This window comes from Yersinia intermedia (assembly GCF_900635455.1).
GTDB classification, from domain to species: domain Bacteria; phylum Pseudomonadota; class Gammaproteobacteria; order Enterobacterales; family Enterobacteriaceae; genus Yersinia; species Yersinia intermedia.
Window position 1 is genome coordinate 1,845,488 of sequence record NZ_LR134116.1, and the last position, 57,671, is coordinate 1,903,158.

A 57,671-nucleotide genomic window follows, 5' to 3' on the forward strand; every position below is an offset into this window, starting at 1 on the left:
ACCAACCATTTGGATATCGAAACCATTAATTGGCTGGAAGGCTTCCTGAAAGAATTCCAGGGCAGCATTGTATTTATCTCCCATGACCGTTCCTTTATCCGCGCGATGGCGACCCGTATTGTCGACCTTGATCGTGGCAAATTAGTGTCATGGCCGGGTAATTACGAACTGTATCTTGCCAGCAAAGAAGAAGCACTGCGGGTTGAAGAACTGCAAAACGCTGAGTTTGACCGCAAATTGGCACAAGAAGAAGTGTGGATCCGCCAAGGCATCAAAGCGCGTCGCACCCGCAATGAGGGCCGTGTGCGCGCCCTGAAAGCGCTGCGCATGGAGCGTTCAGAACGCCGTGAAGTAATGGGCACAGCCAAGATGCAAGTCGAAGAGACCGTGCGTTCAGGCAAAATTGTCTTTGATCTGGAGAATGTTAACTATCAGATTGATGGCAAAGTGTTAGTGAAAGATTTTACCGCACAAGTACAGCGTGGCGATAAAATCGCGCTGGTGGGCCCGAATGGTTGCGGTAAAACGACATTACTGAAACTGATGCTCGGTCAGCTTAAAGCGGACAGCGGCAAAGTGCATTGTGGTACCAAGTTGGAAGTGGCTTATTTTGACCAGCATCGCGCAGAACTTGATCCCGAACGTACGGTAATGGATAACCTGGCAGAAGGTAAACAAGAAGTGATGGTAAATGGCCGTTCGCGCCACGTACTGGGCTACCTGCAAGACTTCCTGTTCCACCCTAAACGTGCGATGACACCGGTGAAAGCGTTGTCCGGTGGTGAGCGTAACCGCCTGTTATTGGCTAAATTATTCCTGAAACCTAGCAACTTGTTGATCCTCGATGAACCGACCAACGACTTAGATGTGGAAACACTGGAGTTGCTGGAAGAGATGGTTGATAGCTATCAGGGCACAGTGCTGCTGGTAAGCCATGACCGCCAATTTGTTGATAACTCAGTGACGGAATGCTGGATCTTTGAAGGTAATGGCCAGATCAATAGCTTTGTTGGCGGCTATTATGACGCGCATCAACAACGCGCTGAGGCAAAGCCTATTCGTCAGGTGGCGGCTAAAGTTGAAGAAACCAAAGCTGCAGCACCGGTTAAGAGTAATGCTCCAGCCGCTAAGCGCCCAGGTAAGTTGAGCTATAACTTGCAGCGCGAGTTGGATCAGTTACCGCAACAGCTAGAAAAACTGGAAAATGAAATCGGTGGATTACAGGCTCAGGTCAGTCATGCAGATTTCTTCTCCCGCCCACATGAAGAGACACAACAGGTCTTGAAAGCATTAGCTGACGCTGAACAGGCGTTAGACGTTGCGTTCAGTCGTTGGGAAGAGCTGGAAGCTCAGAAAAACGGTTAAAAATGCGTAACCACCGTTCTGTCAGATGACATGCAAGACGATATTATGTCTATTGTTATAGTATGTCTTTTGATAGAACGGCATTCAACAAGACCCAATAGATTTCAACGTGCGGGAAGGTAGCTTGCAGTGGCCTCAACGAGGCGAGATCCATGGATGGTGGAGTAACGGAACAGCCAACCATCTGCATGTTGAAAGATGAAGGGATATACAGGCCAGCCGCAAGGACATAGATATTGTATTCTGTTATTGAGCCTAAACACGGCGGGCAGTCAGGGAATGTCATCCTGTGCCGGCAGTGCGACATGTCAGTGGCCTTACCCTCCCTGCCTTATGGCACCAAAGCGGTATGCCCGCGTTGCAAAACCACACTGACTGCTCGGTGGGATGAGCCACGTAAACGCCCAGTAGGATACGCACTGAGCGCATTATTTATGCTGGTGCTGGCTAATATGTTCCCGTTCGTCAACATGCGTGTGGCCGGGATCACCAGCGAAATTACCCTGTTTCAAATACCTCAAGTGATGGTGTCAGATAACTATACCAGTATGGCAACGTTATTTATGGTGCTGGTTCAGTTGATACCCGCATTCTGTATGGTAGCCATTATTCTGCTCTGTCTACGGGTGCGGATGCCTGCTCACTTGAAAGCGGTAATAGCGAGAGTATTATTTCAATTTAAAAGCTGGTGCATGGTTGAGATTTTCCTCGCCGGTGTGCTGGTGAGTTTTGTCAAACTGATGGCGTATGGCGAAATCGGCATTGGCAGTAGTTTTATTCCCTATTGCCTATTTTGTCTGTTACAAGTCCGTGCTTTTCAATGTGTCGATCGTCATTGGATGTGGCAGGATATTGCCCCAGCCCCCGAACTGAAGTTCCCGTTGATTACGGGCCGTACTGGTTTGAGTCAGGGGTTGCGATCCTGTTCTTGTTGTACTGCCATTTTGCCGCAATCCCAGGTGCAATGCCCGCGCTGCCATACTCATGGCTACGTTCGCCGCCGTAATAGCTTGCAGTGGACGATGGCGCTGCTGATTACCTCGATTCTGCTCTATATTCCAGCTAATCTGATGCCGATTATGATTACCGAAAGTCTGGGGAATCAAATGGGTTCTACCATTATGTCCGGGGTTATTTTCTTGTGGAGCGAAGGTTCCTATCCCGTGGCTATGGTGATTTTTATCGCCAGTATCATGGTGCCATCGTTAAAAATGTTAGCGATTGGCTGGCTGTGTTGGGATGCAAAAGGGAAAGGAAAAGGAAAAGGGAATACCGATACTGAACGGATGCATTTTATTTATGAAATCGTCGAGTTTGTTGGCCGTTGGTCAATGATCGATGTCTTTGTTATCGCGGTGCTCTCATCATTAGTCCGTATTGGGCAACTGATGAGTATTTACCCAGCGATTGGTGCCCTGCTATTTGCCATGGTAGTGGTTCTGACAATGTTTTCTGCATTAACCTTTGATCCCCGTTTAACCTGGGATCGAATAAGTGAATCAACCCAAAAGGAGCCGCAAGGTGACGGACAATAATCCCAGCCAGAATGTGGCGGAAATTGAAAAAATCAAGCGCTGGTCCCCGGTGTGGATCATCCCGATTGTCACGGTACTGATTGGCGCATGGATTTTATTTTATCATTTCAGCCATCAGGGGCCACAAGTGGTGTTGACCACACTGAATGCTGAAGGCATTGATGCGGGTAAAACTAAAATCAAGAGCCGCAGTGTGGATGTCGGTATCGTTGAACAGGTCACGCTGAGCGAGGATCTGAAACATGTTATCGTGCAAGCGCGGCTCAATTCAGGCATGAGTACCCTGTTACATGGCGATACGGTTTTCTGGGTAGTGAAACCGCAAATTGGCCGTGAAGGTGTGTCTGGCCTGGGAACGCTACTTTCCGGTGCTTACATTGAGCTGCAACCTGGTAGCAAAGGTAAGTCATTAAATGAATTCACCTTATTGGATTCCCCTCCGCTGGCCTCACCTGATGCCAAAGGGGTGCGGATAATGCTGGATAGCGAACAGGCTGGGCAGTTGAATGCCGGGGATCCGGTATTGTTCCGTGGCTATCGCGTCGGGTCGGTAGAAACCAGTACCTTTGATGCCAAATCACGCTTAATGCGTTATCAGTTATTTATTGGTGCGCCTTATGACAGTCTGGTCACCAGCAATGTTCGTTTCTGGAAGGACAGTGGTGTTGCAGTCGATCTCTCATCACAAGGAATGCGAGTTGAGATGGCATCGCTGGCAACCTTATTCAGTGGTGGCGTCAGTTTCGATGTGCCTGATGGTTCTGATCTGGGCAAGCCAATCACAGCAGCTAAAGCTGAATTCAAACTGTTTGATAATCGCAGCAGCATTCAAAATTCTCTGTTCACGGAACATGAAGATTTCTTGTTGTTCTTCTCTGATTCTGTGCGTGGTTTGCAGTCTGGTGCACCGGTAGAGTTCCGTGGCATTCGTGTGGGTACTGTGGCTGATGTACCGTTCTTCACCAAAGGCATGAGGCAGCGGGTAGATAATGATTTCCGTATACCTGTACTTATTCGCATTGAACCAGGCCGTTTCCGCGATGATTTAGGCCCGGATACCAATTTTGCGCAAATATTGAAAACAGCGAAAGAGCGCGGGCTACGTGCATCGATGAAGTCAGGTAACTTGCTGACAGGCGCGCTGTTTGTTGATCTGGATTTCTACCCAGATGCCAAACCGTGGAAAGGGCCGCTGGAAGTGGCGGGCTATCCATTGCTGCCAACCGTCAGCGGTGGTTTAGCGCAAATTCAGCAGAAACTGATGCAAACGCTGGATAAGATTAATAGTCTGCCACTGGATCCAATGGTGAACGAAGTCACGAAGACACTGGCTGAAAGTCAGAAAACGATGCGTGAAACTCAGAAAACCTTGGCTGCATTGACGGCAATTACCTCCAGCCCTGCGATGCAGGATCTACCAAAAGATCTGCAAAAAACGCTGAATGAGTTGAATCGCAGCATGAAAGGCTTCCAGCCAGGTTCACCGGCTTACAACAAGATGGTGGGTGATATGCAACGGTTAGATCAGGTCTTGCGTGAATTACAGCCGGTATTGCGTACGCTAAACGAGAAGAGCAACGCACTGGTATTTGAAGCGGCAGGAAGTCAGGATCCTCAGCCTAAGAAGGCCAAAAAATGATGAAATGGATGGCAGTTCTCGCAGCGTTGTTGCTCAGCGCTTGCAGTAGCGAACCCGGCAAAACCTACTATCAGTTACCGGCTCTTAGCGCTCCTGCTACGGCCAGTAGCAGTGTTGCCTCAAAACAGCTATGGATTGAACATGTTGGTGTCGCTGATTATCTGGCTGCGACAGGGGTGGTGTACCAAACCAACGATGTGCAGTATGTCATTGCCAGTAACAACCTTTGGGCCAGTCCGCTGGATCAACAGTTGCAGCAAACCTTGGTGACCAATCTGAGTAATGCGCTGCCGGGTTGGCTGGTCTCTTCACAACCACTGGATAGCGATCAGGACGTTCTCAATGTGACTGTAACCGGCTTCCATGGCCGCTATGATGGTCGTGCCATCATTCGTGGCGTGTGGATACTGAAACATCAGGGGCAGTTGATTAAGCAGCCATTCGATCTCGAGCTTAAACAGAGTGAAGACGGTTACGATGCGTTGATCCGTACTTTGGCGCAGGGCTGGCAGCAAGAGGCCACAGCTATTGCTGCTCAGTTACAAAACGTTAAGTAATATTTTGTTCTAATTTAATCTAATATCAGTTAAACCCTCTTTCGTTGCTAATGAAAAATTACAGCGAAAGAGGGTTTTTTGTTTAATATCAACATATTGTCTTCAGTTGCCCCCAAATCAACCACTTAGCAAATTCAGCGTGCATAGCTCACAAATATGACATTGGCGTGAATTTTGCGCATTGCTTTTCTGTTTCCTAAGGTCTATCACTTAATTGTGGCTGCACATAAAGTGGTCACTGTTTTCTTTCCACCAGACCGAAAGATGAGGGAAACGAGGCATGAAGAGACAGAAAAGAGATCGCCTGGAAAGGGCATTGTCACGCGGATATCAAGCAGGTATTTCAGGGCGTTCAAGGGAAATTTGTCCCTATCAAGCTTTAGACGCCAGATCACATTGGTTAGGAGGTTGGCGACAAGCCATGGAGGACAGGGCTGTGACCGCTTAAGCGGCTCTCTGTCAGACTAAGGGATCACCTCCGCTTTATGCGCATATTGCGGAGGTTTTCATTTTTACTCTTCGTACTTGGCGCCGCAGCGTTGTTGGCTGCATTCGCTTACCCGAATCATTGACTGGTGTCAACTCATCGGGACTCATATCAAACTATTCAATCCAGCGCTTTAGCAAGATACTCGCGTTAACGCCACCAAAACCGAAGCCATTTGACAGCGCATAAGTTATCTCATGAGGAAGAGCTTTACCTGCCACGATATTCAACCCCTCGGCCGCAGGATCCAGATTCTCCAAATTCAGAGTGGCTGGCACGATTTGATCACGTAACGCCAGTACCGTGAAGATGGTTTCCAATCCGCCAGCCGCTCCCAGCAAATGCCCGGTGGCTGACTTGGTTGAGGTAATGGCTAAGGTAGCACTCTCACCAAATAAGTGTTTAATCGCATTGATTTCACCGATATCACCCACCGGGGTTGAGGTTGCATGCGCATTAAGATGCTGAACTTGTTCCGGTTTAATTTTAGCCTGACGCAAAGCGATCTTCATTGCACGATATGCGCCATCACCGTCTTCAGCACCAGAAGTCATATGGTAGGCATCGGCACTGGTACCGTAGCCGACAATCTCAGCCAATGGTTGTGCGCCACGTGCGAGAGCATGCTCTAACTCCTCAATAATCAGTAAACCGGCACCTTCCCCCATCACAAAGCCATCACGAGCACTGTCGAAGGGGCGGGAGGCTTTTTCAGGTGTACTATTAGAGCCGGTTGATAGCGCGCGGGCCGCCGCAAAACCAGCCAAACTGACCTTATCAATTGCGGCTTCAGTGCCACCACATAGGGCAACATCCGCTTCATCGTTGCGGATCATCCGCACTGCATCACCAATAGCTTGCACTCCCGCCGCACAAGCGGTGACGGGTGCGCCAATCGGCCCTTTAAAATGATGCTTAATAGAAACATGACCCGCAGCCAAATTCACTAAAAACGAAGGCACGGTGAAAGGGGAAAGGCGTTTTGGCCCACGAGTGTCGGTGGTGCGTACTGCATGAGCAATCGCTGGGAACCCCCCAATACCAGAACCAATTACCGTAGCGGTACGTTCCTGTTTTTCTGCATTGTCGGCATGCCAGTCGGCTTGGGTGATAGCTTCATCTGCCGCCGCCATCGCAAATTCAATGAAACGATCCATTTTCTTCTGATCTTTTGGCGCTACAGCTTTATCAGGATCAAAGCCTGCTGCTGAGTCTGCATCAAGTGTAGGAACTTGCCCACCAATCTTGGCTGGTAAATCACCGACAATCTCATCCGGCAGAACACGGATGCCGGATTGCCCTGCCAGCAGACGTTGCCAAACAGTTTCGCTACCACAGCCTAATGGGGAAACCACACCCATTCCTGTAATTACTACACGGCGCGTATTCATCGTTTTTCCTTTTGAGACTTAATTGAGTGGGACTGCTGACGGGTATCGATTGATTGTTTGCCATGCATCAGTGCCAACCGTTGATTAATTATATCGCTCTTGACGGAGCCTGCCGCAAGAGTGACATCTTGTGCCTGAATAGGTTGCCCGGTATTTCTGTCCAGTAAGATGGCCTCTACTGGATTTCCAGTACGGCGATCTGCGAGTATCACCGCAGGGCCAAGTGGCGCAAAATGCTGATTACCCCAGTGGAATAGTGCCGCCATCACGGGGAAGAAATCATTACCACGCTCAGTCAATAAATACTCATAACGGGCAGGGCGCGGATTATACAGTCGCTTCTCAAGGATCCCACTTTCCACCAGATACTTTAGGCGACGGGTGAGGATAGTGGGGGATAGCTGCAAACTTTGCTGAAATTCATCAAAGCGTGTTAACCCTTGAAAGGCATCACGGATGATTAATATGCTCCACCATTCACCGACGCGTTCAAGAGCGCGGGCAACCGGACAGGGCATATCTTCAAGACAGGTTCTTTGCATACCATTCCTCACATCATGATTGTGTTTTTGGCTGAGCATGGGCTGAAAATTAAAACCCAATAAGTGACTACATTTATTGTAGTTACTTGAGTTAAAAAAAATGCCTTTGGGCATCATTATTATGGTGCAGGGGAGTGACTGCCCCTGCACAGGGATAACAGAACAATATTTTAGAAAGTATTGGTATCTTTAAACAGACCCACTTTCAAGTCGGTGGCAGTGTAAATCACTTTGCCATCAACCAATACTTCACCGTCCGCGACACCCATAATTAATTTACGCATAATAACGCGTTTAAAATTAATACGATATGTTACTTTCTTGGCATCAGGCAGTATCTGACCGGTGAATTTCACCTCACCGACACCCAGCGCGCGGCCTTTGCCTTCGCCACCTAACCAGCCAAGATAGAAACCAACCAATTGCCACATAGCATCAAGGCCCAGGCAACCAGGCATAACAGGATCACCGATAAAGTGGCAACCGAAGAACCATAGGTCTGGATTGATATCCAGTTCCGCTTCCACATAACCTTTGCCATAGGTACCGCCGTCTTCAGTCATCTTGACGACACGGTCCATCATTAACATATTGCCTGCTGGCAATGGTGGTCCGCCAGCGCCAAACAGTTCGCCACGGCCTGATGCTTCAAGGTCTTCTTTTGTATAGGATTCGCGTTTATCTACCATGTTCTCAGTAAGCCTTATTTTAGTGAAGTGCGCAGAATAGCGTACACCTGTACGCTGAGCAAGTCCGATCAGCCCTGGTTGAACCAGTTTAGCCAGCGTAATGGCCATGGCCAACGGTGTCTGTCCTGCGGATTAACCTGTGAGATTCGCTCTTGAATTATACCTAACAGGCTGGGTTGCTGCTCGTCGGCATACACCATACCTGTCAATAACGGTAGTGCTTCAGCGGCGCTATCAACGGCCCAGAGATGGAACTGACCATTTTGCACTGCCTCAACTACCGCCTGATTCAGGCATAAATGACGGACATTGGTCGTGGGTAGAATCACCCCCTGTGTGCCCGTCAGCCCGCGACGCTGACAAGCTTCGAAGAAGCCTTCGATCTTTTCATTCACGCCGCCAATAGGCTGCACATTACCAAACTGATCAACCGAGCCGGTGACCGCAATTTGCTGGTTGATCGGCTGCTGCGAAAGGGCGCTGATCAAAGCACAAAGCTCGGCCAGTGAGGCGCTATCGCCATCGACTTCACCATAGGATTGCTCAAAAACAATCGAGGCCGAGAATGGCAGCGGTTGATCAAGTTCCAATTCCGAAATCAAGAATGCCTGCATAATCATCATGCCTTTAGCATGTAGATTACCGCCTAATTCCGCTTTACGTTCAACGTCAACAAATTCGCCGTCACCCAAGTGAACCACACAACTGATACGTGCAGGTTCGCCAAAGGCATAAGGGTGGCCTGGGTATTCCAGTACCGACAAGCCATTAATCTGGCCGACGACCAGGCCTTCGGTATCAACCAAAATCTGCCCTAGCTCAATTTCATCTTGCATCCGCTCGGCAAGATAACTATTGCGCCAGTCACGGGCATTCAGTGCAACTTCCAGCGCATTGGCGGTTATTGAGGCTTCTTCAGCATATAGCGCCGCTTCGGCTAAGTGACCGGTTAACCATTGCGGACACAGAGGCAGACTACCCTGATCACCGCTGTAGCGCACCGCCTGACGAAACAGAACTGGCCAGGCATCGGCAGATAAGGATGGCAACTGCTTTCTTTGCAATAACGCATTGATATAACCACACCATAGGGTCATACCATCGATATCGACCAGTGGCAGTTCGACTTCGAACTCGCCATAGATAGCCAATTCCCCTAACTCGGGTTCCATATCGTGGAAATCGCCAAGGCCCAGACGGTCGCCAACAAGAATCAGGCGCAGGTCCAGTGGCATCGAGGGAATATGTACTGGCAGAGGGCGGGTTTCATCAGGTGACAACCAATCGAAGCGTTGCTGAACAATCATTTGTTTCAGGCGCAGCCACATCAGTGGTTGAGCTTGTAATGCCCGTACTGACAGGATCAATATGCCGCCATTAGCTTGATGAACCAAGCCAGGTTGCAGACTGATTTGATCTTTATGCCATCTAACACAACCAAACAGTTGTTCTGGTTCTACCCATTCCTGATAGAGGCAGCGTGAACGGGCCGCAAAAGGCTCGTCACCACGTTGTGCCGGCTGCCAGGTCACTAGGTTACCATCAACCTGATAATCACCACCAAACACGGCAGAGGCTTCAGGTTGCAGCTCTTTAACTACCTGCGCGATCAGTGCCAGATACTCAGTACTCTCCTGTGCTTTAATCAGCATAAAACGCGGTTGAGATTGAGGATGACAAAACAACGTCATGCCATTCTCTAACCGGGGCTGAATCGCCGAGAAAGAAACCGGCTCCAACTGGGAGGCCGTAGCAAATAACGCTTCATAAGGCGTTGCGTTCGGCAGTAGTGACTGCCATTCAAGTCGGTTATTGGTCAAAGTAATAGATGCAATCGTCAAAAAGGGAAAGGGCGATTATACAAGAATAAAGCAGGCTGCATATACGTAGAGTGGTAGTTGGTCGCAAGGAGTAAGACATCGGCAGTGTTCCGTACAAAAAACAAACTAATCATATGCTTTTAGTAGGGTGAAATTCTGCATAAAACTGTTATGCTTGATTTAAGTTACACGGTCACTAAAGAGCTCACGATGAAATATCAACAACTGGAAAATCTGGAAAGTGGTTGGAAATGGGCGTATTTGGTAAAAAAACACCGTGAAGGTGAAGCCATTACTCGCCATATTGAAAACAGTGCAGCTACGGACGCGGTAGAGCAGCTGATGAAGCTGGAAAGTGAACCAGTAAAGGTGTTGGAGTGGATTGACGCACATATGAATATGCAACTGGCTACTCGGATGAAGCAGACTATCCGCGCCAGGCGTAAGCGCCATTTTAATGCCGAGCATCAGCATACCCGCAAAAAATCTATCGATCTGGAATTTCTGGTTTGGCAGCGTTTGGCTGCTCTAGCCCGGCGCCGTGGCGGTACCTTGTCAGATACAGTGGTGCAGTTAATTGAAGATGCTGAGCGCAAAGAGAAATATGCCAACCAGATGTCATCTTTGAAACAGGACTTACAGGATATTCTCGGTAAAGAGATCTAACCTGTCTTGGCATGAACCTGATCAGAGATGAAGTAAACCCATTAATAATAGAGATATTAATGGGTTTACTATCATTAATGACAAAAAAAAACCCCGCAATGCGGGGTTTTTTACAAAAGGAGTAAACTTAAGCCTGTGGCTGAGTTACAACTTCTTTGTAGCCTTTAACTTCGATCTCTACGCGACGATCTGGTGCCAGGCACTCGATCAGAGCAGCACGTGGTTTCACAGTAGCACAGGTGCTACCAGTCACTGGGTTTGCTTGGCCTTCACCGCGAGCGGTGATTTTGTCAGCAGGGATACCTTTAGAAACCAGGTAATCACGCACGCTGTCAGCACGGCGCTGAGACAGAGCTAAGTTAGGAGCTGGTTGACCGATACGGTCAGCGAAGCCCAGAACAACTACAGAACCGTCTTTAGGATCGATAGAGCTCAGTTGTGCATACAGTTGGTCCAGAGCTTGCTGGCCTTCTGGTTTCAGAGTTGCTTTGTTGAAAGCGAACAGCACGTCAGACTTCAGAGTGAAACGCTTAGTGTCAACAACTGGAGCTGGAGCTGGTGCTGGAGCAACTACTGGTGCTACTGCATCATCTTGACCGAAACGGTAAGAAACACCCAGGCTCAGCATGCCGTTGTCTGGACGAGCACCAACGGTAGCTCTATCACCGATGTTGCTAACCCATTGGTATTCCATACGGGTTGCCCAGTTTTTGGTCCATGCGTATTCTGCACCCAGTGCTACCAGTGGAGAAACACCGGTGTCATGGTTGCTAGAACGGGTATCAGTAGGAGCATCGTAAGCGCTAGAATCTGCACGCCAAACCATACCACCCAGACGGGTGTACAGGTCCAGATCTTGAGCAACAGGGTAGCTCAGTTTAGCAGCCAACTGTACGCCTTGTGCTTTGAATGCGCCGTTATTTACGTCGCCTTTGTAAGGCATACGGCCAAGCCAGTCGTATCCCATTTCAAAGCCCAGGTATTGGTTTGCTTGGTAACCCAAGAACGCACCAGCACCCAGTTGGTTTTTATGGGTAGGACCATCGTTGCCAACGTCGCCATAGATACCGCCAGTGCCAGTATCTTGATACTGGGACCAGCCCAGTTTACCACCGGTGTACCAGGTGTTATCTTTCGGTGCGGCTTGCGCTACTGTAGCGAAACCAGCCAGTGCCACTGCTAATGCGATAGCTGTCTTTTTCATTTTACGCCTCGTTATCATCCAAATAGGCAATGAGCTTTAAAAAGCTAAGCCCTTGGTTAAAATTCTTCGCCAAGGTTTTAACGCTCCCGTTAATCACGCTGCCAGTATAATTTGGCGTTTTAGAGCAACCTTGGCGATGTAAAGTCTACAACGTGGCGAGAAAGTTACAAGTGTGATGTGATAAACCGCCTGAAAAAAAGGCGAAATAGTGCATTATCTTTAACGATTTAGCGGTAAAAACCAGCTTTTTAGGGGTGTTGTTTTTTGCTACAAGCCGCATTCCGACTCGCTTTATGCTGGTTTTGCAGGACTAAGCGCTAAATATTGTAATAATTCATGGGATAAATCCTAAATTTACTTAATGATACAAAGAAGAATGAATTTTTAACGTTGCGCACTGTCCTTGGTTCAGTTTTATGTCATTCAACGGACGCATAACAAACCCATAGGCATTCCCTAACTTTGCTGCTAAACGTAATCTAATCCGATCATTTTCTGACAAATCCGGTAGCCAACCAAGAACGACACTGTAGTTCCCCGTCAATAATGCCTTCTCCATTGCATCAACAGTCGACAATGGATTGATTTGCCTTAACTGAACAACTTTATCTACTGGCAAGCCTGAATGCTGTAACCACACACGACTTAATTTCTGCTGTGGAGCCAGCCATAAAAGCCAGCGAGACTGCTTACCCAGTTGTTGTAATAAAGGAAGCAATAACTGGGTTACCGCAGGCTGGTTTTCACTGTACACAAGTTCACTGATAAGGCCACTATCTGTTGGAGCATCAACTCGTTCCGGTGTTTCACGGCTAACAAGGGAGTGATAATTAGCATGATAAGGTTTTAGTGATTGAGTACGCATTATGAACCTCGCCTGTAGTGTGCTGTATGTATATACAGTAGTCACTGTTTGTTCGAAGATCAACTAAATTTTTACAAGACGCTTCGCATAATTGTGATGTAAATACCTGCAAATTCATTTTGTGTTTGGCTAGGTAATCCATATTGCGTATTTTTTAATTGGTTGTTCCTCTTACACTTATTGCAATTGAATAGGGACGTTAGATCGGATTTTTACTAAAGGAGTAGTCATGGAAACCGCATCAGAAAACAAAATCATACAAGCGCAGGGGCGTTTTGATTTTTTAGGCAAGATCACAGTTCGCTCGCAATTTGGCGGATATGGGCTGTTGGCGAATGGCATTATGTTTGCTGTGGTTTCGGATGGCGAATTGTATTTACGTGCTAATAATAAGATAGAAAATCTATTTCGTAGTCGGGGGATGAGTAACCTTGTCTACGCTAAGCGTGGGTTACCGGTATTGCTGCGTTATTATTGGGTTGACTCTACGCTCTGGGAGGATGAGTGCACACTAAGTCATTTCGTTACGCGAGCTTATCAAGGGGCGAAAGCTGAGGTTTTAAGCAAAAAAGGGCCAACAGTTCGTCTGAAGGATTTACCAAATCTCAGCGCCAGTCTTGAACGTCTATTGTGGAAAGTCGGTATCAAAAATGCGGCAGAGCTGCGGCGTGAGGGGGCCAAACGCTGTTATCTGAAATTACGTGCGTTAAAGTGCTCACTTGGGATTAATGTCTTATTGGCACTGGCTGGAGCGATAAGTGGCCATCATTATGCTGTGCTGCCCTTATTGATGCGTAGTGAGCTTATTGAATGGTTTGAAATACATATCCACTCGCCCAACATTACGCAGTTTGAAACAGCGTAAGGGGCCAATAGGTAAATGGCCCCAACCTTAATTAGCCTGGCCGATACGCCTATTGAGTTCGCTGAGTTCGGGTAACAGTTCAAGCAATAAACCTATTTGTTGTAAAACCAATTGGTCTTTGCTCTCCGGCTCAGGATTACAGTTCTGTAGCCGGGTAGATAAGCTGGCTAGCACCTGTGCCATTTTCGCACCGTCAGGCTGTTCTTGTTCAAGTGTACCCTCGACATAACAAATTGCGTCATTAAGCAGATTCAGGGTGGCGGTGTTGCTCAGTTTCTCACGATGAGCACCCAGCGCGGATATATAACTCAGCATAGTGTGGTTCAGGCAGAGCAATCGGAATGCTGCTTCCTGAGTTTCTTTGTCATTTTTAGGTTCAGCAGACATATTTGAAATCACTGAGGCTAACTCCGCGTCGCAATTATGTGCATCGCGGCGGGCTATACGGTAAGGCAGGCTATTATCTTTACCTTGATAATATTGCACCAGAATTGCATCTAAATAGCGGCAGTTGGCATCCAGTGTTTTATGGACCACCGCAGGGAGCTGACGGAACTTCCAATCTGGCCAGATAAAACTCACCGCTACCCAGGCGATGGCGCAGCCTAACAGGGTATCAAATACCCGAGGCGCGGCAACTTCAAATCCTTCCCCTAATAGGTTAAAACAGAGCAAAACCAGTAGGGTAATAAACATTGTCGCATGAGCATACTGAACATTGCGGAAAGCAAAAAATAGCACGCCAGTAATGACAATAAGAATAAGTTGCCCTTCAATGGACGGCACAAAATAGAGGATAGGCAGGCCAATAAGGATACCCGCCAGCGTGCCAACTATGCGTAACGCAAGGCGGCGGCGTGTTGCATTATAGTTAGGCTGGCAGACAAAAAGGCTGGTTAACAGGATCCAATAGCCGTGGCGCATGCCAGTAAATTGAATAAACGCATAACCGAGACACAGCACCACTGACATGCGAACTGCGTGGCGGAAGAGTGCGGACTGTGGGGTGAGATGGCGGCTGATACGCAGCTTGATATCACTCCATCCGGTAATGTGGTCGTCAGACAGGCGGCTCTCAGGTTGCGGGTCTTCGGCTAATACTTGTTCGGATTCAATCCCCGCTAATTGGGCATCAATGGCCCGTAAATTTCTCAGTAAGTGGGAAAGGGCTTTAACTTGCGGGATATTCTCGTTTTGCGCGAGTTCTCTGGCCAGTGCCGCATCTAAAAAAGTAAAGGCTCGCTCGAAGCGAGGATCATGCTGATACTTTTGTCTCATCAGGATAGATTGCGAAAGTTGCAGGCAGGCTCTGGCTTGCATACTCAGTAAGCGCTGAAAGCGGAATAGGACGTCACTGTAACGAAATTTTTCTCGAAGAACCTGATATTGAACATGTGACGAGCTGGCCCGTTCATGAATATCTTGCGCGACAAAATAGTAGTGAAGTGTCCGCCTGGTTCCACGCTGGCCCCGGTCACCTTTCAGGCGAGTGACCAGCGAGGCTTTGGCCTGATTCAAGGTTGATACCAGTGTGCCGTTGGCCATCGCAACATCAATAAGAGGCTGGTCGACATCTGATTCGATATCAGGATCGAAGAGATTAGCTTTTGCTTCCAAATAGTGAGCAAGCTGCTGATAGCAGCGGGCCAAATTATCCTGCAAGGGGCGGATAGGGAAAATAAGGTGCCCACACAAGGTCAGTACGTTATACCAAACGGCACCGAGCAGCAGTAATAGCGGCTGCTGGTACCAGATATGGTACATCGAGGTGCCTAGCATGGTGTAGATAGCGATGAGCAATGCACCAAAGGCAATGGTTGCATAGCGTTGTCCCAAGGCACCTAGCAGAATAAAACCACAGGTTGAAAAGGTTAGGCCGAAGGCAAAATACCAGGGATAAGGAAATAACAGCTCAATAGAGGCGGAGGCGATAAAAAAACAGATCAGCGTAATGAATAAATTACGTAACCGCCCAGCCAGGCGGTCATCAAGATCAGTCAGTGCTGCTGCGACGACACCAAGTGTTAGTGGAATGGTCAGTTTGGGCTGACCAATCCACCACGGAACTGCCGTTACTCCCACCAACGCGATAAAAATACGGGCATGATAAAGCAGGCTACTATTGTAGACATAACGGCGTAAACCAGTGACGAAAGTGAGCACAAAAAACCTCTAAAACTGAAAATTCAGCGTTGCTGATATTGGCGTTTAGCGTTAGCCATTCTCGCTTGCTGCGCCATTTCGACTGAAACGACACGGCGGCCCACAGGCCACAAAGCAATAGCAGCAATTTTAAAATTGGCAATACCGACCGGGATCCCAATGATGGTTACGCATTGCACAATCCCAGTGACGATATGGGATAAACACAACCACCAACCAAATAAAATAAACCAGACAATATTCAGTAAAGAACCGCCAGCAGTTATCAGAGCATTACTTTTTTCTGGGTATAATTCATTGACATGGATCGCCTCATTGCCATAAGGCAGAAATGATAATTTGGTAATTTCCCAGCAAGAGCGAGTTAATGGTAAGGTAAAAATCAGAACGACACTGACGACTGTGGCTAATAGCCAGCCCAGTGTGGTGAAGAAACCACCTAAAACAAAATTAAGAATATTCAGTACAGTACGCATAGTGATTTATCTGCCTAGCTGAATAAAAAAACCGCAACGCGGGTGAGTGATAACAAATGCTAACCATTCTATACCAATAGGGCGGGTTAGTTTCCTTTGTCAACTATCGGATACCTGTTGTTTAAACTCAATTATTTTATTTACACTCCATGGTGTTATTTCAATTCACTTAATACGAGTTATGGCGCGCAGTTATGGAACTTAAAGCGACATCTTTTGGCAAGCATTTGGCTCAGCATCCTTACAATCGGGTGCGCTTGCTCAATGCTGGCATCGAAGTATGCGGTGATAAACATCAGTACCTGATTCCTTTTAACCAGTTGGTTAACATTGAATGTAAGCGCGGTATTGTCTGGGGCGAACTGGAATTTGAATTGCCAGACCAACAAGTTGTCCGTTTACATGGTACTGAATGGCAGGAAACTCAACGTTTCTATCAACATTTACTGGGCATCTGGCAGCAATGGAGTGAAGAGATGAGCTTGGTTTGTGTTGAGGTTTTACATAAACAAGTGGAATCAATCAAGCGAATTGAGCAACAGGATAAATGGTTTAAGCGCAGTGAGTTAGGGTTGGTGCAGCAGTCCATCCGTGAGGCTTTCGCCTCATTACCGGTACCGGTACAGCGCTTAACCGAGTTTGAGTCCTGTCGTGCAGACTATGAGCTTTGTTTGCGCTGGTTGCAGCAAGGCAGTCGCAGTGTGGAGCGCCGGAATCAACAATGGACCAACCGAATGTTGGAGGAGCATCAAGATTTCTTCCAAAGTGTAGAAGCCTCTCCTCTAAATGAATCGCAAAGCCGTGCGGTGGTCAACGGCGAAGACGCGGTATTAGTTCTGGCCGGTGCCGGGAGTGGTAAAACATCAGTGCTGGTGGCCCGTGCTGGTTGGTTGTTACGCCGTAATGAGGCATTACCAGAGCAGATTTTACTGCTCGCATTTGGCCGCCAGGCGGCTGATGAGATGAATCATCGCATTAAGCAACGGTTAGCTGTGGATGATATTCAGGCTAAAACCTTCCATGCACTGGCATTGCAGATTATCCAGCAAGGCAGCCGTAAAACGCCAATAATCAGTAAACTGGAATCAGATAGTCAGGCCAGAAGGTCGTTACTGATTAAAAATTGGCAACAGCAGTGCAGTGAGAAAAAAGCGCAGGCTAAAGGGTGGCGTGAGTGGCTAACGGATGAGCTTGAGTGGGCGGTTGATGAAGGTGAGTTTTGGCAAGATAAACGCTTGGCAGCCAGATTGGCGGGGCGGCTGGAGCGTTGGTTAGGGCTGATGCGAATGCACGGTGGCAGTCAAGCCGAAATGATTGAGCAAGCTGATGAAGAAGTGCGTGATCTCTTCCAAAAGCGTATACGCTTAATGGCTCCACTATTGAAAGTGTGGAAAACGGCGTTGAAAGAAGAAGGGGCGGTTGATTTCTCTGGTTTGATCCATCAGGCAGTTAACTTATTGGATAAAGGGCGTTTTGTCAGCCCGTGGAAGCATATTCTGGTTGATGAGTTTCAGGATATCTCACCACAACGCGCCATGTTGTTGGCAGCTCTGCGCAAACAAAATAAACAAACCTGCCTGTTTGCAGTAGGTGACGATTGGCAGGCGATTTATCGGTTTAGTGGCGCCCAGCTTTCTCTCACCACGGCTTTTAGCCAGCACTTTGGTGAAGGGGCGGAATGTGCCTTGGATACCACCTATCGTTTTAATGACAGGATCGGTGAAATTGCGAACCGGTTTATTCAGCAAAACCCACATCAATTGAAAAAGCCACTTAACAGCTTGAGTAAAGGTAACAAAAAGTCAGTCATTATCTTGCCGGACCAACAACTTGAAACGCTGCTGGATAAATTAAGCGGTTTTGTTAAGGATGATGAACGTATTCTGATTTTGGCCCGCTATCATCATTTGCGGCCTGAGATTTTGCAAAAAGCGGCAACGCGCTGGCCAAAACTGACGATCGATTTTATGACTATTCATGCTAGCAAAGGGCAGCAGGCAGACTATGTGATTGTTGCCGGTTTGCATGAAGGAAATGATGGTTTTCCAGCAGTTGCACGGGAATCAATTCTGGAAGACGTTCTGTTACCGGCACCGGAAGATTTCCCCGATGCGGAGGAGCGGCGTTTATTGTATGTTGCAATAACGCGTGCGAAGCATCAGGTCTGGTTACTGCAAGATACAGCCAAACCCTCTATTTTTGTTGAGCAACTTAGTGAATTAGGTGTTCCAGTTCAGCGTAAACCCTAGCGGGCTATCGCCCAATACATTAAGCCCGGTGGTTTGGTCTGACCCATAATGTAGCACCGGGCTTAATGCTTATTTCAGCCGTTGTTTTAAGTAATGATCATAATCAGGGATAGCGATAGTGACTTCGCGACTGAACAAGGTCGAGCCAATTAAGAAGTCTGCGGTAGAACGATTGGTGGCGACTGGAATATTCCAGACTGTCGCCAGACGTAGTAGGGCTTTCACATCGGGATCATGCGGCACAGCATTAAGCGGATCCCAGAAGAAAATCAAAATATCGATTTTTTTCTCAGATATCAGCGCACCCACTTCTTGATCTCCCCCCATTGGGCCACTGAGCAGACAGTGAACGTCAATGCCGGTTGCGTTTTGTACCAGATTCCCAGTGGTACCTGTCGCATAAAGTTCATGCTGTGACAACAGTTGTTTGTTTTCCATAACCCATTCCAGCAGCGATTTTTTGCAGTGGTCGTGAGAAACAAGGGCAATATGCTTGCGTACCGCAATAGTGCGGGTAGTCAGTTCCATCAAAATATCCTTCAATAAATGCCAGCGGTTTGCTAACAGATTACTGAAACAGAGATTTTGTGCATAGCGGTAACGTAAAGAAATGCGAGGAAACAAGCATAACCTGATGTTTAAGAACCGCCTTATCGTCAACGGATTATTTAGCCTGCTTTTTTTTAGCCCATAACAGAAAACGTTGTTGAGTTTCAGTGTTAGCTTGCAAGAACCAATATTGCAGCATCTGTTCGGCAATATTCTCACCTTGCAGACTGGTGGTGTTCTGTGTGGTATTCGTGCCCGCCACAGCAATTGTGGTCCCCGGCACCGCACTCACCGTTGACGGCGGGATGGTGGCAAAAGAGGGGACTGAGGCACTGAATTGCCCAACATTATAAGTGGCCATAGCCTTTTCAAGTGTGGTCGCCGTGTTGAGGTTTTCCTGATGTAATACATCGTGGCGCACAGATAACGGGCGGCCGTTATCGCCAATGAGCTGATACACTGGGTTCTTAGAAAATTTATTCCCATCTCGTTCGGTATCAATTGCTGGCAATTTTATGGCGACAGAACGGACGTTGCGGGTATTAAACACCACTACTAATGGCGGAGAGGCGTACAACACTTTCGGGTCGGCTGGGAGTGGTTTAACCACTTTAAACAGGATTTGATGCTGGCCGCTGTTTAACTCCAGGCTATCGGCACCTTTTAGTAAGGAACCCGACATATTTTTCCCATCGACCACCAACAGGTCAATTTCCGGCGCGAGTTTTAAGGTCGTGGCTATCGCTGAAGCACTACAGCAAACGGCCAGAATCCCTGCAACCACCAGACCAAATTTCATGTGCTGCTCCTGAGGGTGATATCCGCGTACATTGTCAGACAGGCTAGATTATGTGTCAAAGTCTTTCCGTTCGCCCACACTTATTTACTTTTTGACATATTTAGTATAAATGTGGCGTTTTTATCCTGATGAATTATAAGGATAAAACCCACATTCTAACAGTACTTACTGCTATATCCCTTAAATCCAATCGGCCTGACCGCATTTATGATCCTTTTTTCGCATGATGTACACTTAGAGGATCGCCTAATATTGGTGGTATCCATCCGGCAGCAAGTGGATTGGGATATTCTTTTAGCGCATCAGAGGAACTGAAAAATGCACGATAAAGACATTGCTGATATTCTCCAACAGGTAAAAACAATTGCATTAGTCGGGGCGAGTGATAACCCATCGCGGCCAAGTTATGGTGTTATGGCTTATCTGCTACAGCAGGGGTATCAAGTCACGCCTGTTAGCCCTAAGTTGGTGGGGAAATCATTATTGGGCCAGCACGTATATGCGGAACTGGCAGATATTCCTCATGCTATCGATATGGTGGATGTTTTCCGTAATGCCGAGGCCGCATACGGCGTCGCGCAAGATGCTATTGCTATCGGTGCCAAAGTTTTATGGCTGCAAATTGGTGTGATTAATGAGTTGGCAGCCACGCTGGCGGCAGATGCAGGGTTAAAGGTAGTGATGGATCGTTGCCCGAAGATTGAAATACCGCGCCTGGAATTAGAAAAACAGTGATACAAGGGCGCGGCTTAATTTGGCGATAAAAAACCCGGCAATCAATGCCGGGCTTTATCAGTAATTAGTTGCGCAAACGCGGAGCCTGTAGCTGATGGCGGATGGACGCCGCCAGTTCATCCAATGAAGGTTGCTCTGGGTGAGCATCCATATCTTCATAGGTTAGCTGTGCTTCAGCTAGATAGGTATGTATCGGTTGCCCCTCATCATCCTCAATAACCACGTGATACCAAGGTGACGAACGCAACATATCGTTATTTGCGACCTCATCAGGTTCCGGTGGCTCAAGAGAATATTCAGGATCGATATCAATCACCACACCCAAATAGCCGTGTAGGCTGTGGCGGACCTGCTGCCCAATACCAAATTTGCTGGCGATCATGATAACCTCCTGAGAAACATTACTCTGCCTTCTATATGAGGGCAGTGTAGGGCATTTCAAGTCATACTATCCGGCACGCGAACCCTTTTAGGTACAGACCTTCTGGATATGTCGCGATAACCGGGTGATCCGCTGCCTGACGGAACTGTTCTATAAATTGTATATCATGCCCTGCATCTAACGCAGCATCGGCCAAAATTTTCTGGAATAAATCTGTTGGCATCAAACCGGAGCAGGAGAAGCTTAACAAGATCCCCCCTGGGCGCAGTAATTGTATCGCTAACATATTAATATCTTTGTAGCCCCGACATGCACTAGCCAACTGACTTTTGTTCTCCACAAACTTCGGTGGGTCCATAATGATCATGTCAAATTTTTCCCCTTGCGTGCGGTAATTACGCAGCAATTGGAACACATCATCCCGAATGAATTCGGTTTTGCTCAAATCCAACTGGTTGAGTTCAATGTTTTGTTTGGCTATATCCAGCACGGCTTGTGACGTATCAACGCTGATAACTTGCTTACAATTCCCCATCAGCGCCGCGACAGCAAAGGCACCGGTATAAGAGAAGCAGTTCAGAACACGGCGACCATCGGCGTAGTTACGCGCCGCAAGGCGGCTATCGCGCTGATCCAAATAAAACCCTGTTTTATGGCCCTGCTGAATATCAACCAACAATTGCATGCCGTTTTCAGTGATTGGCAGTAGCGGAGGGGGCATTTCACCACTGATGGTCCCTTGCGTCAGGGGTAAGCCCTCTTTTTTGCGCACAGAGACATCGGAGCGGTCATAAATAGAGCATTCCGGGTAGCAATGTTGTAAGGCGCTAACCAGCGTTTCCCGCTGATATTCAGCGCCGGCCGACAGTAACTGCAATACCAGAAAGTTCTGAAAGCGGTCTATGGTGATACCTGGCAAGCCATCAGACTCACCGGCGATCAGGCGATAGCCGTTCAAACCATCACGCTTTGCCAGCCAGTCACGCCAGCTCTGCGCTTGCTGTAGGCGGCGGATGAAGAACTCGCGGTCAATAACTTCATCTTGTTGGAACGTCCAGACTCGTGCCAGAATTTGTGATTCAGGGGAGTAGGCGGCACGCGCCAGCCATTTACCCTGGCTATCAAGGATATCGAGGGTTTCGCCAGGTAGGGCAGTTCCCTCAAGGCGCTGAACGGCCCCAGAGAAGATCCATGGATGGCGACGAAGTAAGGATTTTTCACGTCCTTTGGCAAGAATCAGGCGTACGGTCATAATTAGGTTGCTGCCAGCTAGGAAAAAAGAGCGGTATTGTCGGAGTATGAGCCGGAAAATGCAAATTATCACGTAGATGGGGAGTCGATATGCCAAAAGTATGCACTGCTGCCTATGTTTATGGTGTTGTTCAGGGAGTGGGTTTCCGCTATAGCACGCAACGTCAGGCACAAGAGTTAGGTGTGACGGGTTACGCCAAAAATTGTGATGATGGCAGTGTGGAAGTGGTGGCTTACGGCGAGCAACATGCGGTTGAACACCTGCTAGAGTGGATTAAACAAGGAGGGCCGCGCGGTGCGCGGGTGGATCGCCTGCTGACGGAACCTTATCCGGCCACCGCGTTTGAGAAATTTAACATTCGCTATTAACCCACGAGCGGTGCCGGAGCAGAGCTATCCGTCGTTAAATATGGCTATCTGCGGTTAAATACATTTAACCGGCTTTGGTAACCCTGCAATTTTGGTTGCTTGTTTTGCTGGCCCTTTGGGGAATAAACGATACAGATATCGGCTATTACCTTTTTCTTCGCCATATTTTTGTGCCATGGCCTTTACCAGCATGCGGATCGCGGGTGATGTATTGAACTCTTGATAAAAAGCACGCACAAAGCGCACCACTTCCCAGTGCGGTTCAGTGAGTATAATCTCTTCCTGTTCAGCCAGTATTGGCGCTAAAGCTTCGCTCCAGTCGGCGCTGTTTTTCAGGTAACCCTGTGCATCGGTATCAATAACCCGGCCTTCAAACTCCAACATACAACCTCGGTAATCCAGTCAATAAAACGGCTGCTAATTTAGCAAATATTTGCCACTACCCCAAAGAAGTCTCTGCTGTTATTCGGCGAGGTGTCATCTGTGAGGGAGTAAATAAACAGGCTGTTGTACGGCTAATGGCCAGTTAGCATAAGGGATGATGATAAATTCAGCACTCGACAATCAGCTAGCGGATTTTTTGGGCAATTAAGCACAAACAGGCTTTACAAGCAGCAGCGCTCTGTTTATAGTTCGGCTCGTTGCGGAGGGGTGGCCGAGTGGCTGAAGGCAACGGTCTTGAAAACCGTCGACGGGTAACCGTTCGAGAGTTCGAATCTCTCCTCCTCCGCCATCACTTCTCTTTTTCTCCTTGTTTCCCCAGTTTTTTATCCAAAAGAAAATTATTCAGTATGCCATCTGAGATGTTACATCTCATCCGTTGTTATCAGATAAATTTGCTTGAGATTGGCATAGGTAATGTCAGCGCTGTAGGTAGTCCCCACACCCAGCGGATATCGGCGGTTACGATGTTAAGGCAAAAACGGATCGGCTAACCATTTCGCAATGGCTATCAGCTCATTTTTATCGAGTACGGCTGCTGCGTCAAAAATATCAAAATGATTACCGTTAGAGCCGAGCCAGAGAGAGACAAAAAATTGTGCCATGATTTGCTCTCCGTGGCTCATTGTGGTTATCGCAGTATTCAACTTTCTGACATTCAAATCCATTTTCTCCCCGTCCCAAAATGCCGCAAAACGGGGGTATACATTGATGAGATCGTGGAACTTACGGGTATCGTCAGTTATATAATCGGTGCGGAGGAGCGAATCCATCATAATGCCTCTTATTATCATAATTTTAAAAATAGCCTGGTAATTGTTCTACGAACTCACTCAAAACGTCTTTGATAGTTTCTCTTGTCGGAGTGTAAATTTTAGGTTTCACATGGTTTTCTGCGGTCACACTAAAATTTACTGGTGTCATTAACGTGTTGCTTACCAAATGCGTCAGCCTTTTTGCTTTATCCGTTCAGTCGCCAGGTTTGCCCACACTGATATTTATTATATTTGAACAAGGATTATCATTAACGATTAAATATCTCTGATGGCAAAAATTAACAATCTTTGCCATCAGAGATATTACTGGTTTTTATAATTAAATGTGACTTCTCATCAATATCCAAGCTAAAATAACTTAGGATTTTGTCTGTGTTTTATTTTAATATGAGTTAAATAAATCATGTGAACATTATCGCTGGCATATTAGAAGCATATTTATACTATTTAACTGTTCACATGATAGTACAGTGGGATAATAACGTGCCCCTCAATACAATACCCCTGTTTTCTGACAGTGCGGATAAAGTCATTGGGCAAACCAGACTGGGATAATTTCCCTTTTAAACTCTGTACCACTTGGCTCAATCGCTTATACGAAGATACTAATCCGTTATCCTCCCATACTGACATCAGAACACCATTATAATTAGCAATCTTCCCGTCGGCATTAAGCAATAAATAAGTCAGTAATCGTATCTCCGTCTCTCCAAACATAACGGTACCAACATCGCAACGGCACTGGCGTACTCCGTAATGGGTGAAGCGCAACACAACGCCATGTTGCATGTTTACGAGAATATTATCACCAACGAGAAAACCATATATGTCATGTGTACGATATGTATTCTTTTCTATTTCAGACGTATTGACCAGATACATCAACACTTCCTCTCATCAATGGATTTGGCGGAAAAGCTCCACAATATTTTGCACACCCAGTTTTTTCATAGCTGAGCGTTTATGATGACTCACTGTTTTTTCGCTTTTACCTAAGATCCGTGAGATGTGACTCCCCGAAAACCCTCTTTTCAACAACTCAAGAACAATAGATTCATTTGAAGTGAATGGCTCAGAATGAAACCCTGTGTATACAGGCCATTCAATTGATGGCGTCAACGATGCATCCTTTTTCGCACACAGTTTCAATACTTGACTTATTTTGCTAACGATTTCAACTTCTTCGTCTGTTTTATAGAAAATCCCAGAGACTGTATTCGGCTCGACATTCCTCAGTAAGAACGTATTTTGGGAATTTAAAATAATAAAAATAGTGAGTGATTCATTTCGTTTTAAACAACAAGCTTGCTCAAGTGTCTGATAAAAAGCATTAGAGTCTGCATCAATAAATACTATTTCAGTCTCTTCACTCAGGTTGCCTGCGAGGATTGCTGGTTGTTGTACATGATTCTTTGCCAGAGCTTCTTCAAGTAAGATAAACAAACCGTATCGAAAGTAATTATCCATTGTTTCTATATTGCAATAAAACATTTCGACCCCCTATAATAAATTTTTGGTGGAAAGAAAAACATCCAATTCTGATAATCAGGTTGTGGATAATTAATGACTATCTATTCACGTATGTGGACAAATAGAAGTTATTGATCTGTGGTAAATAATAAGTATAGAAATTGATTGTGAAGTGACTCGTTCTCTTCCCACACCTTCATTGCTGTAAATTGTATAACTAAAATATTTTTTCTCAAAATCAACGCTAGAAAAATAAATTATAGTAGAATAAGTAGGCAGCATATTGAGTTAATCGCTCAAGTGCAGAGTAAACAACTATAAATCCGTATGGATATGGAATAAAAGATCATGTAATGGTGGGAGTGTGAAACATAACCCCCAATGCTAACTTTTTTAGTCAAATTATAAAAAAATTATAAAAAAAGTTTAATGAAACACTTTTGGACTTACTTTAAATTTGTTAATTTGCTATTCGCAAAACGTGTTGTTATCTAAGGTTTTTTTATCTTGCTAATTTATAGTGATAATGTGTTATTTTTTCTAAGCTAATTATCGTGCACTATTACACCGCTTCCTACAATTAATACCAGAAATATCCTACGAATGATCGCTTCTCATCCTATGATTGAATAAAGTGAAATTGATTTTCGCATCTTACTTTTTGATACAAACAGCATTGTTGCAAGCTGCTATAAACTGAGGTTTGAGCTAACTGGGTTGTCACTTTTCACATCGGGTTAATCGATAAAACCTTTTCACGGTTCTTGGAAAATATCTTTAGAGAACGGAATAGGGCTGTTGTTGGTTGATAATTAATTTTTTATGAATATCCGCGAGCGGCATGGCCTTGTCATACAGCCACCCTTGCGCATAAGGAACGTCTAAATCTAACAGAGCCTGCGCTTGTTCTGCTGTTTCAACACCTTCGGCAATCACCTGCATGTTCAATTGCTGAGCCATACTGACAATTTGCGGTACCACACTGCCGGTCGCGATATTCATACCTAGCCCCAAAATAAATGAGCGGTCTATTTTCAATGTCTGCACTGGCAGTTTATTCAAGTAAGAGAGACTCGAGTAGCCCGTACCAAAATCATCCAGAACCAGCATAAATCCCTCTTCAGACAAACTTAGCATATTACGTTTAGCGTTCTCGTCATCCACAAGGCTACGTTCGGTGATTTCCAGTTTTAAATAATGTGGTGAGAGTGCATAGGCGGCACATTGTGTCCGTAAAGCCGTGGCAAAGTCTGCGGCCGATAAGTCAGCCGCTGAGATGTTCACCGCGATCATCAATTTTGGATGAGTTTGATGCAAGACGCTTAGGTCAATCATGACCTGATGCAAAACATATTGGGTTATCGAGCAGATTAATCCGGTTTGTTCTGCCACAGGAATAAATACATCGGCGGGGATCGCGTTCCCCGAAGTTGTCGGCCAGCGGATTAACGCCTCCAGTGATTGTATTTGCCCGGTTTTTATCTCAACAATCGGTTGATAGTGAAGACAAAAGTTTCCTTTCTGTAATGCTCGTCGAATTGCTTTTTTCATGGATAATTTGTGCCTGGCATAACAGTAGAAGAACGTACTGTATGACAAGAGTAATAACAGGTTGATGACCCATTGAGCCGGCCAAAATGCATGCAACCAGAATGAACGGAGTGCAGTGAGAGGAACAGAAAACTCAACCCGTAGTCCGCTGTCTGCTATTTTACTGATGATGAGCCAACCGTTGTCAGGGGCTGTACTGCTGGCGGAATGTACCAACAGTTCATTATTTATCATAATATGCAGTTGGGTCCGCTGCTCTTGCCCAGTAACATGAAACCCTGCCAGTTGTCGCTGGGGAAGTAAGGCAAAAACACCTTTCTTTCCAACCAGAATATTGCCTTTTCCTGCGGCTAATACATCATCTGCGAGTATAAAAAATTGCACTCCTTGCCAGTTGGTGACTAACGATTTCTTTGATATTGCTTTGATGTTATCGCCATAGGTCAGGCTGCATAACGTTTTGTCGGGTAACGTATAAAGGATATCGGTTACGACGACAGCACTGAGAAGCTCAGGAATGAATACCTCGCGGCTTTTTAAAGAACAGTCCTGGGGATCACGCTGGAGGGTTTTATCCAGTAAATCTTGTGCCTCCGTCAGATATTCTTCGACGGTGTACAATGTCTCTTGCGACAGTGCAGTTATCTCTGCTTTTGTCTGATGAAGTAAGACATACCAAGTCGTTATACCACTTAAGATGAGTGTCAGTATGAGACCTAACAAACTCACGACAATAAGTTGCCGGATATTTTTACTGTGCTGCATGGTGGCCTCGCTTGACCTGAATAAGAATAATCAGAGGATTATGGTCACTTTCGTCAACATGAATTCACAGTAACGCGAATACCTGCAACCTGATGTGTGAGAGGGGAGGAAGACCAACCAAGGTGCTGACACAACTAAAATTTTCAGCACTTTGCGGTCTGTCGTATAAATAACTTTTTCGGCCTTTGGGAACGCTAAAATCAAGTTCTTTGGGCAACTGTGCTGATAGATGTCTGTTGTTAACGACCGAGTGATTTATTGCCTACCAGACTGTTACCATCATCATTGATCAGCGTGTAACGAACGTTCTCGGGCTGCCATGTGGCTTCTGCGCTCATATCCACTTTTTTTTGCGTAAAGGGTGCCAACATACCCATATCAATATCATGTGATTGGCCCCCACCTGTTAACGTTGCCGCACTGAAGGTTGCGAAATAAGGCGACCGGTTTTCGACAATGAGTGTCAACGAACCGGGCTGTCGGACCAGAGTGAACTGCTGTAGTTCGGCCAGGTTATCAACTTTCAGTTTCAGGTTAGGTGGACGATAAAACACCTTTAATTGCACGCGTACTGCCACTTTCACCGCCGAAACACCTGGGGGTAACCCTGTTTCGGTTGGGGGGATTTCGTAAATATTTAGCCAGTACAGCGACTCACGATCCTGTGGTTGTGTTTGTTGAGTCGCCAGCAAGCGCAGATTTTTCTTCTCGCCGGATTCCAGCCTGAAAAGCCCTGGTAGGGGCAAAATCGGGACATTATCGGCTGTTTCAGGTGTGCCTTCCGGCGCACCGTCATCAATCCATGCCTGCACAATCACCGGGTAAGCATTGCCGTTCGACAACAGTAATGAACGCTCACGATCGGCGGCGGAAAAGACTACGCGTGATGACTCAATAATAATGCCCGCTTGCGCCCAGCCACAAAACAACGCTGCTGCGGCAATACATACTCCCAGTAATTTTCGCATCATTGCACCTGGATAATGACCTGTGCCGTCGCGCTGACTTTGCCAGCGGTAACTGTCTTACCGGGCAATGCCTTCAGTGTCGCATTCAGCGTTTTGGTATAAGTGGTCATGCCGCTAACGACAGCACCGGCGGTCGCATCATCCAGTACCGGGTACCATCCTGCCGCATTACCCCCAAGAACCGAACCACTCAACGTACTGAGCAGATTCAGCGCCGAGCCATTGGTGCGTGAAATTTGAATACCTACACCGGAGGCTACCGTAGAATTAGTGCCATAGCCGTCTGACAGCAAGTAGCTGACACCTGAGCCGGTGGTCCCCAGACCGGCAGACACGGCCGCTGCCGCATTAGCCGGATTCACTCGTATCCCCATCGCCGTCTGGTTGATTGCAACCCCACTGCCGAATGCGGTTACCCCGGCATTCGCTGGTGCTCCGGTCTGGCAAGCAAATTGGATGGTAATCGGTCTCTGCCGCGTCACTCCCGCCTTCAGTTCGGTGACCGTGATGATGGGGAAAATCACAGTGGGTGTGACATTGGTCACCGAACAACTGGCTGAACGGCGGACAGTGAGGTTGTTATGCAGGTTCACCGCACCTGGCCAGTTGTATGGCCATCCGTAGTAAATCGCATTGGAGTCAGCGCCGACGGTTAGACCACTGGAAAGCGTCCCGCCGCGAAAGGCAATATACGTGGCAGGTTGTGTCCAGTTGACAAGACCGACAGCAGTCGAGCCAGTAGAATTACTGAGGCGAAACAGATCTATCTTGGTATTGCTGAAATTTTTGGCTTTAACCAGGATCCACCCTTGTGAATCAGTATCCAGGCTAGTCAATGGGCGGGCTTTCCAGTAACGGGAATAAAATTCGCCAGTGACCAAATTAGTGGCACGCAGAGCCACACCATCAATAATAGTTTGATAAGCGCCCGGTAAGCCATTGGCAGCCCCCGCGTCGACGTTACCGGCATAAACAGAATCGCCATTAGTGGCGTAATATTCATACAGGTTCCCCGCCTCGCTGGCGGTGCAGCGAAACAGGATCTGCTCAGCGCTGTAAGGCTGGCTACCGGATTGTAGGAAGTTCACCGTGCCGCTGGCAAGTAGCGTTCCATTAGGCTGGAAGGTGCTGTTATTGACATTTACGGTTGTCGGCAAGCTGCCAATTGAACCCGCCGCATCTGCCGAACCGTCCCAATTGGCGGCGGTGCCTTTACCCGGTTCAGTATAATAGGGTGAACTGGGGGTGCTGTTGGTAGCGATGATACGGTAACACTCCGCCCAACCAGGGGCGGCTATCGTCATCCCCGCCACTGTCAGCAACGCCACAGTCAAGGTTCTGCGCATCTCTCTCTCCGGTTTCTCTCTGAATATCACTGGCTGTTGCACGGCAACGCCAGACGATACAATGATTGTTTCATGTCCTGACCCTGCAGGTCGTAGTTGAGGGTGCACTGCTCACTGGCCGCCTCACCCCATTTCACTCGCAGTTGTCCCTGCTTGCCTGCGGCACGCGCGTAGATTTGGTTCCCCTGACCGACCAGCCCCACGACAGCGTTGTTGCGGTCATACACGTTGCTGCCCAGCGGCAAATTGCCCCGTTGTGCCTCAGGCAATTTAATGAGCAGTGCATATCCCTCCAACGTTTTGAAGTGGATTTTTACCACTGAGCCTGCATAGGGCGCGATGCGCTGTTGATTCTCATTAAGTTCGACATTCGGGTTTTCGATCCCCTTGGCATCCAAACTGATGTCGTTGTAGCGATAAGGCACCAGTGACGGGACGATGGCATAACCGGCGTTGTTAATCTTCGCGCCCATCCCGTTCATCACCTCAGCACCTTTCACGCCTTGTGCTTCGATCAGCGCAAATGTATCGCCAAGATAAGGGCCGAAGGTCACACCATCGCTGTGCAATACCGCAGACCCACGGACACTTCCCCCGCCTTGGGTATAATTCTTACCTTGAGAGAAACTGCCTCCCACGGTGGCTACGGACATCTGTTGGGTCATGTTGGCGCCCACACTGCTGCCGGTACCACCAGGCTCGAACGCGCCATTGACCGTGTAGCTAAGGCGTTGGTCTTCCCCGAGGGTGCCTGTCAGTGCACTCTGGTAGTGGGTACTGCCGGTGTCACCGGTGGTATGGCTCATACCGGTCGAGAGTATCGGCGATCGCGGCCCTGCGCCCAGAGGAATAGAAACGGAAAGCATGGCAATATTCTGTGTGCTGCTATTACTCACATTGTCTGCCGACGACATACCGTAACGGAGACTGCCGGTCTGCTGACGGCTGAGTGACAGGTTATAACTGATAGTGTGGTAATGGTGTGAATAGGCCATCTGGTATTGGGTGTCACGGCCCCGGTCCGAGCGATAACTGCTGGTTGAACCGGAAAAATAGAGCTGCCCATATTCCCCCAGCCCCTGACTGACGGTAGCCACAAACTGATTACTTTGTTGGTAGGTGTTTGAGGACCACGTGTCATGGTTGTCATACGCGGCACGCAGCCCCAGCACATCGGCCAGATCCCGATAGCCTTGCGTGGAATAGCGGTAACCCGCTAGCGCCAATGTAGTCGATGTCGGCATAAAGGTCCGGCTGTAAGTGGTCCCCAGCCGCCAGCCGTTAAGTTTGTCGCCCCACAGGTCGGCTTGCGAATACACAGCATTGAGGCCCAATGCACCGAACTGACTGGCCAATACCGCACCACCCAGTAACGCCTGATAACCATCAGAAATACGTACACCGGTGTTGGCCGTGACCGCGTTGGTCAACCCAGCCTGATAGATCATATCCGTAAACAGATTATTGCTGTTGCCGATGTTACGCACTTGCCCGGCAGATAAACTCATGTGCGAGTGCCCCGGCCGCATTGAGTCAGGTACTGCTGAGAAGGGAACGGTAAAGGAGGAAACACGACCATCCGCTTCCTGTACCTCAACCACTAAATCCCCCTGAAAACTGGTGGGGTACAAATCATCAATGACAAAGGCACCTGGGGCGACAGTGGTTTGGTAGATCTGCATACCCGATTGGCTGACGCTGACCTTGGCGGTGGTCGAGGCGACACCTCGGATAGTGGGGGCATAACCGCGTTGGGACTCAGGCACCATGCGATCATCCGTTTCCAACTGTATACCCCGAAAGCCCAGACTGCTAAAAAGGCTACCGGAAGTGAAGTTGTCGCCCAGCGTCAGTTGGCTGCCTATCGACGGGAGAGGGCGCTGTACAAAGGACCGTATTGCGTTCCACTGGCTGCTACCTGGGCTGTTGTCACTGAGGTAACGGGTAAAACTCGACTGTTGGCGAAATTGCCACAGCCCTAGATTGAACCCTGAATTCAACCCCAGATACGTCGACTCGGTGGTCGAGCCTGACGCGTTGGTACGATAATAATTTGTGTCATAACTGGTAAAGGCGACGGTTTCGCCCACCGATAAATGACCCTCCGGCACCGCGCCGCGTACCTCACGTTTCATCAAGGCCTGAGGTACCTGTAAATCGAGGCGTAGCCGGGAAAAATCAAACTGGCTGAGGGCCCCGTCAACCTGGTCTTCCAGACTCAAACACGACGTCACATCGCCGGTTTTTACCTTGATGCCATCGGGTAAGATACCGGCCGTCAACAGCATCTCCGGTGGCAGGCACTCAGCCACCTTGCCTTGCGTCCCGGCAGCAAAAATCACGGATTCTCGGGCCAGAAAATCGCCATTAATATAGACATCAACCTGATACGTTCCCGGTTCTACAGTATTCGCATGGTTAAAACGTGCAATGCTCTTTTGCGTCGTGAGACTCCCAACCAGCATGCTGTCGTCAAACTCAAACTGATTGTCAGGCGTTGCTGCCAATAGGGGGAATGACACCACCCCAAGCCACAGTATCAGTGATTTTAGTGGGAGAATATTCGTCGACAGACAACGCAATATTGCCTTTCCCTGGCGAATATCGGAATGGCGTGGGGATATTATTATTTTTATCTGCATTCCTTTGGTCCCATAACAATAAAATTTGGGGTGCTGACGGGTAAGTTTGTCAGTCAATTCAGACGAGCTTCTGCATCAGTGTGACCACCGTAATCATTGATCAAGGTAAACTTAATTTTCTGGGCACCGGCAGCGGACTGGGCACTTTTTTCTGACGCCCAACTGGCTTGAGACTTCGGTGCCACCATGCCGACCTTGAATGGCACTTCGGTCCTGCCCAGCATCGCAGTTGCGTTGATAAAAGAGGCGTAATAGCCGGAATCATTAGTGGCGGTCAGTATCCACTGTGCGCCCTGCTGTTTTAGCGAAAAGCGGATTTTCCCGGCAATCTCTTCAGGCCCGCCGGTGATCCCTTTGGGGCGGTAGAACACTTTGACCCGATTGCGTAACACCACCAACATCTGGTTATCGGCATTACTGGCCGTATTTTTCGGCGGTATTTGTACGCTGTTCAGATAAAATACCGATTCGCGATCCTGCGGCAGTGCCTTGCCGGTGAACATCAATCGAACAGACTGACCGGTTTTCGGCTCAATGCGGAACAAAGCCGGCACGGTAACAAACGGCCCATCGGCATTCTCGGGTGTTGAAGACGGGTTATTGATGTCTGCCCACATCTGCATCACGTAAGGAATAGTGTCATTATTGGTAAGTTGTACCGTGTGTGAGGGCGCATCGGCGGGATAAACTATCCGGGTATTGAGCATCACAACACTGGCCATCACCGGTACAGCCAGTAATAACATTAGGGTGGATAACGCGCCGATCATGGCACTTGAATATTTGAACGTCACAGGAAGAACCCTCGCAGGCAGCCCCCTCCATCGCACCGGAAGGGGCTGTTTTTATTACTGGTAAGACACTGAGTATTGTACGCTTCCCAGAACAGAGCCTGGGGTGGCAGGACCTTCGGCGTAGTATTGCACGGCGAAAGTATGGCTAGCGGCAGTCGCGTTAGCGGCCAGAGAAAGACCCGCGCTACCGGTTTGGCCAGACAGATCGAGTGGGGTAGTAGGTGAAATCGGATCAACCAGTTGCAGTGAGACTTGACCGGCAGTACCGGTGTTGCCCAGACGGCCGTTTGCTGTCAGGTTGTTACCGACAAACACGGTTTTAATCGCCGTGGCGCTGGCGTTAGCGGTGCAACCGGTCAGACCGACAGTGAACGGTGTTTGTCCTGCAGTCTCACCGATAGCGCTAAGTGATGAGCTGGGAACCGTTGGCAACAGGACCAATGGCGCGGAGGCATTACCATCGATGGTGACGGCACACGTTTGGTCCGCTACTTCGCCTTGGAATTGAATGACGTTATTAGCCAGTGCTGTGGTGGATAAAGCCAGGCCGGCAACAACGAGTGCAATTTTGTTCATTTTTTTCATGTTAACATTTTCCTAATGGGATTAAGTACCTGGCGAATGATTAATGGCATATTTAATTCACCCGATTATCTATTAAATAAAGGTACTCTATTAAGGTTAAATCCAGAGGCTGTGTTTAGTCACTAAAACAGCCTTCTAGTAGAAATAACCTTGGGTTGATGGTGCTCAATAATAATTTCATCACGCTAAAAGAATTAATATAAATTCATAGCATGTTTGACTAACAAATCGTCTGTTGTCTTTCCATATTTCTGTTGCCAAATAATATAGCCAAACTATTTATTTTCAAAATAGTCGTGTGAAAAGCCGCTTACGGTCAAGTAAGCTGGGTGAATGTTAATAAATCGCCTTTGTGTTCAGGTATAAAAACCATTAAACGGATAAAAACACGTAAAAAATCTGATAAATTCACAAAATATGAAATATTAGTCCCAATGCCAGCTTTTTCACTTGATTGACAAAAAAACTTATAAAAGATGCTTATATAAAATATTTTTTGGCGTTTTTTTTAAGAACCTAAATGACAGCTCATAAAACATGTTGTTATATAAGGTTTTTTTGCCGCCAAAGTGTATAACGAAAATCTATCATTGGTTTGCGAAATGACTTTTACATAACATCTGTTCATTTTCCACATTCAATATCTGAAAATTCCTACAATTATTGGCTCATCATCCTAACATTGAACGAAGTGAAATTAATTTTCGCATCTTATTTTTAATACAAACAATATTGTTGTAAGTGGCCTTAAACAAATATTTTGATCAGCCAGGTCTGATGGAAACCTCTCTAAATTAACCACCGCGCTCACTTAGTTATGTCAATTTTTATTTCTTCTACTCGCTTCAAGCCAAAGATAACTGGCTCTGCAATGAGTTGTGGTTTTTACAACAGTGCCATTTGTGTTCAACTGCGTGTTCATCATGCCGAAATTCTAATTGAAGTAGGAACTTGGCGTAGGATCAACGCAGACCTCACGTAATTCACATTTTTCCTTACGAAAGGAAAGCGGTTTAATCATTTTTTCTTCAATGCGATATCCCTGGCCGCGAATAATCTGAATAAAATCCGCAGGTAGTCCAATTTCAACCAATTTACTTTTCAATTCAATAATAACCTGACTTAACCGCTTATAAGATGACACTAATCCGTTATTATCCCAAACACTTGACATAATATCGGGATAATAAATAACATCCTTGTTAGCATGTTCCAGTAAATAGGTTAACAGCCTCATCAGTGTTCCTGTCCCAAGAATAACCGTATCAATGGTATAATTTTTAAACCTTCTGGTCGTGTAAGTGCGAATCATGACTCCATGAGAGATATGAACATAAATATCGTCACTAATTAGGTACACGAAAACCTCGGAGTTTTTAGTCAAAATCATGTCTGGCTCTCACTGCGGCTAGCAAAAACAATATTCAATAGTTAAATTAAACCAAATTACATTGGTGACATTTAATCATTAACAAAAATATCGCCTATTGATACGATTAGTAAAGGAGGTGATGTGCTTAGATATTCACTCTCCGTACAACATAGATGAACCGTAAAGTATGAAATATTTATCTCATGACAGTGGTTCATCGGTTAACGCTAAATTTCAGGTATATTATCAATGAATAACCCACACAATTAAAATGAAGAATTATTTATTAAGGCAAATAGAGGTGAAATTAATGCGGTGTGTGCAGTGAAGTGAGTTTTTTAGTAACGGCTTGAATTTAAATGATTTTTTATATAAATTTGGTTGTGGAATATACTCTTAATTCCCTTAAGTGATAAAATTAATGATAGTTAAGGTAATTTTAGTGATAAAAAGATACTTCAAAAGTACAGATTATACTCATTTGTATTTGCTAAATGATTGCTTTTAGTTAAAGGATGGCATTGAGCCATGTCCATTACATTAGCTTATTTGAGGTTGAGGTTGAGGTTGAGGTTAGGATAAGTGGAGTTTTGATTTTTAGTCGGACTGTTCAGCAGTCCTGAAAGGAATGATGGGAATGCATAGAAAGTGAGACTAATGGCTTAACATGTTGACATCGTGATTATGCGTGCTCACTAATATTATATTTTCTCAGTGCATACGGTTTTATTGTATCATTATAAAAATAACAGTAATGCAGGTTGTTTTATTTACTCTTGAATTTTATTGCAATAAAGCCAAGGAATGACTTCTGTATGAATAACATAGTCCCCTTTAAAACCAGGGTAAATCCATAACTTTATATCCTTGGGGTTGGCAAAATAAGAGTTTAATATGTTTTTCATATAGTCACTGGTTTCCAGTGGGAGGTGCTCCATGATTTTTTCATCTGTCAATCCAATAACATGAATAGAGTATTCGTTACCATAGGAATCATATTTGAAGTTTATTTGTTGTGTTAATAGGGACTTATTATTTTTTGCTGTAGTCAGTTCGGCTTTAGATGTAATGCTACCCGTTTTTTCTAAAAACGAGAATATAATCACACCAGAAAAAGTCTCCACGCCAGCAGTGCTTACTTTTTCAGTTTTTAGTATAGAGTAGCACTTTATATTTTTTGCGTTATTACTACGATTAAAGGTATAGATAATGATAAAAGAAAGGATAATGATAAAAATAAATGGGGCGACGTATTTCAATGTTCTCATAACATTCCCTTACTTGATCATCAAATAGGATATACAATTTTTCGGCGTATTATTTAACACGTCACAATAAATCAAAGACTCCCTTTTTATTATCGGGTAGGTGGTGTAGTATAAGTTTTTTACTTTATTGCAATTTATTTTTTCATTTTTTATGATTTCTTTTACATTGCTAACATCATAACCTTCTGATAATGAGAATAGATGGCATAATTCAATGTCTTCTACATGGTTGTAGTTCTCGATAGATTTTTCATATGGTGATTTTTTATTGTACAATAAAATTGAAAACAAAGTTATTATTAATATGGAAACCACTACCCACAAACTTGCTCTAAGCATCGAGTTGTTGATTGTTGCATTGTTTGAAGTTTCATCTATTACTATTTCTTCTTTTTTATCCTGCCTTTTCTTTTCTTCATGGGTTATTTCGAGGTCTTTAGATAAGGATAAACCGCGTCTTGGTAGGGTAAGGATAATATCCCCATTCAGTCCGACAACTTCAAATGCACGCCTAATCATCGAAATATGTTGGTAAAAATTATTATTAGTTGTTGTTAAACCTTGTTTTTCCCATGCTTGTTCAAAAAAATAATTTTGCGGTATAACGTTGGGATACTGATCTAAAAGAATATACAAACATTCATTGGTTGGAGCATAAAGACTTACTGACTTTTCTGGTTTATTTATGTTATAGATGATCGCGTTGTTATAATCATAAGCAACAATCTTATTTATAATGGTTAAACTGTTCACATTGGATCCCTTATCATGATTTTCAACAAAAAATCCCTTTACTTAAAAACCACCAAAAATTCAATTTTCTCTTTACTATTATAGTCGTTCCCAACTCTCAGTATTTAAAATATTTAAACACATTGGCAGCATTCATAATGGCATCGATGTACTTTACACTATTGTAAATAGCCGCTAAGGATAAGCTCTTTCAGGTTAAATGCTATAGGGGCTGAACAGCTAGTTCCACCAGAGGTACTTCGTACTAGGCGATTGCGACCAATAGTTATACCGACCTTTATGCCTGTTAGCGCTGATTTTTACATGGATTTCACCCAAAACCAAGGGTACAAGTCAGTTGGATGACGTGAGTACCAAACAGGTGTTTTTCCATTTCAAGTGCGCGCTGTACAGGCCTTTCCCTGTAAATTAGATCAACTCACGCTTATATTTAAGTATGAGTCGATGCGAGTTGTGCCACAGATTGCAGTCAAACGTTATCTGGCTTTTTGTTTCGCAGATCCTAAAAATGGTGAGGAAACGTCTGAAACTAGGTGCGAAACCTGCACATCTTGAAATATTACTGGCACAAAGCATAAATATTCGGCATATTTTTTACACTTCCGCCTAAAATTGTAGGGTTACTCACATTGTTCTATAGTTAAAAAGTTCTAATGTTAATGAAAGATAAGGATGTTGGCTAATACGTGGATGGGTAGAAACTGTCCTTCTTTATTGGTGGGTGATGGCTGCGGGTGATTGGATGATTCACGCATTTGCTGTATCGGAAGATAAATTTAGGGCCGTTGCTGTTTGGATAAAATCGTTTCGTTATACGTCATCGGATAAACGTGATCTAAGGATTGATCTACTGCGGGGTATTGCATTGGTGATGATGGTTGTCGCTCACATCGAAGTGATGTCGTTATTGGATCTTTTTACCTGGGAACGTTTTGGACTGACAACTGGAGCTGAAGGGTTTGTTATTCTTTCTGGATTTATGATAGGCGTAATCAATCGCCAGCGTCTAAAAAAAGAAGTGCTATTAACTGTAAGCTATTCATTGTATCGACGAGCAGCAAAAATATATGTAGTCAATATAGTGATCATCCTTAGCATTTTGCTTCTAACTAAACTAAATTTTATAAATACTTTTGAAGTTACCCATTTTACCGATCGCTTTTCCGGGGTTAGTTATACGTTATACCCACTTTACGAGCAGATAAAAGAATCCTGGTTTAACATGGTGCTCTACCTGCAGATTGGGCCACATCAGAGCCAGATTTTGGGGTTATATTTTTATCTGTTGTTGGTAACGCCTCTTTTTCTCTATCTATTGAAACGTCGGTCGGTCGGTGTGTTGTTATTGTTATCGCTGGTTTTATATATCACCTATTATCTCACGGGGATACGATTTACATCGGCAGAGTTTGAGTTTGCTTTTCCATTGTTGGCTTGGCAATTTATTTATGTCTTAGGGGTGACTATTGGCTGGTACAAAGAAGAGCTGCTTTCGTTAGCCCGTACTCAGGCCGGATTTTGGAGTTTGTCAGTTATTGTGTTATTCACAATGGTCATGATGTTTATTGCACAAAATCATACCAACCCATTTATGCCTTATAACACGATGCTCCATACGATAAATGCGAAAGAATTTAATTGGTTCTATCAGAATTTTGCTGCAAAGAATGCACTAGGGCCACTCCGTGTTATCAATGATTTTAGTTTGCTGATAACGTGTTATCTGGTGTTGAGTTATTTTTGGAAACCAATAAACAAGGTGTGTGGTTGGTTCTTAATAACATTAGGTCAACATTCTTTGTATGTTTTTATTATCCATGTTTATGTTGTTTTGCTGGTTAATCAGTTGGTGGACTTTGGTTTATGGCATCGTGCCTGGTTGCTAAACACACTGGTTCATCTCTGTGCCTTAATGATGTTATGGCTTTTCGCAAAATATGATGTCGGTAGGAGATTCATTCCTAACTGATTTTTATTTTTCGACTCAATCTTGTAAAAAGGGCAGAAATGAAAAATACTCCATCGACTCAAGATAAAGGTCAGATTAGCAAGTTACGTAATAGCATACTTTATGAATTGAAGTATTCTCTCGGAGTGACATTGTCAACTGCGTCATCCAGTGACATCTTTAGCGCATTAGCGCTAGTCGTTCGACGAAGCCAAACGGATGATTATTTTCTCACTCGAGAACGGCATCATCAGGCAAGAAAAAAACGTATTTATTATATTTCTATGGAGTTTCTGATTGGTCAATCTCTACGGAATAACTTAATAAATCAAGGGCTGATGGAGACAGCCAAAGTTGCGCTAGAATCTCTTGGCGTAGATTTTGAAGTTATTGTTAAAAGTGAAGAAGATGCAGCATTAGGTAATGGGGGATTAGGGCGTTTGGCTGCATGTTTCATTGATTCAATGGCAACCTTAGATATTGCTGGTTCTGGTCACGGTATAAAGTATGAGTATGGCTTATTTCACCAACAAATTCAGGATGGTCAACAGGTAGAGAAGCCTGATGACTGGCATTCGGCACACTCACCCTGGCTGATAGAACATCAAAGTCAGGCAATGATAATTCCGCTGTATGGGCGCATAGTTGAAGTAGAAGACCAGCAAGGAAATTACAATCCAATGTGGATGGATTGGAAAATAATTATTGGTGTGCCTCACGACTATCTGGTTTCTGGGTACAATAATCACACCGTAAACTCGTTGCGGTTATACAGTGCTTGTGCTTCAGATTCATTTGATATTCATATTTTTAATCATGGTGATTATCTGAATGCTGTTAATCAAAAAATTGCATCAGAGAATATTTCTAAAGTACTTTATCCCTCCGATGAGGTGCTGGCAGGGAAGGAATTACGCTTAACACAAGAGTACTTTTTGGTGGCTTGTACATTACGTGATGTTATGCATGATTTCTTCTTACTTTCCAATGATCTAAATCAGTTACCTGAGTTTGTAGCCATTCAACTTAATGATACCCATCCGGCTCTGGCGATTGTTGAGCTAATGAGAATATTGGTGGATGAACATACTGTTGATTGGGATATTGCTTGGGATTTAACACAACGGGTTTGCGCCTACACCAATCATACGCTAATGCCAGAGGCGTTAGAGAAGTGGTCGGTTAAATTATTCGAATTGTTATTACCTCGTCATCTACAAATCATCTATGAGATCAATCGCCGTTTCTTACTGGAAATACATAGATGGCGCCCTGAGCGTGCAGATTTATTAGCATCAATGTCTTTGATTGAAGAGACGCCTGAAAAGAAAGTGCGCATGGCCTATCTTGCTATTATTGGTAGTCACAAAGTTAATGGGGTGGCTAAACTTCATTCGGAATTAATTAAATCGAATCTTGTACCTGATTTTTATCATTTAATGCCTGAGAAATTCACTAATCAAACGAACGGTGTTACACCTCGGCGTTGGATTCAGCAGGCTAATCCCCGGTTATCGGCGTTCCTGGATTGTCACGTAGGTCAAGAATGGGTTACCGACCTGACTCTTCTGACCAAACTTAAGTCGTTAGCGAATGAACGTGACGTTATTGCCGAACTCGCCGAAATCAAAAAATTTAATAAAATAAAATTGAGTCAGATAATTACTCGTCAGCAAGGAATAATTATCAATCCTGAAGCTATGTTCGACTGCCAGATAAAGCGAATTCATGAATATAAACGCCAATTACTCAACATTCTCTATGTGATAAATCTTTACCTGAAAATTCTGAATGGAAGAGGGGCTGTTTCGCCGAAAGTTCATATCTTCTCGGGCAAAGCTGCACCGGGTTATGCAATGGCTAAATTGATCATCCAGTTAATCAATCAAGTTGCTCTTAAAGTGAATAATGATCCGAGAGTCAATGAACAACTAAAAGTGGTTTTTTTAGAGGATTATAAAGTCTCACTAGCGGAAAATATTATTCCAGCCGCCGACTTGTCTGAGCAGATATCTACTGCGGGTACTGAAGCCTCAGGTACCAGCAATATGAAATTGGCGATGAATGGTGCGTTAACTATTGGAACACTAGATGGCGCTAATATTGAAATCAGAGATGCTGTTGGTCATGAGAATTTCTATGTGTTTGGCTTGTCTGCGGAGCAAATTGCGGAGAAAAGAGCTAAAGGACGGTCATCATATGACGAGTATTTATCTAATACAGAACTTAAAGAGACTGTTGATTCACTTATTTCAGGTGTTTTTCATGCCGATAAAGCCTTGTTTTCACCGATATTCCATATGCTGGTGAGTCACGGTGACCACTATTTCCATTTGGCTGATTTCGACAGTTATTGTCACGCTCAATATCAAGCATTGACCGACTATAGCGATACTTACAGTTGGCACAAGCGAGCATTAAACACGATAAGTGGTATGGGCGAGTTTTCCAGCGATAGGACTATTCGTGGATATAGCAAGGATATCTGGGGGGAGGACAACTTTAAGTGAAACATTACAAATCACTTGCGGTATTACTTAGTGGACTATTTCTCTGCCCACTGGTGACCGCGAGTGAAACGACTAACACACAAGCTATTAAATTATTTACCAGCCCTTGGTCACGCCTTTTTTCTGGTGATGAGAACACATTTTCAACGGCATTAACCTATAGTTCGCCACTTAAGAAAAAGATGGTTAATGTCCCTACAGGGAAATATACCTCGGAAGAAATATACAAGGTAAATCAGCGGGGGCTTTTTAGTATGCAGTACTCCCCGATAAGTTATCTTTTTGCCAATATGACGGTTCGAGTTCCATTACAAAACACCAGTAAATACAGTACCGACTTTGTTTATAGTTTTGGTTATGACGATTGGCATCCAGGAACTTTTAGCTTGGTTTATGGTAATTACAACGATAGTAATAGTTTTTTCCCTGCGGCTGGTGCTCAAAGAACACGATTCGAACAAGGCTCCTGGACTCTGGGTTACAAATTTAACTTACCCAAGCCGGTCGAGTCCGCATTATTGATTAACAAAGATGACTCACTGATTTGTCAAGTTGGCTATAGCTATGTGCCACGTTATTTCTCTGACGCTTCATCAACCATCAAAGAAAATAAGAACAGTTTTTTAGGGAGTTGTGGCTATACCCTACAGCAACACTATTTTTTGCGTTTGTCCGCATTTTATTACCCTGACAAGAACCAGCAGCAACCTTGGAATTATGATTACACCTATAGTTTTGGCTATACGTCTGGCTACGCTCCGGGGTCTTGGTCGCTCTTTTATGGCAATTATACCGGGACTCGCTACCCGTGGCGGCAGAATGCAAATGCAAATTTTCGCAGTGGGACAATAAACCTTAGTTGGACATTACCCTTGTAAATTGAAGGTGTAAGAATCTGTGCTACGCTTAATTACGCTGTTAATAGTTAAGCTAGCATAATGTTTTTGAAGAGTATGAAATGATCAGGGATGTTGGGCATCCTCTCTTGAAGATGATGTTTGATAAATTATGTTTACACGATGCTCTTGGGTAACTTATGCAATCTCATCTCTCCCCTACAGGTGTGACATCTATTCTTGTTGTTGATGATTCAGCAAGTTACCGCTTTTTACTGGTTAATCTACTGAAAAATTGGCAATTCACTGTTTTTGAAGCAGAAAATGGTCAAGATGCTTTGGCTATTCTCGATGGTAATGCTATCAACATGGTGATCAGTGACTGGGAAATGCCGGTCATGGATGGATTGAAACTCTGTACGACTATCCGTAAGCATTATTTCGATCGGTATATTTATTTAGTATTGATAACCGTGCGGCAATCCGTTGAGGATTTGATCGCGGGTTTAGATGCGGGTGCTGATGACTTTCTGTCAAAACCGATAAATCAAAGTGAGTTACGCGCCAGATTGCATGCAGGCGAACGGATATTAATGTTAGAGGCGACCCTCGATGCCCGTAATAAGAAACTGTCCCAAGCCTATCAACAAATAGAAGATGATTTGCAGGCTGCGGCAAAATTGCAACGGAGTGTTTTGCCCGCCGAGAAACTAATGGTGAGTGGCTTTCAAGCCGAATGGATGTTTATACCATCCGCCTATGTCTCGGGTGACCTGTTAAGTTTTTTCCAACTGGGCAATCAGCACATTGGTTTTTACAGTATTGATGTTGCAGGGCATGGTGTGGCGGCAGCGATGCTCTCACTGTCAGTTGCCCGCCAATTTCTTAATGGGCGCACGGTGGATAATTTATTGATTTCACCAGCAGATACCGCCTCTGGTTATCGAATTACCCCGCCACATAAAGTTGTAGGTGAACTTAATCGTCGTTTTTGTATAGAGAATGATGATATAGCCAGTTATTTCACTCTTATCTATGGCGTTATTGATGTTCAAACGGCAAGTGGTGTGCTTTGTCAAGCAGGGCATCCAACACCTTTTATTGTCAGTAGCGCTGGCCAGATTACCCCGATTGGTGACGGTGGTGCGCCGGTTGGACTGATTGATTCAATGGACTACCAGGATACGGAGTTTGCTCTTAATTCAGGTGACCGGCTCTATTTATTTACTGATGGCATCGTTGAGTGTGAGAGTGCTGAGCAAGAGCTATTTGGAGAGCGTCGATTACAAGACTTACTGGCCGTGGGTTCGCGGGACAGTATGCAAGCCGTTTTTCAGCAAGTGCAGCAGGCATTGAAATGCTGGCACCCGATACAAAAAGATGAGCATCAAAGTGATATTCAGAATGGGCGTTCTCTATTTAGTGATGATATCTCGTTACTGGTGATCGAACACAACAACAATTCCCCTCTCCTAACGGCATTGTAAGGAAGAAATAATGAACTTTGAAACTCAGACAATTGACAATGTATTGGTGATAACCCCCTTGATCAGGCGACTGGATGCATCAGTTTCCCTGAAATTTAAGGAAGATATACAAGCAATGATTGCCCAAGGGAACAAAAATATTTTATTGGATTTTAGTCGGGTAGATTTCATCGACAGTAGTTGTTTAGGGGCCTTGGTTTCATTGTTGAAAACCTTAAATGGGAAAGGCGAGCTTGCTATTTGCTCACTGAATAACAATATCCACGGAATGTTCAAGTTAACCCGGATGGATAGGATATTTACTATCGGAGCTAATCAACCCGATACATTACAGCAGATGCATTCCGTAGCACCTTAATTTGTAAGGAATACCTATTTATGAAAGCGATGATCCTTGCTGCCGGAAAAGGAACCAGAGCCAGACCACTGACAACTATATTGCCAAAGCCAATGATCCCATTGATTCGTAAGCCTATTATGGAGTCGATTATTGAGCATTTAAGAAAATATGGGTTTAATCAGTTAATGGTGAATACCAGCTATCTATCTGTGGATATCGAAAATTATTTTCGTGACGGTCATGCCTGGGGTGTGGAAATAGGTTACTCCTACGAAGGTATTATGGAGGGTGATACTTTTGTCGACAATGTTTTGGGTTCCGCTGGCGGAATGAAACACATCCAAAATTTCTCAGGTTTTTTTGATGAAACCTTTGTGGTTGTGTGTGGTGATGCATTAATTGATGTGGATTTCGATCAAGTATTGGCTTTCCATCGGGCCAGAAAAAGTGTAGCAACCTTGGTTATGCGCCCGGTCTCCGCGGATCAGGTAAATAAATACGGTATTGTTGTCACTGATGAGCAAGGCAGAGTCAGTAAGTTTCAGGAGAAACCTAAAACTGAAGATGCGTTATCAAACAATGCCAATACCGGTATCTATGTTTTTGAACCAGAGATATTTGATTATATTCCTGATGGTGTCGAGTATGACATTGGTAGCCAGTTGTTCCCTAAACTTGCTGAATTAGGTGTTCCTTTCTACGGTATTGCCTTGCCATTCCAATGGGTTGATATTGGATCGCTACAAGATTTTTGGCATGTGAACCGTATGATCCTTAATCAGGATTTACCCAATTATCCCATGCCGGGAATTAAGATTGCACCTCAAATCTGGTGCGGGCTTAATGTTAAAGCCGACTTTTCGACCTTAGATATCGAAGGGCCAGTCTATATTGGCAGTAGTACAGAAATACAGCCTGGCGTGACGATTAAAGGCCCAACGATTATTGGCGCGGGGTGTTTATTAGAGCAGGGCGCTATTATCGATCAAAGTTTTATTGCTGATTATACCCGCGTCGGCGGTATCGCACATTTGCATCAACAGATGATATTTACCGGGAAAGTTATCTCACCGGATGGTACGGCAATTGATTTATCTGAAGCCGGTCTAAACTGGCTCATTGATGATAAGCGGCGCAAAGACATCATTATGGCGGAGACATCTTTGTTCAATGAGTTTTTGCACAAAGAAACGTTGATATGAGCTATCCGCAGAGTGACTCGCAGGGCTGGTTAATGAGAATAAGCCTGCCGGCTTCATTGTCTAGCCTATGTATTTTACATGAAAAGTTACTTGAATTTATTCAGCCATTACAGGTTGACTCAGCTAGCAGTTATGCCGTGGAACTTGCATTAAATGAAGCATTTATCAATATTGTAAAGCATGGTGTTAACTATGATGCCACTCAAAATATTATTATTGTGATGCATTATGGCAATAATCAACTAGCCGTGACTTTACAAGATAAAGGTAAGCCTATACCCGCAGAATTTTTGCAAAATAAAAGCGGGTTATCTCATTTTCCTGAGCTATCAGCACCAGACTCCTGGCCTGAGAATGGAATGGGCATGATGATGATGTTTAATGCCGTTGATGACATCAGTTATAAAGTAAAAGAGGGAGTCAATTATCTATCGTTGATAAAGAAAATAGAAGAGCAGACGTGAATATTGTGTTTGTTTGTAAAATGAGGCTCTCTGAACTCCCCCTAAAATGGGCTGATTTATCTCACTTATTTTCATGGATTGGCTGAGGTTGTGATAATGGCTTTTTATTTCTCTTCGTTTGAAAACAGGAAACCACCATTACCACTAAAAACTCATTGGGCTATTGAGTTTTTATGGCAAAGCCTGGCGGTTGCCGCACTCATCTTGGGGGCAAACTATATCCGCTGGCGCTGGATGAACTCACTTAATTACGATGCGCTTTGGTATGCCATCCCGTTGGTAATGGCTGAAACGCTGGCCTTTATTGGTTCTGCTTTATTTACGATAAACCTCTGGAAAGTTAGAGATATTCCTGTCCCTTCAGTACCTGAAACAATCGATGATTGTATAGCCCCTGAAGAGACGCAAGAAAGGCGCCAGATAAAAGTTGATTTGTTTATTGCCACCTATAATGAAGATGTCGAATTGGTGCGCTTATCAATTCGGGATGCACTGACCGTAACTTATCCTTTCCCTTTGGATTATCGCATTCATGTACTGGATGATGGTAAACGAAGTGAAATGGAGGCTGTCGCAAAAGAAGAGGGCGTTAATTACTTAAGTCGGGAAAATAATATCGGTTATAAAGCAGGTAATCTTCGTCATGGTCTGGATATGACTGACGGTGATTTTATTATTATCTGTGATGCGGATACCCGAGTTTTCCCCACAATATTAACTCATACATTGGGTTATTTTCGTGATGTAGATGTTGCTTGGGTCCAGACTCCTCAGTGGTTTTATGATTTACCGCAGGGTAAACGATTACCGGTGTGGGCAAAGCAAAAGTTAGGTTCAGCAGGCTATTTTATTGGTAAAGGGATAGAGAGATTGGTTGGCCCACTTACGGTGGGACATGATCCTTTTTTTAATGATCCACAAATGTTCTACGATGTCATTTTACGCAGACGCAATTGGGCTAATGCCGCTTTTTGTTGCGGTGCTGCATCTGTTCATCGTCGTGAAGCTATTATGCAAGCTGCACTGCGCCGCTATGTAGACAGTATAGAAGATGAGATCGAGCACTATACAGGCGACGTAACTGATAATGAAACTAAAGCCGATTTGGTTCAGGCCATGCTGCCTCATGTGATACATGATACTGAAGTGATGCCGTATAAATTTCATGTATCAGAAGATATCTATACCTCTATCGTTTTACATGGTGATCCTGGTCGTAAATGGCGATCTGTCATGCACCCAGAAATAGAATCAAAAATGCTTTCGCCACAGGACTTACTGACTTGGATGATCCAGCGATTTAAGTATGCAGCAGGTTCAATGGATATTGCCTTACATGACAGACTTTTCACCAGTAAACGGATTAAGCTCAGTGCGATACAAAAATTAATGTATGGCACCACCTTCTGGTCCTATTTTGCGTGTGTCTGGAATACGGTATTCTTGATTGCTCCGCTAATTTATCTCTTCACGGGTATCCCCCCTGTTTCGACTTACTCATCGCCTTTTTATCTGCATTTTCTACCCTTCATGATTGTCTCTGAATTAGCGTTTATGTTTGGCACTTGGGGTATCTCTGCGTGGGACGGGAAATCGTCTTTTCTTGCTTTATTTTCCATGAATCTACGAGCACTGGATACTGTACTCCGAGGAGAGAAAATCAAATTTCATGTGACGCCCAAAGAACGTCAACAGGGCAACTTTTTATCTTTGGTTAAGCCTCAACTTGCTATTATCGGGCTGACTTTATTGGGGTTGATTTGGGGAGCGATTCAGATAGCAGAAGGAAACATTAAAGATCCCTCAGGCTTTGTAATCAATATCTTTTGGGGGGCCGCTAATATTGCAGCCATGATGCCGATGGTTTTAGCGGCACTTTGGCAACCTGAACATGCTGAATCCAATTTACAGGAGGGTTCCTGATGTCATTTAAATATAACCTCCTTAAGGCGAGAAGTTATTTGGCGATGGTGATTGGTATTTTAATCGCTTTTTCTATTGTGTTGTATGTCGAGAATAATTCCGAAGATAGTGGTGATTCCCGTGTTCATATCGCCACCAGTATTGGACGACCATTAATACCAAGTCCAAGGCCACTGAATCCTGAAGAAATGATTTGGGCTAAAGCAGCATGGCAATATTTTGTTAATAATACACAGCCGAGTGGTTTAGTGAATTCAGTGGATAAATTCCCATCGTCGACAATGTGGGATACCAGTAGTTATTTTATGGCACTGATTTCTGCTAAACGAATTGGCATTATTCAGCAAGATGAGTTTGATAGTCGTATCAGTAATGCATTAGGTGCATTGGCTAAACTGCCGCTGTTTGAAGGTAAATTACCCAATAAAGCGTATAACACGCAGACATTATCTATGGTGAATTACATAAATCAGCCCAGTTCTCTAGGGATCGGTTGGTCGGCTATTGATATTAGCCGCATGATGGTGCCATTAAATATATTGGTATGGAATTATCCCCAACATGCTGTTGAGGTTAATAATGTTATTTCGCGTTGGCATTTAGACGCGTTAGTGGCCAATGATCAATTACAAGGCTCGGTGCTTGATGATAAAACGCAGGTCATTTCATTGCATCAGGAAGGGCGTATAGGATATGAGCAATATGCTGCTCGGACCCTGCAACTTGTAGGTATTAATGCCAGTTTGGCCCTTGATTACACGGCGCATCTGAAATTTATTAAAGTTGAAGGGATACTGATACCTGATGATGATCGTATTTCGCAAAAAGAGGGAGCAAATACATTTATTGTCAGCGAGCCCTATATTTTAACGGGATTAGAACTGGGTTTTGATCACTATTCATCTGAATTAGCCTGGCGGGTTTTTAAAGCTCAGGAAAATCGTTTTCAACGTACCGGTATATATACTTCCGTCAGTGAGGATCATGTCGATCAGGCTCCTTACTTTATTTATAGCACGCTGCATTATGCTGATGAAGATTGGGCTGTTATTACGGATAAAGGTGAACGTGTCAATCAGTTACGACAGTTATCAACCAAGTCGGCATTTAGTTGGTATGCCTTATGGCGCACACCTTATAGTGAACAGACACGGGATCAATTAAGTCGTTTGATGGATCCGAGCAAAGGTTGGTATAGCGGTATTTATGAAGCTAGCAATAAGGTAAATACGTCACTTAATGCCAATACCAATGGCGTAGTGTTAGAAAGTCTGGCTTTTATCAATGGTGGAAAACTACTTTGTGCTGGCTGTACTCAGGCGATACAGCCAGTCGGCACAACGAATAAATAACTGAAGTAGGAAGATTGTATGATGATAAATCAGTCAGTTTTGCGAAGGTCAAGTCTGTTCGTTAAGGTTGTATGCTCGATATTGACGCTATTGGCAATGTTGTCTTTTCATGCCGGTGCCACATCGTCGGGTGATAAATTAGCCGCTGAAACCTATCCCGTCCGCCACGGCGAATTAACGCCGAGGGAGATGGCGGTTGCAGTCAATGCCTGGCAATATTTTGTCCATAATTTGCAGCCTACAACTGGGCTTGTTAATGCAGTTAATAATTATCCTTCGACCACCATATGGGATAGCGCATCTTATTTGGCGGCACTGGTGTCGGCACGTGAGTTGGGTATTATTAATAAGGAAGAGTTTGACCACCGGATGTTACCGTTTTTAAAGACACTGAATAATATTGCACTATTCCAAGGGCAATTACCCAATAAAGCTTATAACACCATCACCGCAGAAAAAGTTAACTATATGAATAAACCCGGTGAAATAGGATTTTCAGCTCTCGATACTGGCCGTATGCTAATTTGGCTTAAAATTATTAAGGAACGCTATCCTGAATATGCTAATAGCATTGATAATGTGGTTTTGGGTTGGGATTTTTCACATGTTATAGATGATTGCGGTACGTTATATGGGGCGATATTAGATAAAAATAACGCACCTCAGTATGTACAGGAAGGGCGACTGGGTTATGAAGAGTACGCCGCCAGTGGTTTCCAACTTTGGGGTTTTTCTACCTGTCAGGCATCGCGCCCTGAACCTTATGATTTGGCTAAAATTTATTGTGTATTAGTCCCTTATGACTCTAGGGATGCACGCAAAACGAATCAACACAACTACGTAGTTACTGAGTCGTATATCTTACATGGCTTTGAGATGGGGTGGGATCGCAGTAATGATCGAGCTAATAAATCTGGGAGCTACAGTCATCCTTGGATGAAAGACTTCGCCAATCGGGTCTATCAGGCACAGGAAAACCGCTACCGTGAAACGGGGATACTTACTGCACGTTCAGAACATCAGTTAGATCGCGCCCCTTACTTTGTTTATGACACGGTTTTTTCCGATGGCTATAACTGGAACACTATTACCGATCAGGGCGTTTTTGTCCCTGAAAATGCGGCAGTGTCATTAAAAGCTGCGCTAGGCATGTGGGTATTATGGCATTCGCCGTACACTGACCGATTATTTGATGCAATAGAAAATGCCAATGTTAAGGATGTCGGCTTCAACGAGGGTCTCTACGAAAATGGCAAAGGGCCAATTAACGAGTTCACAGCAAATAATAATGGCATCATGTTAGAAGCGCTATTATTTAAAAAAGAAGGGAAAATACTCCGTTTCACCAGTGGGGATCCTGGGCACAAAGATTATATTCCATCGTTGTGGGAACGGCAGTTAATTAATGCTTTTGATGATAATAATAGTAAAAGAAATCGGCCGTTTATTGATGCAACACCAAGCTTAGCCGCATTTTGTGATCAAACGGGTATCGCGATACGTAAAGCACCAAACTGTAAGAGTTGCCAGTGTGCCCAATGCCAGGATGACTCTGCCAGTAATAACATATTTAAACTACCTGCTACGGCGACATCATCATGCGCAAAACAGTGAGGTGTTCCGCGCTTGCCTTGGTGATAGGGGCTGGGATACTTAGTGCTGCGTTTATTGGCGGTATGTCTGTCGGTGCCAGTATTAATCAAAGCGCCGTTACCTATTCTGTCCGTAGTGGAGTGTTATCAGATACTGAGCAATTGTGGGCGAAAGTAGCCTGGCGTTATTTTGTTAATAATACGCAAGTAGGAACTGGGTTGGTTAATTCGCTGGATAATTATCCGGTTGTTAATCTCTGGCAAATTGGCGATACACTGGTCACATTAACTGCAGCAGCCCAATTAGGGCTGATCAATCGGCAGGAGTTTGATCAGCGCTTATCACTATTATTGGCAACGATCAGCCATTTACCTTTGGTGGGGGGGGAAACGCCAAATCTGCGTTACAGCACCATCAACGGACAGATGATTGACTATGCTAACCAGCCAAAACCGTTAGGGTGGTCCGCACAAGATATAGGCCGCTTGATGGTTGGTTTAAAAGTTGTCGCACGTTTTTATCCTGAATATGCAGAGTATCTGGATAAGGTTCTATTACGATGGAATTTCTGCCAGGTTATTGATGGCAATGGTGAGTTGCTGAAATCAGTTACTGTTAATGGTCAGTTTATAGCCAAGCCAGAAGGGGTGTTAGGTTACAGCGAATATACCGCTGGTGCGTTTGGACTGTGGGGTTTTCCTGTGGGAATATCAGCTAATCTTCCTTATAACACCACGTTTATTTATGGCATACCCATCGATTTCGATATTAGAGATGCCCGAACAACCTATGTACCCTCTGTTGTGGTCAGCTTACCTTATTTACTTACTGCAATGGAATTAAGAAGTACCCCAACATTTAAACAGCAAAAAAAACGTATTGATAATGTCTATCGGGTACAGGAACAACGGTGGCAAAAAGAACATATATTGACGGCACGTAGTGATTATTTCACCTCAGTTGCGCCATACCACGTTTACGATACGGTGTTCGCTAATGGTTACCATTGGAATACTATCAGCGAGGACGGGCAATTTCATCCTGATCTGGCGCTGGTATCAACACGCGCTGTGTTTGGTTTATGGGTCTTGTGGAATAGCCCTTATACCGATGCATTAATGCAGTTGACTCAGATGCAGCGTGATGAACAACGCGGATGGTATGAGGGGCGTTATGAAAATAATGGTGCGTATAACAAGACAATTAGTCTGACCACTAACGCTATGGTATTAGAAACGCTGCTCTATAAAACGGCGGGAAACTTAATTAATACCGAGTCTGGTGCGGGATATCTTGAAGTAAGTATGAGCGATGTTTTTTCACGGCCACAATTATGCCTACCGCAAGAAAGAGTCATCCGTCGAGAGGTGGCATCGAAATGAACATTACTTATCGGTGCAGAGCTTCAATTTTAAGTTTGGGATTTCTTTTACAACTTATCTCGTCGGGTGCTATTGGTCAGTTACCCTCTACTTTGGATTTGTCAGGTCAGTGGCGAATACGGGATGGCAATCCGCCAGCCTCTGCAGCCTGGCGTGACACACTGGATGACAGCCAGTGGCAACATCTGAAAGTGCCCGCTAATTGGTACAGTGAGGGCGTCGACCATCAAGGTGTATTATGGTATCGCACTCGGTTTACATTACCGGCTTTAGATACCGATTATATGGCGACCTTGGTATTCGATGGCGTCGACTATCAAACAGATGTTTGGCTCAACAATCAGCAAGCAGGGCAACATAAGGGTTATTTTCAGCGGTTCAGCATTGATATCACTGATACAGCTCGAATCGAGAATGTGCTGGCGGTGCGTGTAGATAGCCCTTACGAAACTCCGGGGAAAGTTTGGTCGTTTCATAAGCAACTGGTTAAGGGCGTGTTCAACCATCATGATACCCGGCCGGGTGGAGCGTGGTCGGATCGCGGACAGGATGCTAATTCAGGCGGTATCTGGGCTCCGGTAACGTCACATATCAGCCGTGGCGCGGTTATAGACAATGTCCTGGCTGTACCTGACTGGTCACGAGGGCTTGAACATCCGATTCTAAAGGTGAGTTTGGATTATCGTGCTAACCGCAACCGCTCCGTTGTTATGTTGCTGCGCCTGATACCTGATAATTTTATCGGGCAATCTTATCAACTGGAAAAAAATGTTTCACTGCTGGCCAGCCAACATGATGCACAAACGCTCACTGCTAATTTTGCTCTTGATAACCCCGCATTGTGGTGGCCGTCTGGTCATGGGAAACAAAATCTTTATCGGCTGGAGGTCAGTTTCTCAGACCGTTTGGGCATGATGGATGTAACTCATGTTCGCACTGGCTTACGGCAAATAGCGACAGATCCCCAAGAGCAAAGTTGGTTAATCAATGGCAAGCGTCTTTTCATTAGAGGGACTAACTATATTGGTAGCCCGTGGCTGGGGAGCTTAACGTCAGCCGATTATCGCCGTGATTTAGTTATGATGCAGCAGGCCAATATCAATGCCATAAGGGTGCATGCCCACGTGGCTGGCCGGGCGTTGTACGACCTGGCGGATGAGATGGGGATGTTACTCTGGCAAGATTTCCCACTGCAATGGGGATATGATAATTCAGCCACTTTTGCCCAAGAAGCAGCAAGACAAGCCGCTGATATGACACGGCAGTTTGGTAGCCATCCAGCGATTGTGTTGTGGTCTGGGCACAATGAACCTCCCTGGGATGCCACATGGATGCAATATCGTTATCCAGACTGGCGGCCTGATATCAACCGAGCGTTAACCGCGAGCGTTGCGCAGGTGCTTAGTCAGGATAATAGCCGCATTATTCATGCTCACTCATCAACCGCCGAGCACTATTGGCAAGGTTGGTATTCAGGGCAGAAAAGTGACCACCTTAAACCGGCAAACAACTCAATAATTAGCGAGTTTGGTGCACAGGCCTTACCCGATTTGACCACGCTAAAAAACTTCATTCCACCTGCGGACTTATGGCCAAAGACTACCGATAAAACGGATGAAGGTTGGCGTATCTGGGCATATCATAATTTTCAACCTCATGAGACATTTGAGTTAGCTAAAGTGACTCGCGGGCCAAATATCAGTACGTTTATCAAGAACAGCCAACAGTATCAGGCAAGTTTAATCCAACTCGCCGCAGAGAGTTATCGACGCCAACGTTACCAACCGGTTGCTGCTTTATTTCACTTTATGTTTACTGAGAACTGGCCGTCAATTAACTGGGGAATTGTTGATTATCTCCGTCATCCTAAACCCGGTTATTTTGCCTTGCAGCAAGCTTACCAACCCGTTTTACCTTCTATTGAGCCTAAAACAGAAAATTGGGTTCAGGGGCAGACCGGGCGCATTGGGTTATGGGCCATCAATGATAACTGGCATGACTATCCGCAGGCTTCGTTACATTGGAAAATATTGCAAAGTGGTATGACGTTATCTGAGGGGGTGCAGGACATAAATCTGAAGGCGGATAGCGGTCTAAAAGTGATTGAATTACAAGTTATCCCTCGCAGTGCTGAAACGATAAAGGTGATAAGCGACATTCTCAACCGCCAGGGAACGGTATTAGGCCATAATGAACTACAACTTTATGTTCAGCCCTGACTGATACAGTTTTCTTTGGGTAAAAAAGACGTAAGCTAGTTTTGATTGTGACCAATACTATCTTAAGTTGCACAGTGATCCTATGCTTTAGCCAATAATGATTATAAGGGTATAGATATTATATGAATACTTCTCCGCTTAATACCCATACGCAGCAATCGGCTTCTTGGTTTTCATTTAAGTTACAGCAAAATGTTTTGCTGCCGCTGTTCATTTTCATTATTGGCTTGGTTATTTCAGGTGCAGGGGCATGGTGGCTTTATAGCGAAATCGAAACCAATGCAAAAATAGATTTTCAACGTAATGTCGATCGAGTCTCTGGAGAAGTTGTTCGGCGTTTCTCTCAGCCAATATATGGGTTAAATGGGATAAGAGGTGCTTATGCTACCAACAGTCATTTAACCCGTGAACAATTTCATGCTTATGTTGCCTCGCGTAATTTGCCGGTGGAGTTCCCTGGCGTGAGGGGATTCGGTTTTATTCAACGAGTGCCGCGCAGCCAGTTAAATGAGTTCATTACTGATACTCGAGCTGACGGAGCTCCTGCATTTGCTCTTCGTCAGCTTCAGGATAAACAGCATGATGATTTGTATATTATTAAATACATTGCGCCAGCAGAAAAAAACCAAGGTGCAGAGGGGCTGGATATTGGTTCTGAATCGATCAGGCGAGAAGCCGCATTATTGGCAATAAATAGCGGAAAACCCACGCTTTCCGGCACTATTCATCTGGTTCAGTCTAACGTTAAAACTCCCGGCACATTGCTTTTTGTCCCGGTTTATAAGTCGGGCACCTATCCTACGACACAGGCTGAACGGCAGGCATCATTGGTTGGTCTGCTGTATTCACCCATTGTGATTGCTGATCTATTACGTGATATTCCAGAGTTTATGAATGGGCGAGTGGATGTTGAGTTGTTTGATAGTCTCAACGATTTATCTAATAAAACGATGATTTTCGATGCAGATGGCAGTAAATACGGCAATTTAATACCAAATGAAAAGCATCATGATGGAGCAATAGCTGCCAGAATATTTCACAATACCAGCGTCTTGCCACTACCTGGTCGAGAAATGACACTGCGAGTCAGCAGTACACCAGTGTTTGAAGCTTTCACCGAACGTTATGCACCTTGGTTGGTGTTCGCTTTTGGTTTTTTGCTAAGTTCGGCATTGGCTTTACTTATTCGCCAGCAAATCAGTGGGCGTAATCGGGCAGAGATGCTGGCTCGGAATATGACCGCCAATCTTGAACGTCTGGCTTTAGTGGCTAAGAACACCTCTAACGCCGTCGTTATTACCGATGTGAAGCGTAATATTGTCTGGGTTAATGAGGGTTTTGAACGTATTACCGGATACAGTCTAGCCGAGGCATTAGGCAAGTCGCCGGGGAAATTACTGCAATGCAGTAATACAGACCAAGGCGTAGCAAGGGCGATGAAAATTGCGTTAGATGCTGGAGAGTCATTTAAGGGCGAAATAGTCAATCGCACAAAGTCAGGTAGAGAGTATTGGATTGAGCTGGAGATTCAACCTCGCTATAACGATAAGAATGAACCCATCGGCTTTATGGCGATTGAATCAGATATCAGTGAGCGTAAAGCGACTTATCAACGTCTTGAAGCAGCATTACGTGAAAATAATGCTTTACTCAGTACGCTTAATTTACACGGTATTATCTCTACCGCAGACCGGGAAGGGATAATCACAGATGTTAATGACGCATTTTGCAATATCAGTGGTTACAGTCGTGAAGAACTGATAGGGCAGACTTACCGCTTAGTTGATTCTCATACACATTCGACTGCTTTTTGGCAATCGATGTGGAATGACATTGCTAATGGGATCTCGTGGCGCGGGGAGATCTGTAATAAGGCTAAAGATGGCTCTTTATATTGGGTCGATACTACGATTGCTCCGTTTAACAATAGTACTGGTCAGATTGAGCGATATATTTCCATTCAAGTTGATATTACAGCGAATAAAAATCAACAAACCAATCTGATTATCGCTCGCAATCAATTAGTCAGAGCGGCAGACGTTGCTGAGTTAGGGATTTGGACTTGGAACATTCCAGAAGGCACACTTTCTTTCGATGACCGGATGAATGATATCTATGGGGTCCCTGAGGAATTACATAATGCCCCTATCCCGTTGACGTATTGGTATAGCCTTGTGCATCCCGAGGATATCCCCGAGGTTAAACGTGCGATAAAAGTCGCGCTGGAAAATGAAAGTGTTTATCGTCAGGTTTTCCGTATTATTGTGAGAAACCAAGTCCACTTTATTCAATCGACCGGCACAGTTGAACGGGATGAAAGTGGCAAAGCAATGTTGATGATGGGGATTAATCGGGATATTACGCAACAACGTGAGGCCGAGAATATCCTAAAAACAGCAAGAGAAACTGCTGAAGAAGCCAATAAGGCCAAATCTGCATTTTTGGCTAATATGAGCCATGAGCTACGGACCCCGATGAATGCCATTCTTGGTATGCTGACATTATTGCGTAGAACGGGTCTTGACAGGAAACAAGCTGATTATGCAGTTAAAAGTGAAGCGGCCACTCGCACCTTGTTGCATTTGCTGAATGATATCCTGGACTTCTCCAAAATCGAATCCGGTAAAATGGCACTGGAATGTATCCCCTTTGATATTCATGTGATGCTGCGTGATCTGGCGGTTATTTTATCAAGCAATCTGAAGGTTAAAAAGGTTGAGGTCTTGTTTGATATTGATCCGGCACTCCCCCAGTTTGTTGAGGGCGATAGTATGCGGCTTCAGCAGATATTAACCAATCTAGGCGGCAACGCGCTGAAGTTCACCGAACTTGGTGAAGTAGTGCTTTTCATCAAAGTTATCACGCAGGATAGCCATCATGTGACATTACATTTTGGGGTGCGCGATACCGGGATTGGCATCGCACCAGAGAACCAGGAAAGTATTTTTAGTGGTTTTACACAAGCAGAAGCCTCTACAACGCGCCGATTTGGTGGCACAGGATTAGGGCTAGTAATAAGCCAGCGCTTTGTTGCACTGATGGGCGGGACGCTAGCCTTAGAAAGTCAACCTGGTCAGGGGAGTCTA

General features: G+C 45.0%; 48 protein-coding genes and 1 tRNA gene (2 of these 49 running past the window's edge). 24 read left to right on the forward strand and 25 right to left on the reverse strand.

The annotated features are described in order from the left end of the window. The 5 genes from EL015_RS08415 to rmf all read left to right on the forward strand — a co-directional run. Positions 1-1,365 carry the 3' portion of an ABC transporter ATP-binding protein gene (locus EL015_RS08415; protein WP_032906154.1) on the forward strand. 549 nt of this gene lie to the left of the window's left edge, so 1,365 of the gene's 1,914 nt are visible here — the last part of the coding sequence; its start codon lies beyond the left edge, outside the window; its stop codon occupies positions 1,363-1,365. Between the two features lie 236 nt (positions 1,366-1,601). Further along, positions 1,602-2,900, forward strand: coding sequence for a membrane integrity-associated transporter subunit PqiA (gene pqiA / locus EL015_RS08420; RefSeq protein ID WP_071843430.1), 1,299 nt, complete (start codon positions 1,602-1,604; stop codon positions 2,898-2,900). Next, the gene (pqiB, locus tag EL015_RS08425) at positions 2,887-4,539 is read left to right on the forward strand and encodes an intermembrane transport protein PqiB (protein ID WP_032906151.1); all 1,653 of its coding nucleotides are present in this window, start codon (positions 2,887-2,889) and stop codon (positions 4,537-4,539) included. The genes pqiA and pqiB overlap by 14 nt, the downstream gene beginning before the upstream one ends. Continuing rightward, complete coding sequence (pqiC, locus tag EL015_RS08430) at positions 4,536-5,096, forward strand: membrane integrity-associated transporter subunit PqiC (protein ID WP_032906150.1); 561 nt, start codon at positions 4,536-4,538, stop codon at positions 5,094-5,096. The genes pqiB and pqiC overlap by 4 nt, the downstream gene beginning before the upstream one ends. 280 nt (positions 5,097-5,376) lie before the next feature. Continuing rightward, positions 5,377-5,544 carry a ribosome modulation factor gene (rmf, locus tag EL015_RS08435; RefSeq protein ID WP_005170911.1) on the forward strand — a complete coding sequence of 56 codons (168 nt, stop codon included), beginning with the start codon at positions 5,377-5,379 and terminating at the stop codon, positions 5,542-5,544. Between the two features lie 155 nt (positions 5,545-5,699). Here the strand turns inward: rmf and fabF are convergent, their stop codons facing one another. The 4 genes from fabF to EL015_RS08455 form a co-directional block, all read right to left on the reverse strand. Beyond that, on the reverse strand, positions 5,700-6,974 hold the full coding sequence (gene fabF, locus EL015_RS08440; RefSeq protein ID WP_032906148.1) for a beta-ketoacyl-ACP synthase II: 1,275 nt from the start codon (positions 6,972-6,974) through the stop codon (positions 5,700-5,702). After that, positions 6,971-7,516: a winged helix-turn-helix transcriptional regulator gene (locus tag EL015_RS08445; protein ID WP_032906219.1), complete on the reverse strand. Its 546-nt coding sequence runs from the start codon at positions 7,514-7,516 to the stop codon at positions 6,971-6,973. The genes fabF and EL015_RS08445 overlap by 4 nt, the downstream gene beginning before the upstream one ends. 170 nt (positions 7,517-7,686) lie before the next feature. Next, positions 7,687-8,205, reverse strand: a complete 519-nt coding sequence (gene fabA / locus EL015_RS08450; protein ID WP_005184607.1) for a bifunctional 3-hydroxydecanoyl-ACP dehydratase/trans-2-decenoyl-ACP isomerase — start codon at positions 8,203-8,205, stop codon at positions 7,687-7,689. A gap of 68 nt (positions 8,206-8,273) precedes the next feature. Beyond that, on the reverse strand, positions 8,274-10,025 hold the full coding sequence (locus tag EL015_RS08455) for an AAA family ATPase (RefSeq protein WP_005184605.1): 1,752 nt from the start codon (positions 10,023-10,025) through the stop codon (positions 8,274-8,276). Between the two features lie 210 nt (positions 10,026-10,235). Here EL015_RS08455 and matP point away from each other — a divergent pair, with 210 nt between their 5' ends. Continuing rightward, positions 10,236-10,691, forward strand: a complete 456-nt coding sequence (gene matP, locus EL015_RS08460; RefSeq protein ID WP_005184603.1) for a macrodomain Ter protein MatP — start codon at positions 10,236-10,238, stop codon at positions 10,689-10,691. A 127-nt stretch (positions 10,692-10,818) separates the two neighbouring features. Here matP and ompA read toward each other — a convergent pair whose 3' ends face one another. Further along, on the reverse strand, positions 10,819-11,895 hold the full coding sequence (ompA, locus tag EL015_RS08465) for a porin OmpA (RefSeq protein WP_005184601.1): 1,077 nt from the start codon (positions 11,893-11,895) through the stop codon (positions 10,819-10,821). A gap of 358 nt (positions 11,896-12,253) precedes the next feature. Continuing rightward, positions 12,254-12,760: an SOS-induced cell division inhibitor SulA gene (gene sulA, locus EL015_RS08470; RefSeq protein ID WP_005184600.1), complete on the reverse strand. Its 507-nt coding sequence runs from the start codon at positions 12,758-12,760 to the stop codon at positions 12,254-12,256. Positions 12,761-12,989: 229 nt separating this feature from the next. On the opposite strand from sulA, the gene EL015_RS08475 reads away from it, so the two are divergent. Next, complete coding sequence (locus tag EL015_RS08475; protein ID WP_005184599.1) at positions 12,990-13,625, forward strand: TfoX/Sxy family DNA transformation protein; 636 nt, start codon at positions 12,990-12,992, stop codon at positions 13,623-13,625. Between the two features lie 27 nt (positions 13,626-13,652). On the opposite strand, the gene yccS is transcribed toward EL015_RS08475, so the two are convergent. Continuing rightward, positions 13,653-15,788: a YccS family putative transporter gene (gene yccS / locus EL015_RS08480; protein WP_005184598.1), complete on the reverse strand. Its 2,136-nt coding sequence runs from the start codon at positions 15,786-15,788 to the stop codon at positions 13,653-13,655. A gap of 23 nt (positions 15,789-15,811) precedes the next feature. Further along, positions 15,812-16,264 (reverse strand): YccF domain-containing protein, encoded by a 453-nt coding sequence (locus EL015_RS08485; protein WP_005184597.1) that lies wholly within the window; start codon positions 16,262-16,264, stop codon positions 15,812-15,814. 194 nt (positions 16,265-16,458) lie between these two features. Here EL015_RS08485 and helD point away from each other — a divergent pair, with 194 nt between their 5' ends. Further along, positions 16,459-18,513 (forward strand): DNA helicase IV, encoded by a 2,055-nt coding sequence (gene helD, locus EL015_RS08490; RefSeq protein ID WP_005184595.1) that lies wholly within the window; start codon positions 16,459-16,461, stop codon positions 18,511-18,513. Positions 18,514-18,582: 69 nt separating this feature from the next. Here helD and EL015_RS08495 read toward each other — a convergent pair whose 3' ends face one another. Beyond that, complete coding sequence (locus tag EL015_RS08495) at positions 18,583-19,041, reverse strand: methylglyoxal synthase (protein ID WP_032906145.1); 459 nt, start codon at positions 19,039-19,041, stop codon at positions 18,583-18,585. 136 nt (positions 19,042-19,177) lie between these two features. Continuing rightward, positions 19,178-19,861: a DUF2057 family protein gene (locus EL015_RS08500; RefSeq protein ID WP_005184591.1), complete on the reverse strand. Its 684-nt coding sequence runs from the start codon at positions 19,859-19,861 to the stop codon at positions 19,178-19,180. Positions 19,862-20,179: 318 nt separating this feature from the next. On the opposite strand from EL015_RS08500, the gene EL015_RS08505 reads away from it, so the two are divergent. Beyond that, positions 20,180-20,596 carry a CoA-binding protein gene (locus tag EL015_RS08505; protein WP_005184589.1) on the forward strand — a complete coding sequence of 139 codons (417 nt, stop codon included), beginning with the start codon at positions 20,180-20,182 and terminating at the stop codon, positions 20,594-20,596. Positions 20,597-20,660: 64 nt separating this feature from the next. On the opposite strand, the gene hspQ is transcribed toward EL015_RS08505, so the two are convergent. Next, positions 20,661-20,978 carry a heat shock protein HspQ gene (gene hspQ, locus EL015_RS08510; RefSeq protein WP_005184587.1) on the reverse strand — a complete coding sequence of 106 codons (318 nt, stop codon included), beginning with the start codon at positions 20,976-20,978 and terminating at the stop codon, positions 20,661-20,663. Positions 20,979-21,039: 61 nt separating this feature from the next. After that, on the reverse strand, positions 21,040-22,230 hold the full coding sequence (gene rlmI / locus EL015_RS08515; protein ID WP_005184585.1) for a 23S rRNA (cytosine(1962)-C(5))-methyltransferase RlmI: 1,191 nt from the start codon (positions 22,228-22,230) through the stop codon (positions 21,040-21,042). Between the two features lie 89 nt (positions 22,231-22,319). Between rlmI and yccX the strand changes: the two genes are divergently transcribed. Then, complete coding sequence (yccX, locus tag EL015_RS08520; protein WP_005184584.1) at positions 22,320-22,598, forward strand: acylphosphatase; 279 nt, start codon at positions 22,320-22,322, stop codon at positions 22,596-22,598. A 54-nt stretch (positions 22,599-22,652) separates the two neighbouring features. On the opposite strand, the gene tusE is transcribed toward yccX, so the two are convergent. Then, positions 22,653-22,982, reverse strand: a complete 330-nt coding sequence (tusE, locus tag EL015_RS08525; RefSeq protein WP_005184582.1) for a sulfurtransferase TusE — start codon at positions 22,980-22,982, stop codon at positions 22,653-22,655. A gap of 261 nt (positions 22,983-23,243) precedes the next feature. Here tusE and EL015_RS08530 point away from each other — a divergent pair. After that, positions 23,244-23,331 (forward strand) — tRNA-Ser (locus EL015_RS08530). 178 nt (positions 23,332-23,509) lie between these two features. Here the strand turns inward: EL015_RS08530 and EL015_RS08535 are convergent. The 12 genes from EL015_RS08535 to EL015_RS08590 all read right to left on the reverse strand — a co-directional run bounded on the left by EL015_RS08535 (position 23,510) and on the right by EL015_RS08590 (position 37,329). Further along, a complete protein-coding gene (locus EL015_RS08535; RefSeq protein ID WP_053011735.1) occupies positions 23,510-23,815 on the reverse strand; it encodes a hypothetical protein in 306 nt (101 codons plus the stop codon). Positions 23,816-24,262: 447 nt separating this feature from the next. Next, positions 24,263-24,697, reverse strand: coding sequence for a winged helix-turn-helix domain-containing protein (locus EL015_RS08540; protein WP_050074558.1), 435 nt, complete (start codon positions 24,695-24,697; stop codon positions 24,263-24,265). Positions 24,698-24,712: 15 nt separating this feature from the next. Next, a complete protein-coding gene (locus tag EL015_RS08545) occupies positions 24,713-25,306 on the reverse strand; it encodes a helix-turn-helix transcriptional regulator (protein WP_050074557.1) in 594 nt (197 codons plus the stop codon). 756 nt (positions 25,307-26,062) lie between these two features. Beyond that, positions 26,063-27,601: an EAL domain-containing protein gene (locus tag EL015_RS08550; RefSeq protein ID WP_005184574.1), complete on the reverse strand. Its 1,539-nt coding sequence runs from the start codon at positions 27,599-27,601 to the stop codon at positions 26,063-26,065. A gap of 239 nt (positions 27,602-27,840) precedes the next feature. Further along, the gene (locus tag EL015_RS08555; RefSeq protein WP_050088722.1) at positions 27,841-28,572 is read right to left on the reverse strand and encodes a fimbrial biogenesis chaperone; all 732 of its coding nucleotides are present in this window, start codon (positions 28,570-28,572) and stop codon (positions 27,841-27,843) included. Further along, positions 28,569-29,915: a fimbrial protein gene (locus EL015_RS08560; protein ID WP_032906142.1), complete on the reverse strand. Its 1,347-nt coding sequence runs from the start codon at positions 29,913-29,915 to the stop codon at positions 28,569-28,571. The genes EL015_RS08555 and EL015_RS08560 overlap by 4 nt, the downstream gene beginning before the upstream one ends. A 26-nt stretch (positions 29,916-29,941) precedes the next feature. Next, positions 29,942-32,557 carry a fimbria/pilus outer membrane usher protein gene (locus tag EL015_RS08565; RefSeq protein WP_005184571.1) on the reverse strand — a complete coding sequence of 872 codons (2,616 nt, stop codon included), beginning with the start codon at positions 32,555-32,557 and terminating at the stop codon, positions 29,942-29,944. 53 nt (positions 32,558-32,610) lie between these two features. Then, positions 32,611-33,351, reverse strand: a complete 741-nt coding sequence (locus EL015_RS08570) for a fimbrial biogenesis chaperone (protein WP_230830739.1) — start codon at positions 33,349-33,351, stop codon at positions 32,611-32,613. 54 nt (positions 33,352-33,405) lie between these two features. Continuing rightward, complete coding sequence (locus EL015_RS08575; protein ID WP_032906203.1) at positions 33,406-33,927, reverse strand: fimbrial protein; 522 nt, start codon at positions 33,925-33,927, stop codon at positions 33,406-33,408. Positions 33,928-34,870: 943 nt separating this feature from the next. After that, positions 34,871-35,326 (reverse strand): winged helix-turn-helix domain-containing protein, encoded by a 456-nt coding sequence (locus EL015_RS08580; RefSeq protein ID WP_080547907.1) that lies wholly within the window; start codon positions 35,324-35,326, stop codon positions 34,871-34,873. Between the two features lie 752 nt (positions 35,327-36,078). Continuing rightward, positions 36,079-36,576 carry a hypothetical protein gene (locus tag EL015_RS08585; protein ID WP_005184553.1) on the reverse strand — a complete coding sequence of 166 codons (498 nt, stop codon included), beginning with the start codon at positions 36,574-36,576 and terminating at the stop codon, positions 36,079-36,081. A 9-nt stretch (positions 36,577-36,585) separates the two neighbouring features. Further along, on the reverse strand, positions 36,586-37,329 hold the full coding sequence (locus EL015_RS08590) for a winged helix-turn-helix domain-containing protein (protein ID WP_005184550.1): 744 nt from the start codon (positions 37,327-37,329) through the stop codon (positions 36,586-36,588). Positions 37,330-38,071: 742 nt separating this feature from the next. Here EL015_RS08590 and opgC point away from each other — a divergent pair. The 13 genes from opgC to EL015_RS08655 form a co-directional block, all read left to right on the forward strand. Next, entirely contained in the window at positions 38,072-39,298 is a 1,227-nt protein-coding gene (gene opgC, locus EL015_RS08595) for an OpgC domain-containing protein (protein WP_050413743.1), read from the forward strand. A 38-nt stretch (positions 39,299-39,336) separates the two neighbouring features. After that, on the forward strand, positions 39,337-41,787 hold the full coding sequence (locus EL015_RS08600; protein ID WP_050413738.1) for a glycogen/starch/alpha-glucan phosphorylase: 2,451 nt from the start codon (positions 39,337-39,339) through the stop codon (positions 41,785-41,787). Between the two features lie 53 nt (positions 41,788-41,840). Continuing rightward, positions 41,841-42,665, forward strand: a complete 825-nt coding sequence (locus EL015_RS08605) for a hypothetical protein (RefSeq protein WP_005184544.1) — start codon at positions 41,841-41,843, stop codon at positions 42,663-42,665. 158 nt (positions 42,666-42,823) lie between these two features. Continuing rightward, positions 42,824-44,110 (forward strand): PP2C family protein-serine/threonine phosphatase, encoded by a 1,287-nt coding sequence (locus EL015_RS08610; protein WP_005184543.1) that lies wholly within the window; start codon positions 42,824-42,826, stop codon positions 44,108-44,110. A 10-nt stretch (positions 44,111-44,120) separates the two neighbouring features. Next, positions 44,121-44,468 carry an STAS domain-containing protein gene (locus EL015_RS08615; protein WP_005184541.1) on the forward strand — a complete coding sequence of 116 codons (348 nt, stop codon included), beginning with the start codon at positions 44,121-44,123 and terminating at the stop codon, positions 44,466-44,468. Between the two features lie 20 nt (positions 44,469-44,488). Continuing rightward, complete coding sequence (locus tag EL015_RS08620) at positions 44,489-45,652, forward strand: nucleotidyltransferase family protein (RefSeq protein WP_005184540.1); 1,164 nt, start codon at positions 44,489-44,491, stop codon at positions 45,650-45,652. Beyond that, positions 45,649-46,116, forward strand: a complete 468-nt coding sequence (locus tag EL015_RS08625) for an ATP-binding protein (RefSeq protein ID WP_230830740.1) — start codon at positions 45,649-45,651, stop codon at positions 46,114-46,116. The genes EL015_RS08620 and EL015_RS08625 overlap by 4 nt, the downstream gene beginning before the upstream one ends. A gap of 96 nt (positions 46,117-46,212) precedes the next feature. Then, positions 46,213-48,039 carry a glycosyltransferase family 2 protein gene (locus EL015_RS08630; RefSeq protein ID WP_005184535.1) on the forward strand — a complete coding sequence of 609 codons (1,827 nt, stop codon included), beginning with the start codon at positions 46,213-46,215 and terminating at the stop codon, positions 48,037-48,039. Then, positions 48,039-49,391, forward strand: a complete 1,353-nt coding sequence (locus EL015_RS08635; protein WP_032906136.1) for a DUF3131 domain-containing protein — start codon at positions 48,039-48,041, stop codon at positions 49,389-49,391. Before EL015_RS08630 ends, EL015_RS08635 begins: the two co-directional genes overlap by 1 nt. A 96-nt stretch (positions 49,392-49,487) precedes the next feature. After that, the gene (locus EL015_RS08640; RefSeq protein ID WP_086018941.1) at positions 49,488-51,005 is read left to right on the forward strand and encodes a DUF3131 domain-containing protein; all 1,518 of its coding nucleotides are present in this window, start codon (positions 49,488-49,490) and stop codon (positions 51,003-51,005) included. Further along, the gene (locus EL015_RS08645; RefSeq protein ID WP_071984979.1) at positions 50,990-52,366 is read left to right on the forward strand and encodes a DUF3131 domain-containing protein; all 1,377 of its coding nucleotides are present in this window, start codon (positions 50,990-50,992) and stop codon (positions 52,364-52,366) included. The genes EL015_RS08640 and EL015_RS08645 overlap by 16 nt, the downstream gene beginning before the upstream one ends. Continuing rightward, on the forward strand, positions 52,363-54,585 hold the full coding sequence (locus tag EL015_RS08650) for a glycoside hydrolase family 2 protein (protein WP_050413737.1): 2,223 nt from the start codon (positions 52,363-52,365) through the stop codon (positions 54,583-54,585). The genes EL015_RS08645 and EL015_RS08650 overlap by 4 nt, the downstream gene beginning before the upstream one ends. Before the next feature lie 122 nt (positions 54,586-54,707). Next, a protein-coding gene (locus EL015_RS08655) for a CHASE domain-containing protein (RefSeq protein ID WP_005184528.1) crosses the window boundary here: on the forward strand, positions 54,708-57,671 show its 5' portion. 1,602 nt of this gene lie beyond the right edge of the window; only the first 2,964 of its 4,566 coding nucleotides appear in the window; the start codon lies at positions 54,708-54,710; its stop codon lies off the right edge, out of view.

What these genes read in the sequence shown, in the direction of transcription:
- pqiC (WP_032906150.1), top strand. Translation starts at nt 4,536, where the DNA reads ATGATGAAATGGATGGCAGTTCTCGCAGCGTTGTTGCTCAGCGCTTGC.
- rmf (WP_005170911.1), top strand. Translation starts at nt 5,377, where the DNA reads ATGAAGAGACAGAAAAGAGATCGCCTGGAAAGGGCATTGTCACGCGGA.
- fabF (WP_032906148.1), bottom strand. Translation starts at nt 6,974, where the DNA reads ATGAATACGCGCCGTGTAGTAATTACAGGAATGGGTGTGGTTTCCCCA.
- EL015_RS08445 (WP_032906219.1), bottom strand. Translation starts at nt 7,516, where the DNA reads ATGCAAAGAACCTGTCTTGAAGATATGCCCTGTCCGGTTGCCCGCGCT.
- fabA (WP_005184607.1), bottom strand. Translation starts at nt 8,205, where the DNA reads ATGGTAGATAAACGCGAATCCTATACAAAAGAAGACCTTGAAGCATCA.
- matP (WP_005184603.1), top strand. Translation starts at nt 10,236, where the DNA reads ATGAAATATCAACAACTGGAAAATCTGGAAAGTGGTTGGAAATGGGCG.
- ompA (WP_005184601.1), bottom strand. Translation starts at nt 11,895, where the DNA reads ATGAAAAAGACAGCTATCGCATTAGCAGTGGCACTGGCTGGTTTCGCT.
- sulA (WP_005184600.1), bottom strand. Translation starts at nt 12,760, where the DNA reads ATGCGTACTCAATCACTAAAACCTTATCATGCTAATTATCACTCCCTT.
- EL015_RS08475 (WP_005184599.1), top strand. Translation starts at nt 12,990, where the DNA reads ATGGAAACCGCATCAGAAAACAAAATCATACAAGCGCAGGGGCGTTTT.
- EL015_RS08485 (WP_005184597.1), bottom strand. Translation starts at nt 16,264, where the DNA reads ATGCGTACTGTACTGAATATTCTTAATTTTGTTTTAGGTGGTTTCTTC.
- helD (WP_005184595.1), top strand. Translation starts at nt 16,459, where the DNA reads ATGGAACTTAAAGCGACATCTTTTGGCAAGCATTTGGCTCAGCATCCT.
- EL015_RS08495 (WP_032906145.1), bottom strand. Translation starts at nt 19,041, where the DNA reads ATGGAACTGACTACCCGCACTATTGCGGTACGCAAGCATATTGCCCTT.
- EL015_RS08500 (WP_005184591.1), bottom strand. Translation starts at nt 19,861, where the DNA reads ATGAAATTTGGTCTGGTGGTTGCAGGGATTCTGGCCGTTTGCTGTAGT.
- EL015_RS08505 (WP_005184589.1), top strand. Translation starts at nt 20,180, where the DNA reads ATGCACGATAAAGACATTGCTGATATTCTCCAACAGGTAAAAACAATT.
- hspQ (WP_005184587.1), bottom strand. Translation starts at nt 20,978, where the DNA reads ATGATCGCCAGCAAATTTGGTATTGGGCAGCAGGTCCGCCACAGCCTA.
- rlmI (WP_005184585.1), bottom strand. Translation starts at nt 22,230, where the DNA reads ATGACCGTACGCCTGATTCTTGCCAAAGGACGTGAAAAATCCTTACTT.
- yccX (WP_005184584.1), top strand. Translation starts at nt 22,320, where the DNA reads ATGCCAAAAGTATGCACTGCTGCCTATGTTTATGGTGTTGTTCAGGGA.
- tusE (WP_005184582.1), bottom strand. Translation starts at nt 22,982, where the DNA reads ATGTTGGAGTTTGAAGGCCGGGTTATTGATACCGATGCACAGGGTTAC.
- EL015_RS08535 (WP_053011735.1), bottom strand. Translation starts at nt 23,815, where the DNA reads ATGATGGATTCGCTCCTCCGCACCGATTATATAACTGACGATACCCGT.
- EL015_RS08540 (WP_050074558.1), bottom strand. Translation starts at nt 24,697, where the DNA reads ATGTATCTGGTCAATACGTCTGAAATAGAAAAGAATACATATCGTACA.
- EL015_RS08545 (WP_050074557.1), bottom strand. Translation starts at nt 25,306, where the DNA reads ATGTTTTATTGCAATATAGAAACAATGGATAATTACTTTCGATACGGT.
- EL015_RS08550 (WP_005184574.1), bottom strand. Translation starts at nt 27,601, where the DNA reads ATGCAGCACAGTAAAAATATCCGGCAACTTATTGTCGTGAGTTTGTTA.
- EL015_RS08555 (WP_050088722.1), bottom strand. Translation starts at nt 28,572, where the DNA reads ATGATGCGAAAATTACTGGGAGTATGTATTGCCGCAGCAGCGTTGTTT.
- EL015_RS08560 (WP_032906142.1), bottom strand. Translation starts at nt 29,915, where the DNA reads ATGCGCAGAACCTTGACTGTGGCGTTGCTGACAGTGGCGGGGATGACG.
- EL015_RS08565 (WP_005184571.1), bottom strand. Translation starts at nt 32,557, where the DNA reads ATGCAGATAAAAATAATAATATCCCCACGCCATTCCGATATTCGCCAG.
- EL015_RS08575 (WP_032906203.1), bottom strand. Translation starts at nt 33,927, where the DNA reads ATGAACAAAATTGCACTCGTTGTTGCCGGCCTGGCTTTATCCACCACA.
- EL015_RS08580 (WP_080547907.1), bottom strand. Translation starts at nt 35,326, where the DNA reads ATGATTTTGACTAAAAACTCCGAGGTTTTCGTGTACCTAATTAGTGAC.
- EL015_RS08585 (WP_005184553.1), bottom strand. Translation starts at nt 36,576, where the DNA reads ATGAGAACATTGAAATACGTCGCCCCATTTATTTTTATCATTATCCTT.
- opgC (WP_050413743.1), top strand. Translation starts at nt 38,072, where the DNA reads ATGATTCACGCATTTGCTGTATCGGAAGATAAATTTAGGGCCGTTGCT.
- EL015_RS08600 (WP_050413738.1), top strand. Translation starts at nt 39,337, where the DNA reads ATGAAAAATACTCCATCGACTCAAGATAAAGGTCAGATTAGCAAGTTA.
- EL015_RS08610 (WP_005184543.1), top strand. Translation starts at nt 42,824, where the DNA reads ATGCAATCTCATCTCTCCCCTACAGGTGTGACATCTATTCTTGTTGTT.
- EL015_RS08615 (WP_005184541.1), top strand. Translation starts at nt 44,121, where the DNA reads ATGAACTTTGAAACTCAGACAATTGACAATGTATTGGTGATAACCCCC.
- EL015_RS08620 (WP_005184540.1), top strand. Translation starts at nt 44,489, where the DNA reads ATGAAAGCGATGATCCTTGCTGCCGGAAAAGGAACCAGAGCCAGACCA.
- EL015_RS08625 (WP_230830740.1), top strand. Translation starts at nt 45,649, where the DNA reads ATGAGCTATCCGCAGAGTGACTCGCAGGGCTGGTTAATGAGAATAAGC.
- EL015_RS08630 (WP_005184535.1), top strand. Translation starts at nt 46,213, where the DNA reads ATGGCTTTTTATTTCTCTTCGTTTGAAAACAGGAAACCACCATTACCA.
- EL015_RS08635 (WP_032906136.1), top strand. Translation starts at nt 48,039, where the DNA reads ATGTCATTTAAATATAACCTCCTTAAGGCGAGAAGTTATTTGGCGATG.
- EL015_RS08640 (WP_086018941.1), top strand. Translation starts at nt 49,488, where the DNA reads ATGTTGTCTTTTCATGCCGGTGCCACATCGTCGGGTGATAAATTAGCC.
- EL015_RS08645 (WP_071984979.1), top strand. Translation starts at nt 50,990, where the DNA reads ATGCGCAAAACAGTGAGGTGTTCCGCGCTTGCCTTGGTGATAGGGGCT.
- EL015_RS08650 (WP_050413737.1), top strand. Translation starts at nt 52,363, where the DNA reads ATGAACATTACTTATCGGTGCAGAGCTTCAATTTTAAGTTTGGGATTT.